The organism is Mucilaginibacter sp. P5_A4 (assembly GCF_056400605.1).
The window spans coordinates 1-57671 of sequence record NZ_JBFUKX010000026.1 but is presented as its reverse complement, the minus strand read 5'-3'; the positions used below and the strand labels follow the sequence as shown (position 1 = coordinate 57671).

42 protein-coding genes (1 of these 42 running past the window's edge) are annotated in these 57671 nt (G+C 42.7%); 31 read left to right on the top strand and 11 right to left on the bottom strand.

The genetic code is table 11. From position 1 onward, the window contains the following. The 3 genes from AC1DQW_RS16215 to fbp all read right to left on the bottom strand — a co-directional run. On the bottom strand, window positions 1-341 hold the start of the coding sequence (locus AC1DQW_RS16215) for a sensor histidine kinase (RefSeq protein ID WP_477455051.1). The gene continues 1402 nt to the left of window position 1, outside the view; only the first 341 of its 1743 coding nucleotides appear in the window; the start codon lies at window positions 339-341; its stop codon lies off the left edge, out of view. Window positions 342-754: 413 nt separating this feature from the next. Further along, the gene (locus AC1DQW_RS16210; RefSeq protein ID WP_477455050.1) at window positions 755-1228 is read right to left on the bottom strand and encodes an Lrp/AsnC family transcriptional regulator; all 474 of its coding nucleotides are present in this window, start codon (window positions 1226-1228) and stop codon (window positions 755-757) included. Window positions 1229-1240: 12 nt separating this feature from the next. Further along, window positions 1241-2290, bottom strand: a complete 1050-nt coding sequence (fbp, locus tag AC1DQW_RS16205; protein WP_477420650.1) for a class 1 fructose-bisphosphatase — start codon at window positions 2288-2290, stop codon at window positions 1241-1243. Between the two features lie 383 nt (window positions 2291-2673). On the opposite strand from fbp, the gene AC1DQW_RS16200 reads away from it, so the two are divergent. The 3 genes from AC1DQW_RS16200 to pckA are packed head-to-tail and all read left to right on the top strand — an operon-like array spanning window position 2674 to window position 6092. After that, complete coding sequence (locus AC1DQW_RS16200) at window positions 2674-3684, top strand: NAD-dependent epimerase/dehydratase family protein (protein ID WP_477455049.1); 1011 nt, start codon at window positions 2674-2676, stop codon at window positions 3682-3684. Then, window positions 3681-4517, top strand: a complete 837-nt coding sequence (locus tag AC1DQW_RS16195) for a sigma-70 family RNA polymerase sigma factor (RefSeq protein WP_477455048.1) — start codon at window positions 3681-3683, stop codon at window positions 4515-4517. The genes AC1DQW_RS16200 and AC1DQW_RS16195 overlap by 4 nt, the downstream gene beginning before the upstream one ends. 6 nt (window positions 4518-4523) lie before the next feature. Continuing rightward, window positions 4524-6092, top strand: coding sequence for a phosphoenolpyruvate carboxykinase (ATP) (pckA, locus tag AC1DQW_RS16190; RefSeq protein WP_477455047.1), 1569 nt, complete (start codon window positions 4524-4526; stop codon window positions 6090-6092). A gap of 101 nt (window positions 6093-6193) precedes the next feature. On the opposite strand, the gene AC1DQW_RS16185 is transcribed toward pckA, so the two are convergent. Then, window positions 6194-6556, bottom strand: coding sequence for an RNA recognition motif domain-containing protein (locus AC1DQW_RS16185; RefSeq protein ID WP_477455046.1), 363 nt, complete (start codon window positions 6554-6556; stop codon window positions 6194-6196). Window positions 6557-7270: 714 nt separating this feature from the next. Here AC1DQW_RS16185 and AC1DQW_RS16180 point away from each other — a divergent pair. Further along, complete coding sequence (locus AC1DQW_RS16180; RefSeq protein WP_477406307.1) at window positions 7271-7540, top strand: CHC2 zinc finger domain-containing protein; 270 nt, start codon at window positions 7271-7273, stop codon at window positions 7538-7540. A gap of 119 nt (window positions 7541-7659) precedes the next feature. On the opposite strand, the gene AC1DQW_RS16175 is transcribed toward AC1DQW_RS16180, so the two are convergent. Both AC1DQW_RS16175 and AC1DQW_RS16170 read right to left on the bottom strand, forming a co-directional pair. After that, on the bottom strand, window positions 7660-8988 hold the full coding sequence (locus AC1DQW_RS16175) for an SGNH/GDSL hydrolase family protein (protein WP_477455045.1): 1329 nt from the start codon (window positions 8986-8988) through the stop codon (window positions 7660-7662). A gap of 18 nt (window positions 8989-9006) precedes the next feature. Further along, entirely contained in the window at window positions 9007-10230 is a 1224-nt protein-coding gene (locus AC1DQW_RS16170; protein WP_477455044.1) for an OmpP1/FadL family transporter, read from the bottom strand. A gap of 156 nt (window positions 10231-10386) precedes the next feature. Here AC1DQW_RS16170 and AC1DQW_RS16165 point away from each other — a divergent pair, with 156 nt between their 5' ends. The 14 genes from AC1DQW_RS16165 to AC1DQW_RS16100 all read left to right on the top strand — a co-directional run bounded on the left by AC1DQW_RS16165 (window position 10387) and on the right by AC1DQW_RS16100 (window position 25863). Beyond that, window positions 10387-11271 (top strand): helix-turn-helix domain-containing protein, encoded by an 885-nt coding sequence (locus tag AC1DQW_RS16165; RefSeq protein ID WP_477455043.1) that lies wholly within the window; start codon window positions 10387-10389, stop codon window positions 11269-11271. 193 nt (window positions 11272-11464) lie between these two features. Beyond that, window positions 11465-12208 carry an electron transfer flavoprotein subunit beta/FixA family protein gene (locus AC1DQW_RS16160; RefSeq protein WP_477455042.1) on the top strand — a complete coding sequence of 248 codons (744 nt, stop codon included), beginning with the start codon at window positions 11465-11467 and terminating at the stop codon, window positions 12206-12208. Between the two features lie 41 nt (window positions 12209-12249). Beyond that, window positions 12250-13227, top strand: a complete 978-nt coding sequence (locus AC1DQW_RS16155) for an electron transfer flavoprotein subunit alpha/FixB family protein (protein WP_477455041.1) — start codon at window positions 12250-12252, stop codon at window positions 13225-13227. 7 nt (window positions 13228-13234) lie between these two features. Further along, a complete protein-coding gene (locus AC1DQW_RS16150; protein WP_477455040.1) occupies window positions 13235-13684 on the top strand; it encodes an acyl-CoA thioesterase in 450 nt (149 codons plus the stop codon). A gap of 32 nt (window positions 13685-13716) precedes the next feature. Further along, window positions 13717-13983, top strand: coding sequence for an acyl-CoA-binding protein (locus tag AC1DQW_RS16145; RefSeq protein ID WP_477455039.1), 267 nt, complete (start codon window positions 13717-13719; stop codon window positions 13981-13983). Window positions 13984-14211: 228 nt separating this feature from the next. Next, the gene (locus AC1DQW_RS16140) at window positions 14212-14667 is read left to right on the top strand and encodes a DUF2147 domain-containing protein (RefSeq protein ID WP_477455038.1); all 456 of its coding nucleotides are present in this window, start codon (window positions 14212-14214) and stop codon (window positions 14665-14667) included. 42 nt (window positions 14668-14709) lie between these two features. Further along, window positions 14710-17082, top strand: coding sequence for a 3-hydroxyacyl-CoA dehydrogenase NAD-binding domain-containing protein (locus AC1DQW_RS16135; RefSeq protein WP_477455037.1), 2373 nt, complete (start codon window positions 14710-14712; stop codon window positions 17080-17082). A gap of 16 nt (window positions 17083-17098) precedes the next feature. Further along, window positions 17099-18277 carry an acetyl-CoA C-acyltransferase gene (locus AC1DQW_RS16130; protein WP_477455036.1) on the top strand — a complete coding sequence of 393 codons (1179 nt, stop codon included), beginning with the start codon at window positions 17099-17101 and terminating at the stop codon, window positions 18275-18277. Between the two features lie 26 nt (window positions 18278-18303). Next, window positions 18304-20097 (top strand): acyl-CoA dehydrogenase family protein, encoded by a 1794-nt coding sequence (locus AC1DQW_RS16125; RefSeq protein ID WP_477455035.1) that lies wholly within the window; start codon window positions 18304-18306, stop codon window positions 20095-20097. A gap of 33 nt (window positions 20098-20130) precedes the next feature. Next, on the top strand, window positions 20131-21942 hold the full coding sequence (locus AC1DQW_RS16120; RefSeq protein ID WP_477455034.1) for an AMP-dependent synthetase/ligase: 1812 nt from the start codon (window positions 20131-20133) through the stop codon (window positions 21940-21942). A 32-nt stretch (window positions 21943-21974) separates the two neighbouring features. Beyond that, complete coding sequence (locus AC1DQW_RS16115) at window positions 21975-22748, top strand: enoyl-CoA hydratase/isomerase family protein (RefSeq protein ID WP_477455033.1); 774 nt, start codon at window positions 21975-21977, stop codon at window positions 22746-22748. Window positions 22749-22807: 59 nt separating this feature from the next. Next, entirely contained in the window at window positions 22808-23668 is an 861-nt protein-coding gene (locus tag AC1DQW_RS16110) for an SDR family oxidoreductase (protein ID WP_477455066.1), read from the top strand. Between the two features lie 22 nt (window positions 23669-23690). Further along, a complete protein-coding gene (locus AC1DQW_RS16105; protein ID WP_477455032.1) occupies window positions 23691-24986 on the top strand; it encodes a 4Fe-4S dicluster domain-containing protein in 1296 nt (431 codons plus the stop codon). Window positions 24987-25059: 73 nt separating this feature from the next. Then, a complete protein-coding gene (locus AC1DQW_RS16100; protein WP_477455031.1) occupies window positions 25060-25863 on the top strand; it encodes a (Fe-S)-binding protein in 804 nt (267 codons plus the stop codon). A 39-nt stretch (window positions 25864-25902) separates the two neighbouring features. On the opposite strand, the gene AC1DQW_RS16095 is transcribed toward AC1DQW_RS16100, so the two are convergent. Together AC1DQW_RS16095 and AC1DQW_RS16090 are read right to left on the bottom strand one after the other, a co-directional pair. Then, on the bottom strand, window positions 25903-28575 hold the full coding sequence (locus AC1DQW_RS16095; protein WP_477455030.1) for a carboxypeptidase-like regulatory domain-containing protein: 2673 nt from the start codon (window positions 28573-28575) through the stop codon (window positions 25903-25905). Next, window positions 28572-29525 (bottom strand): GLPGLI family protein, encoded by a 954-nt coding sequence (locus tag AC1DQW_RS16090; protein ID WP_477455029.1) that lies wholly within the window; start codon window positions 29523-29525, stop codon window positions 28572-28574. Before AC1DQW_RS16090 ends, AC1DQW_RS16095 begins: the two co-directional genes overlap by 4 nt. 251 nt (window positions 29526-29776) lie before the next feature. Here AC1DQW_RS16090 and AC1DQW_RS16085 point away from each other — a divergent pair, with 251 nt between their 5' ends. The 10 genes from AC1DQW_RS16085 to AC1DQW_RS16040 all read left to right on the top strand — a co-directional run bounded on the left by AC1DQW_RS16085 (window position 29777) and on the right by AC1DQW_RS16040 (window position 48609). Further along, window positions 29777-30550, top strand: a complete 774-nt coding sequence (locus AC1DQW_RS16085; RefSeq protein WP_477455028.1) for an HAD-IIA family hydrolase — start codon at window positions 29777-29779, stop codon at window positions 30548-30550. A 141-nt stretch (window positions 30551-30691) separates the two neighbouring features. After that, window positions 30692-31225, top strand: coding sequence for an RNA polymerase sigma-70 factor (locus AC1DQW_RS16080; protein WP_477455027.1), 534 nt, complete (start codon window positions 30692-30694; stop codon window positions 31223-31225). Between the two features lie 116 nt (window positions 31226-31341). Then, window positions 31342-32433 carry a FecR family protein gene (locus tag AC1DQW_RS16075; RefSeq protein WP_477455026.1) on the top strand — a complete coding sequence of 364 codons (1092 nt, stop codon included), beginning with the start codon at window positions 31342-31344 and terminating at the stop codon, window positions 32431-32433. Between the two features lie 189 nt (window positions 32434-32622). Further along, window positions 32623-35994, top strand: a complete 3372-nt coding sequence (locus tag AC1DQW_RS16070) for a TonB-dependent receptor (protein WP_477455025.1) — start codon at window positions 32623-32625, stop codon at window positions 35992-35994. 4 nt (window positions 35995-35998) lie between these two features. Further along, the gene (locus AC1DQW_RS16065; protein WP_477455024.1) at window positions 35999-37474 is read left to right on the top strand and encodes a RagB/SusD family nutrient uptake outer membrane protein; all 1476 of its coding nucleotides are present in this window, start codon (window positions 35999-36001) and stop codon (window positions 37472-37474) included. A gap of 113 nt (window positions 37475-37587) precedes the next feature. Further along, complete coding sequence (locus AC1DQW_RS16060; protein WP_477455023.1) at window positions 37588-39786, top strand: alpha-N-acetylglucosaminidase; 2199 nt, start codon at window positions 37588-37590, stop codon at window positions 39784-39786. A gap of 222 nt (window positions 39787-40008) precedes the next feature. Beyond that, on the top strand, window positions 40009-42963 hold the full coding sequence (locus AC1DQW_RS16055) for a beta-galactosidase (RefSeq protein ID WP_477455022.1): 2955 nt from the start codon (window positions 40009-40011) through the stop codon (window positions 42961-42963). Window positions 42964-42974: 11 nt separating this feature from the next. Continuing rightward, window positions 42975-44102, top strand: a complete 1128-nt coding sequence (locus tag AC1DQW_RS16050; protein WP_477455021.1) for an acyltransferase family protein — start codon at window positions 42975-42977, stop codon at window positions 44100-44102. A gap of 128 nt (window positions 44103-44230) precedes the next feature. Then, window positions 44231-47536 carry a GH92 family glycosyl hydrolase gene (locus AC1DQW_RS16045; protein ID WP_477455020.1) on the top strand — a complete coding sequence of 1102 codons (3306 nt, stop codon included), beginning with the start codon at window positions 44231-44233 and terminating at the stop codon, window positions 47534-47536. 209 nt (window positions 47537-47745) lie between these two features. After that, window positions 47746-48609, top strand: coding sequence for a universal stress protein (locus AC1DQW_RS16040; protein WP_477455019.1), 864 nt, complete (start codon window positions 47746-47748; stop codon window positions 48607-48609). Between the two features lie 15 nt (window positions 48610-48624). Here AC1DQW_RS16040 and AC1DQW_RS16035 read toward each other — a convergent pair whose 3' ends face one another. After that, on the bottom strand, window positions 48625-49509 hold the full coding sequence (locus AC1DQW_RS16035; RefSeq protein WP_477455018.1) for a universal stress protein: 885 nt from the start codon (window positions 49507-49509) through the stop codon (window positions 48625-48627). A gap of 366 nt (window positions 49510-49875) precedes the next feature. Here AC1DQW_RS16035 and AC1DQW_RS16030 point away from each other — a divergent pair, with 366 nt between their 5' ends. Next, entirely contained in the window at window positions 49876-51717 is a 1842-nt protein-coding gene (locus tag AC1DQW_RS16030; protein WP_477455017.1) for a DNA topoisomerase 3, read from the top strand. 464 nt (window positions 51718-52181) lie between these two features. Here the strand turns inward: AC1DQW_RS16030 and AC1DQW_RS16025 are convergent, their stop codons facing one another. Beyond that, window positions 52182-52517 carry a hypothetical protein gene (locus AC1DQW_RS16025; protein ID WP_477455016.1) on the bottom strand — a complete coding sequence of 112 codons (336 nt, stop codon included), beginning with the start codon at window positions 52515-52517 and terminating at the stop codon, window positions 52182-52184. Between the two features lie 502 nt (window positions 52518-53019). Here AC1DQW_RS16025 and AC1DQW_RS16020 point away from each other — a divergent pair. Continuing rightward, window positions 53020-53277: a hypothetical protein gene (locus AC1DQW_RS16020; RefSeq protein WP_477455015.1), complete on the top strand. Its 258-nt coding sequence runs from the start codon at window positions 53020-53022 to the stop codon at window positions 53275-53277. 8 nt (window positions 53278-53285) lie between these two features. Here the strand turns inward: AC1DQW_RS16020 and AC1DQW_RS16015 are convergent, their stop codons facing one another. Beyond that, a complete protein-coding gene (locus AC1DQW_RS16015; protein WP_477455014.1) occupies window positions 53286-56936 on the bottom strand; it encodes a DUF7149 domain-containing protein in 3651 nt (1216 codons plus the stop codon). A 93-nt stretch (window positions 56937-57029) separates the two neighbouring features. Between AC1DQW_RS16015 and AC1DQW_RS16010 the strand changes: the two genes are divergently transcribed. Beyond that, on the top strand, window positions 57030-57671 hold a 642-nt coding region (locus AC1DQW_RS16010), incomplete at its 3' end, for a hypothetical protein (protein WP_477455013.1).

Sequence of the window (57671 nt, the reverse complement as noted above, 5' to 3'; positions counted from 1 at the left end):
TTGGGAATATCAGCTTTATACTTATTAAGTATGGTATTGATCTGGTTGAAAACATTTGTAAGTTTTATTTTATAGGACTCTAACTTTTCGCTACCGCCATATAAACTCGCTTTCTGAAAATCATTTTCTGCACTGTTTAAATCCAGCAAAACATTATTGATCTCCTGCGATTGCAGAGGGTCTTTATATTGTTGACCCAGGTTTTGCAGTTTTTTTGAAATTGAATTTCTCAGGAACAAGGAACCAGCGGTGATCAGGAAGGTAAATACCAGGAATATGATAAATATCCTGCGGTGATAATGTGTTGATCTTCCTTTTGTAACTCCTATATTTTTTAGCATCGTTGACTCGTTGTAAACAGGGGAAAATTGATTGGTTCAGGCATTGTTAATAACAAGTCACCTACCGACGCCTTTTCGTTCAAAATAACTTATAAAATTTCGCAAATATAGAAATTTCAACCTTATGCACTTTTTAAATATGCTCATATGAAGGGAGAACGCTTAGCAGCTATTTAAATTTCACTCAGTAATATTTTTACGAATTCGTGAAACGTATTTCTCACCACCATTGGCTGGTATCCACTATGATAATTCTGAAAAAAAAATGAGGATGATGTGTTGGGTTTAGAACTTAACAACGATCATGTCACAAGGTAAAATCCGGAGACTATGAAGAAGGGAATGACAAACCAAATCCAGACTTATCCAGGGTATAAACCACGGATTTATCAACCGGGTATAATGGGGCACTTTTATAAATGCACAGGATAAGCGGTTTCCTGTTTTGCCTCCGACAATACGAAAAAGCTTTGCATGTTACCAACATCCGGCAATCCGGCCAGCTTCGTCATCAGCAGTACATTGTATTCGTTCATGTCACTTATGGCTATACGGAGCAAAAAATCAAAAATCCCGGTCATATGGTAACATTCCATAATTTCGGGCAGCTTAACCACCTCCTGCTGAAAGGCCAGCAACGCATCCCGTGAGTGCTCCTTTAACTGTACATGCGTATAAGCAATAAGGCCCCGGCCAACCTTTTTAGGATCAATAATGGCCACGTAGCGTTTAATGTATCCTTCATCCTCCAGCCGCTTTATCCTAAGATGAATGGGGGTAACACTTTTATGCAGCAGGTAGCCAATCTCCTTATGTGTTATTTGCGCATCTTTCTGCAATAGTTGTATAATAGCAATATCGGTATCGTCGAGTTGATTATTCTGCATGATGGGTATAAGCTATGATGCTTTTGTTAAAAAAGGTTCCGCGTCATTAAAAGAAAGCACCCCAGCCTCCCGCATAAAGCACTCGGCCTTTTTTACCATATTAACTGAACCAATAAAAATTGGTGAACGCTGGTGCAGCTCCTGCACATCAAGCTCCAGTATCCTGTCTGTACCATTGGTTGCCCTGCCCCCGGCCTGCTCCAAAATAAAAGCCATTGGGTTACACTCATAAACAAGGCGCAGTTTGCCATTAGGCGCAGCAGATGTAACCGGGTAAATAAAGATGCCGCCCTTGATGAGGTTGCGGTGCAGATCGGCCACCATTGAGCCAATGTAGCGCGAAGTATAAGGCCGGCTGGTACTCTTATCCTCCACCTGGCAATACTTGATATATTGCTTCACTCCTTTAGGGAAATGTACATAATTCCCTTCATTGATAGAATAGATGACACCATCTTCAGGAATCCGCATATCCGGGTGCGATAAACAAAACTCACCGATGGATGGATCGAGCGTAAACCCGTTTACGCCTTTCCCCGTGGTATAAACCAGCATGGTAGATGAGCCGTAAATTATATACCCGGCCGCTACCTGTGCCGTACCTGGTTGCAGTACATCGGCCAGGGTGGCCGGTTCTTCCAGGGATAATCTTCGGTAAATTGAAAAGATGGTACCAATGGGCACATTCACATCAATATTGGACGAACCGTCCAATGGGTCGATAGCTACGATATATTTGGCGTTGTTTGCCACCTCGGTATCTATCCGGATGATATCCTCGTTTTCTTCTGATGCTACGATACAGCATTCGCCACCGCTTGACAACGCAGATATGAATTGTTCATTAGAAAAAACATCCAGTTTCTGCTGGCTTTCTCCCTGGATATTCATGCTGCCCGCCTGCCCCAGTATATCCATCAGGCCGGCTTTATTTACCTCCCGGTTGACGATCTTGGCAGCGATCCCGATGTCGCGCAAAAGCCTGGAAAGCTCCCCTTTGGCGTATGCAAAATCGGCTTGTTTTTCGATGATAAATTGTCCTAAAGTTTTAACTACCGGCATATGACTTAGTGTATGGTTTACGTTTTTATTGATACTAATTGGTTCAGCCAATATAAGCACTTATATCCTTAAAAAACAATATTTAAGCACAAAATATTTCATTTAGCACTAAATAACCGATATCCGCCAAGGGATACTAAGTGTAAAATAGGCAATATTATAAACCTGTTATTCTGACAGTAAACACAGGGTTATAGCCGTTTTTTTTAAAACCGGTGCAAATTCAGCGCTCTTTTAATCTTATCAGCCACAAATAGTCGTTTTTTTAGTTCTTTTTTCTAAATATAAATCACCCTATAGTTTCAGAAACCAAATAACCCAACCTTTACATTATTAAGGATGCTCAACATCCCGACCAACCAATTATAACTATTATTAAACCAATGAGACCTGTAAAAATCCTGGTGATCGGTGCCTGCGGACAGATCGGGACCGAACTGACAAGTGCCTTAAGATTGAGGCACGGCAGTAACAATGTCATTGCGGCCGACCGCTTTTTCGGCAGCCCGAATGAAGGCCTTTACCGGCAACTGAATGTTTTGAATATAGATGCATTAACACAACTCGTCCGTGAAGAAAGCATCACCCAGGTATACCTGCTGGCAGCCATGCTTTCGGCAAGCAGCGAACAGCACATCCATACAGCCTGGGAACTTAACATGAATGGTTTGCTGAATGTGCTGAAGGTGGCCATTTCCCAGCGGCTGGATAAAGTATTCTGGCCGAGCAGCATTGCTGTATTCGGTCCCGGGTCACCAAGGCACCTTTGCCCGCAGGAAGCCCTTACAGAGCCAAAAACAGTTTATGGCATCAGCAAACGGGCAGGCGAATACTGGTGCAGGTATTATTTTGATAAATATGGCCTTGATGTACGCAGTCTGCGCTATCCCGGCCTCATCTCCTCCACATCCCCTCCGGGTGGCGGCACCACAGATTACGCGGTAGATATGTTTCACCAGGCCATTGAAAAAGGGCATTATACCTGTTTCCTGCAGGAAGATACCTGCCTGCCGATGATGTACATGGCAGACGCTGTACGTGCCACAATGGAACTGATGGAAGCGCCCGCCGGGCAAATTAAAATACGTACCTCTTATAACCTTTCTGCATTGAGCTTTTCCCCTTGTGATTTGGCAGCAGCTATCCAAAAACATATCCCTGAGTTCGGGGTAACTTACCTGCCCGACAGTCGCCAGGCCATTGCAAATAGCTGGCCTGCAAGTATCAATGACCTGCCCGCCCGCACAGATTGGAACTGGCGGCCGCAATATGATCTTGATATGATGGTTAAGGAAATGCTGAAAAACCTGGAGCAGAAAAAAAAGTCGACAGAAACAGCGGAGACATGGATCAAAGATGATAATTATGTTTTTACCCGCATAGATGAAGCATGAGAGAATTACAGATAACCCAGACCATAACTAACCGGGAAAGTCGCGCGGTAGAAACCTACCTGCATGAACTGAGCAGGTTAAACCCCGTAAGCACCGAGGAAGAAGTAACGCTGGCCAAGCGGATTAGAGAGGGCGACCAGGCGGCGCTTGACCGGCTGGTTAAAACCAACCTGCGTTTCGTGGTCTCTGTAGCCAAGAAATACCAGCGCCAGGGCATGCCGCTGTGCGACCTGATAAGCGAGGGTAACCTCGGGCTGATTAAAGCGGCCAAAAAGTTTGATGAAACAAGGGGATTCAAATTTATTTCTTTTGCGGTATGGTGGATAAGGCAGAGTATCCTGGCGGCCCTCACAGAAAATTCGCGTATGATTAGGTTGCCGATGAATAAGATCCACGATATCTCGAAGATCAATAAAGCGATTGCCGCGGTAGAACAGGAAACCTTGCGCAAACCTTCGGCAGAGCAGATTGCCGAACACCTGGCTACGTCGCCGGAAAAGGTTAACGACGCTTTATCTGTAGCAGCATGGATCAGTTCCCTGGATGCGCCTTTCGGAGATGAAGACGAATATTCACTTCACGAGCAGCTGTTTGAAAAGGATAACTGTACCGATGGAGCCCTGGTGGCAGAAGACGCTTCATTGGAGATAAAGTTGCTCCTGTCCCGGCTAAATGAGCGGGAGCGCTCGGTGATCGACCTGTCTTTTGGGCTTTCCGGGAATGAGGAAGCAACATCTGCAGACATTGCCAGGCATTTAGGGCTCACCGGGGAACGCGTGAGGCAAATTCGTAATCAGGCACTGCATAAACTTCGCAACACAAAAATAATTTAAATAATCATGGTAAAACATATTGCCCAAAAGCTATCACTGAAAGCCAGGATAAATTACCAGCTGCCAACTGTAAAATTGGTAGAACAAGCGCTGCAAAGGAAGGAAGGTATTTTAAACGATACCGGAGCGCTGGTAATCTGCACCGGGGAATTTACCGGCCGCAGCCCGGCAGATAAGTTTATTGTAAAAGATGCGCTGACGAAAAAAACCGTCGACTGGAATAAATTTAACAACCCGATAGCTGTGTCATCCTTTCTAATGCTCCGGCGTGACCTGATTGCTTACCTAAACCAGCAATCTGAAATATGGGTAAGGGATGCTTATGCCTGCGCCAGCCCGGCATTCCGCATCAACATACGTATAGTCAACGAAAATCCTTCATCAAACCACTTTGCAGCCAATATGTTCATCGCTCCTGCTATTGAAGAGCTGGAAAACTTTGAGCCCGATTGGACCATTATCCATGCGCCAGGCTTTAAAGCCGACCCTGCAAAGCATGGCACCAGGCAAAGTAATTTTACCATTATCTCTTTTACTCACAAAACCATCCTCATAGGAGGTACCGGTTATACCGGCGAGATAAAAAAGGGGGTATTTACCGTGCTTAATTTCATCTTACCGGTTGAGCACCGGGTGTTAAGCATGCACTGCAGCGCCAATGAAGGGCCGCAAGGCGACACCGCCCTGTTCTTCGGCTTAAGTGGAACGGGTAAAACAACCCTGAGTTCGGACCCATCACGCAGGCTGATAGGTGATGACGAACATGGCTGGGATGATAAGGGCATTTTTAACTTTGAGGGTGGCTGTTATGCAAAAGTCATCAACCTTTCTGAAGAGCGCGAACCGGCGATCTTTCGGGCTATTCACACAGGAGCACTGGTGGAGAATACCTGCTTTGTCAGTGGCACTAACCGCATTGATTTTGAAAGTAAAGCGATCACAGAAAATACCCGGGTGAGTTACCCCTTACACTTTATACCACATACAAAGGCCCCGGCCCTATCCGGGATTCCCCAAAACCTGTTTTTTCTAACCTGCGATGCCTACGGCGTATTCCCGCCCCTGAGCAGGCTAAGTCATGAACAGGCTATGTACTATTTCATCAGCGGTTATACTGCTAAAGTTGCCGGGACAGAAGAAGGCGTAATTGAACCACAAGTTACTTTTAGTGCATGTTTTGGGGCGCCATTTTTACCACTGCACCCCAACTTTTACGCCACCTTTCTACAGGAAAAACTCGAAAAACACCAAACCAGGGTATGGATGATAAACACCGGCTGGTCGGGCGGATCATATGGAACCGGTAGCCGGATTAACTTAGCATATACCAGGGCCATGATTTCTGCAGCGCTCAGCGGTCAGTTAGAGATGGTGCCGTACCGCGCCCACCAGGTTTTCGGGGTTTTTATTCCTGAAAGCTGCCCCGGCGTTCCTACGGCCATCTTAAATCCAAGGGATACCTGGGCCAATAAACAGGACTATGATTTTATTGCGGGGAGATTGGCTGATAAATTTCGGGAGAATTTTAAACCATATCATGATCAATTGCCATTATCATTGGCTGATGCAATATAGTAATTCAGTTACAGGCTAAGATAAAAGTTATTGTTTTTGCTGATTGATCTTCACGAAGCGTTTTATCTGAGATTTAGCTTGCTTAAAGGTTAAGGTATTTATCATGCCCGTCTCGGGCGTTTTTTCTTTACTGAACCGTCCGGCTTTTCAACTTTCTGATAACCGGGCGATTCGAAACTGGGTTTAGGGGCAAACGGGGCCGGCTTATTCGCGGCTGCCCTTTTATCATCAGCTATCCTTACATTAATCTGCCTGTTTTCTATCTCCATCCCATCAAAAGCAGCTATTGCCCTATCCGCACTTGCCTGATCGGTCATATGTACAAAACCATAGCCTTTGCTTTCACCTGTATCTATATCTGTGACAATTTTCACCATTTCTACCTGACCTTCGGTCATAAATAACTCCAGCAGTGCGATTTCCTGCATGTTTCGTGGGATGCCCACAACAAATAACTTTACCATATTATAATTTTAGGCGTTTATCATATAAATCTACTTAAATAGCCGGGAATAGTATCCTGCCAACCAGAAATAATTAAACATAATAAACCATAAGTACCACGCTTGCCCCTGCGTTATGTTTAGTGAAAATTCATTAAAAAAACTCCCTGTATTATTTGTTCTTGTTCAGGTTTCAAAAAAATTCTCTGGCGGTATCATCCATCTCAAAAAACACTTGTTACCTATCATGCTGACACTAAACCGGGCTATAACCGTCACGCAATTGTTACAAAAATACATTTTCGTTCGCGTAAAGATAAGTAAAACACTAATTAGGGTACGATTTTAATAAATGTAGTTATTACACCGCTGCAAATCAGCTTGTTTTACACCGCAAACACCTATAATCAATAGTGTTGCTACCATTTGCCACCTCATTATACCCAATCACTAAAGTGGCGTTCGCACACACAAAAACAATCAATGTTTTGATGCCTATTGATTTTTACAATTTGATTCTATATACTTACAAAATCTATAGGTAAGCTCTCTGCTTACCATTGTGATAAGGTTTAGGTTTAAAGTCCCCGGCGGCGAGCGCTTAGGGGGCTTTTATTTTGATTATAGAAACCACGATGTAAACACCTGGTATTTTTTTTTCAAAAAATCCACTCTGCTGCCAGCAATAAAAGGTAATTTCGCTTCCTGTTTTCCAGGGATACTACTTATTAATTTATGTCTTCAGATCATTCTATTTTACCAGTCCAGGCAGACCTTGTTCAAATTATTTCCAAGTATATACTACTCCAGGAAAGCCGCAAAAACCTAAAAGGGCGCTGTCCTTTCCATAAGGACCTGGCAACCTCACTGATGGTTTCTCCTGAGAAAAATATTTTCCAGTGTTTTGGCTGCGGTAAGGGCGGAGGCCCTGTAGAATTCGTGATGGCAATAGAGAACAAAACACGGGAAGAAGCAATACAGCTGATCACGATGCAAAAAAACTAATTAAAACAGCAGCCGGCCTCTGTTTTAATTAGTTTTAAGTGTCTTTTTAAACTATAAAGCCATCATTACTAAACTTTGGTTAGTAATGATGGCTTTAACATATCGTTTGATAATTACCCTCAGGGAAACTTTACTGCGCTATATGATGACACATCGGTTTGGGAAATATTGGCATTGTATTGTTTATTAATAGCGCTGATAAATTGGTTAGCCACAACAGCATAGCCTCTTGGCGTTAAATGTACCCCATCCAGCGAAAAAATACCTCCACTAATATAGTTTGAACTTAAACTTATCCCATTAATAAGTAAACCGGATTGTTTTATGTTATTCAGGAAGGCAAAAGCGTCAAAAACAGCCAGGCCTTTGGCCGCAGCAACTGATTTAATGGTTGCGTTATAGGAGTTCACATAATCAAGGGTCATCGCGGCTTCATTTTGATCGAGCACATATTTATTATCAATGGGGGTATATGGAGTCAGGCCATACGGCAGGTTTCCGTATGGTGTCGATACGGTTTGCCCTATCATACTTGTTGGAAAAGAGAGTATAATAAGATCGGATGCTGTAGCCGCCCTTGGTGCATAGGTAGTGCCCGAAACAAGGGCATTAACATAAATCGCAGTAACAGCAGGATTAACCTTTTTAACCCCGGCCAAAATTGCATTTACAGTTTTGGTAGTAAAATAAGGCACCGATGTAACATCAGGTATGGTTGCTACTACGCCTTTTGCACCGCTTGCAGTAAGCTTGTTGATAAGCACATTATATAACTGCGCAAAGGTGCTTTTATCTGTCAGTACATCACCGGCGCCGCCAGAAGTAGCATATAGCAGCGCATCATTATAACCAAGCCAGTTGGAGAAAAAGGTAAAAGGTTTCGCGGTAACAAAATCAAGATAGGTTGTACTATTGGTTGGTGCGTTCCCGGGTAACAGGCGCTCAAAAAAACCATTAAGATTACCATATGGAGCATAGGCTATATGTAGTAATTTTATGCCCGATACGCCGTAATTATTGAGTTCGCCGGCATATTTGGTATATAAAGTAACATCGCCAAAACCAGGTACTGCCAAAACGCCCCTTACAGCAAGGTTTGTGGTAACAGCGGTAGTGATGGGCGTTCCATCAGCATTAAAGCCGCTGAGTTTTACGTAACCAGAACCGTTTGCCTGGTCGGCGGTAAAAAGTGGCTGGGTAAACGCCCCTCCACCTACAGTTAACATTTGTTTGGCAATTATGCCCGGATACGAGTTTAACTGCCCCTCACGATATAATCCGCCATCGGCATAACCCGCGGTTAATGAATTACCAATGGATATATATCGTGAAAAATCAGCATTTCCTTTGGATGGTTTAAAAGTATTAATCTCGGGCTTGCAGGCTGCAAGGCCTAATAATCCGAGGATAAAAAGGTAACGGTAGCTATATTGTTTAAAAGTCTTCATCTGTTTGTTGTTTAGGATTTACCAGTGATAAGCAAGAGAAATGCCCGGGATGTATACATCGGTTTTAAATGTGCCTGATAATTGCGACTGGATATTAGTTTGTGTCCGCGACATCAGGTGTTCATATTCAAAACTAAAGTCAATATCAATATGGCGGGTGGCGTGGTAGCCCAAACCTGTTGTTAAAAATACACGGTTGGCATCAGGTGCTTCGGGGGTAACATAACCATCACGAACGGCAGTGCTCGCATACCCCCCGCCGGCGCGGATATCAAATTTATTATTGGCCTTATACTGGCCGCCTGCCCTTAACGACACCGCGTTTTTGTAGTTACGCGGAGAATAAGTATCCTGTAATGCAGCAGTATTGGTTGTATAATTAAATGCCAGTTGCTTATAAACGCTCCAGTTAACGTAGTTAACATCAAAAGCAAGTATGAGCTTTTTGTTAGGATAGATACCGAAACCAAGAGATGTAGTTGCCGGTAAAGGTATGGAAGCACTAAAAGTATTAGGCTGAGGAAAGCTGGTTTTCAGGGAAGCGGGTACGGTAAAAATGGCATCCCCATTATTAATGGTGGTTTTTACTTTTGAGCGGTACGTTAAACCAACAGTAAAACATTCAGATGGTTTATAATAAACACCGGCGTTCCAGCCATATCCATTGCCTGCTCCTTTTAATTGGGCCTGCCCGTCCTGCCCGTTTTGATTTGATATCGGGATAGCCTGGGTTAAGTCAACAATACCCCGGTTGTACACAAAACCTGCGCCTATACTCAAATTTTTAGCTACTTTAACACTTAGGGTAGGTTGGAAATAGATTGCCTTAAGGTTCAAACTTTCCAGCGAATATTTCCCGGCCCAGTCGTGTCCCCAGTCGGTGAGCCCGCCAAAAGGGGTATAAACAGCCATTCCCAGTTTCCACCAGGACGATTTAGGGCCTACCGCGGCGTAAAAACTAAAAGGGGTGGCAATCTCGTTGGCAGTGTGATACTGGGTCGATGTACCATTTGGGTTGAAAACTGACTTAAATACAAGCGGACTTAATCCGGCCTGGATGTAGTTACCGGGCAGCATAACAACAGCCCCGGGATTAAAAAATACGGATGCTCCATCCTGCACCAAACCGGTGCCAGTGTGCCCCATTGCAATCTGTTTCTGGCCTTCCAGGTTAACCTGGAACCCTTGTGCAAACGCAAATACCGGTAATAACGCGAATGCGAAGAGTAATAATTTTCTCATAATTTAATTGGTATAATTTGCAGGCAGCGTTGGGATTGCTCCTGTTGTTAATTAAAAATTAAAATTACTGCGTAAAACAATGAAAAAAAGGGCTATAATGCGGAGATATTAGTCAAAAAGTCGGTTGTAGAACTTTTAGACCTTTTTAAGCTGTAAATGAAGAAAATAGGACAACTCAGTTTATCAAAGTTTGCGGATCTGTATGCAGACAAACTTATCGGCCCGGAGTTTTTTGTAACAGACGAAAAGCAATTATTAAGCTTAAGCGAATATCCTTACCGTTCCGATGGCTATATTATAGGCATCTGTACACGCGGAACCGCCCAGGTAGAGGTAAACCTGCAGGTTTACGATGCCAAACCCGATGCCATGCTGCTGGCTACACCTTTTCATGTATTGAGAATTTACCAAAGCAGCCCCGATTTTTTGTGCAGGTTTATTGTTTTTTCAAAAGCCTTCCTTACAGAAAACAATGTAAACAGCCATTTCCTTGAATCTTTCAGCTATTTTAAAAGTGCATCATTACCCGTAATATATCCCGAGCATCAGGATGCTAAAATGCTGCTCGAAATTTATGTACTGTTACAACAAAAGCTCGACAGGCAGGACCACCCTTACCGAATGGAGATCGCCAGGAGCATACTCATCACACTATTATATGAAGTAGGCTCTATTTATGAAAAGCAGCATGTAATAGTTAAAGGAAAACTAAACCGCAAGCAGGAATTGAATGTACTTTTCCAGGACCTGGTTTTTCATCACTATAAAGAACACCGCAACGTACAATATTACGCCGATGCCCTGTTTGTATCATCAAAACATCTTACAGAAACCATAAAAGATGTAACCGGCAGAACTGCAGGTGAATGGATAGATGATGCTGTAATTCTTGAAGCAAAAGTTTTATTAAGGAACCAGGAGATCAGCGTAGCTAATATAGCTTATGCCATTCATTTTCCAGACCAATCATCTTTTGGTAAATATTTCAAAAAGCAAACGGGTTTATCGCCTTCAGATTACCGGATGGCTATTCCACGCTAATTAAGGCTACGCTATAGCCACTATTTTTCTTTCCGACTTTTTGACTAATATCTCCGCATTGCCGCCCTTTTCGGCAGCGGGCATCGCCTTTAATTTTACCCCCGATTATTAAACCAGGTAGCACTTGCTATCAAAACATTATGGGGCCTTAATGGCCTGTAATTATTTACCAGTATAAAAACTTACAGACGCTATGAAAATATTAGTGTGCATTAGCCAGGCGCCGGATACCACAACCAAAATAATATTAAAAGATAATGATACCGCCATTGACGGCCAGGGCACTACCTATATACTTAACCCTTATGATGAATGGTATGCACTCATCCGCGCTATAGAGTTAAAAGAAAGTGGCCTTGCTGCCGAAGTCCATCTGATAACCGTTGGCAAGGCCGATGTAGAACCGGTAATGCGCAAGGCGCTTGCATTAGGAGGCGATGAAGCCATAAGGATTGACGCCGAAAGTAATGACCCGTACCAAACCGCTGTATATATTACTGATTATGCTAAAAGTGTTGGGTACGACCTGGTATTGTGCGGCAAGGAATCAATAGATTATAACAATGGCACTACAGGTGTTATGCTTGCCGAACTGCTCGACATGGAGTATATCGGTTTTGCAACAAGTATAAAAATTGAAGGTAGTGTTGCTATTGTAAACCGTGAAATTGAAGGCGGGGAAGAAACCGATAGCTGTAACCTCCCTCTTGTAATTTCATGCCAGAAAGGAGTGGCTGAAGCACGGATCCCCAATATGCGGGGCGTAATGGCCGCACGCACACGCCCTTTAAAGGTTGTTGTGCCCGCTTCTGTATCCCCTTTAACCGCGATACTATCTTATGAATTACCGCCCGCCAAAGCAGGTGTAAAATTAGTAAGCGCCGATGATATGGACGAACTGGTAGCATTGCTCCATACCGAAGCCAAAGCCATTTAAATATTAACTATTGGCATAACATCTAACTAAATTAAACCCATATGTCTGTAATTGTATTGGTAGAACATACCGAGGGAAATATAAAAAAGAAAAGTTTTGAAGCCGTGCAGTATGCCGCCCAAATAGCGCAGCAAACAGGCACTACTGTAACCGCTGTTGTTTTAGGGACCATTGCCGATGCGGAAATGGAAGCTTTAGGCAACTATGGGGCCGGTAAAGTAATCCATATTGCCGATAGTCGCCTTGATGAACTTCATGCAAGGGCTTATGCCACCGCTATGGTAAAAGTTGCACAGGCCGAAGATAGTAGGATCATTGTAGCTCTTTACGATATTAACGGCCGGGCGGTTGCTCCCAGGGTAGCCGCACAATTAAAAGCCGGTATGGTGGCAGGGGCACTCTCCTATCCTGATCAGCGCAAAGGTTTCGCGATAAAAAAATCTGTCTTCTCGGGCAAGGCATTTGCCTGGGTTAATATAGCGAGCGATATAAAAGTAATTATGCTGATGCCCAATACCTTCCCGTTAAATAAAACAGCCGGTAAAGCAACGGTTGAAAAACTGGATCTACATTTTAGCGAAAAGGATTTTGGAATAAAAATAACCGCTGTAAATAAGGTCACCGGGGAAATCCCCCTTGGTGATGCTACCCTTGTAGTTTCTGGCGGTCGTGGCATGAAGGGCCCCGAAAACTGGGGACTGATAGAAAATCTTGCCAAAGAACTTGGTGCTGCAACGGCATGTTCACGTCCTGTAGCCGATGCACATTGGCGCCCCCATCATGAGCATGTGGGTCAAACAGGCGGTTCAATCCGCCCCGATCTTTATATAGCCGTAGGCATATCAGGTGCAATACAGCACCTGGCAGGAGTTAATGGCTCAAAAACCATTGTTGTAATTAATTCAGATCCCGAGGCGCCATTTTTTAAAGCTGCCAACTATGGCGTTGTAGGCGATGCCCTCACGATTTTGCCAAAGCTGGCAGCATCGGTAAAAAAGTTTAAAGAACAACATCATTAATAATAGTATGCACGTTTTTTATGAAGGCCAGGTACTTTGGTCACAAATAGACGCTAACCAGCACATGAGACATTCGGCCTATGCCGATCTTGCCGCGCAGGCCAGGTTAAACATGCTCGAAAAAGTAGGCTTAAATCCCGTAAAGCTTTTTGGCTACAAGGTAGGCCCTGTGCTTTTCAGGGAAGAGCTTTTTTATTTACGCGAAATAGCGCTTGGCGATTACGTTACAGTAAGCTGTGAAATTACCCGCTCAAGAGCAGATGGATCGCGCTGGACCATCAAACACGAGTTGTATCGTAGCGATGGTATAAAAGCCGCCACGATTATCACAGACGGCGCATGGATTGACCTGGAAAAACGAAGATTAACCGTATTACCCGTTGAGTTGAGTAGCTTGTTTTTGGATTCGCCACGTAGCAGCGACTATGTTGAAGATTTTCCGAAATCTAAACAATAGCCAATCATCGCCCCTAACCATAAAATTATAAAATGAGTTTGAACAAAAACTTTGAAATGGCCGTTAAAGGAGGTAAAGAACTAACCAAACGCCCAGATAATGATACGCTGCTTAAATTATACAGTTTGTACAACCAGGCAACAGACGGAGACATAGACCCCAATACACCGGCGCCCGGCATGTTTGATTTTGTAAACAAGGCCAAATATGAGGCATGGAAAAGTTTAACAGGAATGTCGCCGGAGGCAGCGATGACCGGTTACATCAATATTATTGAGCAGCTGAAAGGCCCTCAATAAACTATAATAGAAATAACCGAAATTTTGACAAATGTTTCCGCCATATAACCCTTTATAATCCCTTACTAAATAGGATATTTGTTAATATAAACCAATTATAAATTATTCACCGTTCAGGCGGCTAAGTTTTTCCTTTTAAGATGCATTTGATTACTGCCTTAATACGCAGAGAATTTGATGCGGTGCTTTTTAGATCAATTTAATTGCATGTCCATAACCCTAAAAACAATGTCAGTCTGTAAAAAAAATCTCACCAGGTTAGTATTAATGATGCTCATGGTATCCGCGGGTTTTGTTACTAAAGCACAGAGCGAAAAAGACAAAATAGAGGGCTTATGGTATAATGATGTTAAAACTGCCAAAATACAGATAACCAAAGAAAAGGACGGCAAATTTTATGGCAAGGTTGTTTGGCTTAAAGAGCCCTTAAAAAATGGCAAACCTAAAGTTGATGAGCTAAACAGCGATGAAAAATTACGTACCAGGCCACGGCTTGGTCTGCCAGTATTAGCCGGTTTTGAAAAAGATGGCGATAACAAATATACCAACGGTACAATTTACGACCCAAACAATGGAAAAACGTATAGCTGCAAAATAACCTATAAAGGCCAAACCCTTGATATAAGGGGCTATATCGGAATTTCACTCTTCGGGCGTACTACAACCTGGGAAAAAGCAGAATAAAGTAATATAAAACACCTATCTACATTTTAAATACAAGCATAAATGAGTGTTAAACGAATTATAAAAAAAGTAGCCGTACTGGGTTCGGGTGTAATGGGTAGCCGCATAGCCTGCCATTTCGCAAACATAGGCCTGGAAGTGCTGCTATTGGATATTGTACCAAAAGATGCCGACGCTAAATCAAGAAACAAGCTGGTGAATGATGCGCTTACTGCAGCATTAAAATCAAACCCCTCTCCTGTTTATTCAAAAGCGTCGGCTAAAAATATTACAACCGGAAATTTTGACGACGATATGTCCAAAATTGCCGGTTGCGACTGGGTAATAGAAGTGGTTGTGGAGCGGCTTGATATTAAGCAAAAGGTATTTGAAAATGTAGAGAAATACCGTAAACCCGGTACGCTGATAACATCTAACACATCCGGCATCCCTATTCATTTAATGGCCGAAGGACGAAGCGAAGATTTTAAAAAACATTTTTGCGGCAGCCACTTCTTTAACCCGCCCCGGTATTTAAAACTGTTGGAGGTTATCCCAACAACTGACACCCTACCAGAAGTTATTGATTTTTTACTGCATTACGGCGAAAAATATTTAGGTAAAACAACCGTATTGGCAAAAGATACCCCCGCCTTTATTGGTAACCGTATTGGGGTCTTCAGTATCATGAGCATACTGCATTATGCAGATAAAACCGGGATCACGATTGAGGAAGTTGATAAACTTACCGGGCCGGTAATAGGCCATCCTAAATCGGCCACCTTCCGTACCAGTGATGTGGTAGGCCTTGATACAATGGTGCATGTGGCAAACGGTTTAAGCCAGGGTGTACCCAATGATGAAGCTAAAGACTTGTTCCAAATCCCCGGGTTTGTAACCAAAATGGTAGCAAACAATTGGCTGGGCAGCAAAAGCGGACAAGGTTTTTATAAAAAAGAAAAAGTGGATGGCGCCAACCAGTTTTATACACTCAACTTAAAAACCCTGGAATATGAACCTTCTAAAAAAGTAAAATTTCCGTCGCTTGAAACAACCAAAACGGTTGATAATTTAAAAGACCGGATGAAGATCCTGTTTACGGCTAAAGACAAAGCCGGTGATTTTTACCGCGCCATATTTCATCAGCTTTTTGCTTATTCCAGCAACCGCATTCCCGAAATTTCTGATGAGCTATATAAAATAGACGCTGCCATGAACGCCGGTTTTGGCTGGGAAATGGGGCCTTTTGAAAAATGGGATGCATTGGGAGTTGAAACCACCGTTAAAGCCATGGAGGCAGAAGGCAACAAACCCGCACAATGGGTTTACGATATGCTGCAAAGCGGTACAAAAAGTTTCTACAAAATACAGGATGGCAAGCGCTTATATTATGACATCAAATCCAAATCATACCAGGTGATTCCGGGTACCGAAGATTTTATCCTGCTGGACAATATCCGCGCGGCAAATACGATCTGGAAAAACAGCGGCACTACCATTACTGATCTTGGTGACGGCATTATTAACCTGGAATTCCATACCAAAATGAATACCATTGGCGGAGAGGTGATAGAAGGCATTAACAAAGCCATCACCCTTGCCGAGCAAAGCTATAAAGGATTGGTTATCTCCAACGAAGGAGCAAATTTCAGCGCCGGCGCCAATGTTGGGATGATATTTATGATGGCCGTTGAGCAGGAATTTGACGAGCTGAATATGGTGATCAAAGCATTTCAAAACACTATGATGCGGATTAGGTATTCATCCATCCCGGTTGTTGCAGCACCACACCAAATGGCACTTGGTGGCAGCTGCGAGCTGTGTTTACACGCCGATAAGGTAGTAGCACATGCCGAGCTTTATATGGGTTTGGTTGAATTTGGCGTTGGGCTTATCCCCGGCGGCGGCGGTACCAAAGAGTTTGCCCTGCGTTTAAGCGATGAATTACAGGATGGCGACATCGAACTAAATAATTTCCGCGACAGGTTCCTTACCATTGGCCAGGCAAAGGTATCTACCTCGGCACAGGAAGCTTTTGAGCTGGGTTATCTTAAAAAAGGCAGGGATATGGTAGTCGTATCCCGCAACAGGCTTTTATCCGAAGCAAAAAAACAGTGCCTGTTAATGGCTAATGAAGGTTATGTGCAACCGGTTCCGCGTAAAGATATCAGGGTTTTGGGCAAACAGGCGCTTGGTTTGGCCTACATAGGTGCCAACACCATGTTTAGTGGTAATTACATTAGTGAGCATGATGTAAAAATATCACAAAAGCTGGCCTATGTACTTGCCGGTGCAGATCTGTCGCAACCTACATTGGTAAGCGAAGAGTATTTATTGAACCTGGAACGCGAGGCATTTGTATCGCTGTGTACCGAACGCAAAACATTAGAACGCATACAATCCATTTTAACCGGCGGAAAAACATTAAGAAACTAATTTAAAAGACAACAAGATGAACGCATATATAGTAGCAGCTTACCGCAGTGCCGTTGGAAAAGCAACCCGTGGCGGTTTTAGGTTTACCCGACCGGACACCCTTGCTGCCGAAGTAATTAAGCAACTGGTGGCATCTGTACCCAATGTAGATAAAGACCAGATTGAAGATGTGATAGTTGGCAACGCTACGCCCGAAGCTGAGCAAGGTTTAAACGTAGGCCGCCTGATCTCCCTTATGGCGCTGAATACTGATAAAGTTCCCGGCATGACGGTGAACCGGTACTGCGCTTCCGGGTTGGAAACTATTGCTATCGCATCGGCAAAAATACACAGCGGTATAGCCGATTGTATTATAGCCGGCGGGGTAGAGAGCATGAGCCTGTTACCTATGGGCGGATGGCGCATTGTACCCAATGCAGATGTTGCCATTGCACATCCCGATTATTACTGGGGCATGGGATTAACCGCTGAAGCTGTTGCCAAAGAATATAATATTAATCGCGATGAGCAGGACCAGTTTGCCTATCAATCCCATCAAAAAGCCCTAAGTGCTATTGCAGGAGGAAAATTCAAGAATCAGATTGTTCCGGTTAATGTATCCGAAAATTATGTTGATGAACGCGGAAAAAGAAAAACAAGGTCATTTACGATAGATACAGATGAAGGTCCGCGTGCCGATACTTCCCTGGAAGCATTAGCTAAACTTAAACCCGTATTTGATGCCAGGGGGCTGGTAACTGCAGGTAATTCATCACAAACCAGCGATGGCGCCGCCTTCGTAATGGTAGTAAGTGAGCGTTTTATGAAAGCAAACAACCTAACCCCTATTGCGCGTTTGGTAAACTATGCTGTTGTTGGTGTTCCGCCGCGCATTATGGGAATTGGCCCCTTGTATGCTATTCCCGAAGTATTAAAAAAAGCAGGCATAAAACAAGATGAGATAGACCTTTTTGAACTGAACGAAGCCTTTGCATCGCAATCGCTGGCTGTAGTAAAGGGCCTGGGCTTAAATCCCGATATCGTGAATGTTAATGGCGGCGCCATAGCATTAGGTCACCCGTTGGGCTGCAGCGGTGCCAAACTTTCGGTACAGCTTTTTGATGAATTGAAACAAAGAGATAATAAATATGGCATGGTTACCATGTGCGTTGGTACAGGGCAAGGCGCGGCAGGAATATTTGAACTATTAAACTAAGATAAAAACATTTTAAACATACGATTATGAGCACATTAGCAGAAAACAAGCATTTAAAAGGTGGTGAATTCCTGGTAAAGGAAACAATTGCCGGGGATGTGTTTATTCCTGAAAACTGGGATGAGGAGCAGTTGATGATAGCACAAACCTGCCAGGACTTTGTAGAGCAAAAAGTTGTTCCGCTGCTGGATCGTATCGACACACAGGAAGAAGGGTTGATGGTGCGCTTAATTAATGAGGCCGGTGAGCTGGGGATCCTGGGTGTTTCCGTCCCTGAGGAATATGGCGGCTTTGGTAAAGATTTTACTACGGCTATGCTCATCAGCGAAAAAACAGGTCCTGGTGCGTCATTCTCCGTTGCAGCAATGGCCCATACGGGCATTGGCACATTGCCAATACTTTATTATGGTAATACTGAGCAAAAAAATAAATACGTCCCAAAACTGGCCACTGGTGAATGGAAAGGCGCCTATTGCCTTACCGAACCGGGTGCAGGTTCTGATGCCAATTCGGGCAAAACGCGCGCTACACTATCTGCCGATGGCAAGCATTACCTGATCAACGGGCAAAAAATGTGGATCACCAATGCAGGCTTTGCCGATGTGTTCACCGTTTTTGCTAAAATTGATAACGACGAAAACCTTAGCGCATTTATTGTTGAAAAAGGTTTTGAGGGCTTGTCGCTTAACCCCGAAGAGCACAAAATGGGTATTAAAGGTAGCTCAACCCGCCAGGTATTTTTTAATGATTGTAAGGTACCGGTTGAAAACCTGCTATCGGAACGGGGTAACGGTTTCAAAATAGCCGTAAATATCCTCAACCTGGGCCGTATAAAATTAGGAGGGGCAGCATTAGGGGCAGCAAAATCCGTAATTACAAATTCGGTGAAGTATGCAAATGAGCGCGAACAATTTGGCCATGCCATTGCGAAATATGGTGCCATCCGCTATAAATTAGGTGAGCAGGTTATCCGTGCTTACGCGGCCGAATCTGCTATGTACCGGGCAAGCCAAAACATTGAAGATGCCACACATAACTTACTTGAACATGGCATGGATGCATCTAAAGCCCGACTTAAAGGCATCGAGCTGTTTGCCATAGAAGCTGCTATTATAAAGGTGCATGCATCAGAAGCGCTGGATTATATAGTAGATGAAGGGGTACAGATCTATGGTGGCATGGGCTATAGCGCCGAAGGACCGATGGACAGGGCATATCGCGATAGCCGCATCAACCGGATCTTTGAGGGCACTAACGAAATCAACCGCATATTAACCGTGGATATGATCCTGAAGCGTGCCATGAAAGGCGAAATCGACCTGATGGGCCCTGCGCAGAATGTAATAGCCGAGTTAATGAGCATTCCTGATTTTAACAGTATTGAAGAAGACCTTTTCGCCAAAGAGAAAAAGTACGTATCAAACTTTAAAAAAGCTATTTTATTGGTAGCGGGTGCGGCAGTTCAAAAACTGATGACCAACCTGGCAAAAGAGCAGGAAGTTTTGATGAACCTTGCCGATATGGTTATTGAGACGTATGCAAGCGAATCTGTCCAGCTAAGAGTAGAAAAATTAGCCGGTCAGCGTGGCGAAGACGCCGTTAAAGATCAGATTGATATAATGCAGGTTTATATCAGGGATGCCGCGGATAAAATATTTAAAGCCGGTAAGGAAGCACTTAATGCATTTGCAGAAGGCGACGATCGCAGGATGATGATGACGGGGTTAAAACGCTTTACCAAAACAGAAGATATTAACACCACTGCAGCGCGCAGAAGAGTTGCTGCAAAACTGATTGAGCAAAATAAATATTGCTTCTAACAAAGCCTCATTTAATATTTTAAAACAGGGTATATGAAGAATGTAGCCAGATTATTTGATTGTATGGGCATCCAGGCTCAAAGCCCTAAAGCCGACCTGTTAAATGCCAAAGTAAACGGTGAATGGGTATCATACAGCACAGCCGAAGTGCATGAAAAAACTTACCAGTTAGCTATAGCGCTGCTGGAAATGGGCATATCGGCCGGTGATGGTACTACTATTGGCCGGAATAAAGTTGGTCTGATCAGCAATGGCAGGCCCGAATGGCTGATAGTTGATCTCGCGGTTCAATTAATCGGTGCCATATTGGTTCCTCTTTATCCTAATAGCAGCTTAAAGGAAATGGAGCAGATTTTAATTGAAGCAGAGGTTAAATGCATTTTTGTAAGTGATGCCGACCTTTGCGGCAAGGTAAATGCAATAATTGACCATGTTCCTTCTTTAAAATCTATTTTTTCTTTTAATGATTTAGAAAGCTGCAACAATTGGAAACAACTCCTTAAACCCATTGCTGATATTGACAGAGATAAGGTAAATGCAATAAGCGCCGGCATTAAGGAAGATGACGTAGCTACCATCATTTTTACATCAGGCACCACCGGCCGGCCCAAAGGGGTAATGCTTACCCACAAAAACATTGTAAGTAATGTTATCGGCTCGGCCGACGTGCTGAATCAAATCCCTTTAGAAAATAAACGCGCTTTAAGCTTTTTACCGCTTAACCATATTTTCGAGAAAATGTGTACCTATATCTATTTCTTTTACGGCTTCTCTATTTATTACGCCGAAAGTATGGATACTATAGGTATTAATATGAGGGAAGTAAAGCCATATATTTTTACAGCCGTACCCCGCCTGCTGGAAAAAGTATTTGAGAAGATCATTATTGAAGGGCAAAAGCTTACAGGTATAAAAAGAAAAATATTTTTATGGTCAATTGAAGTTGCCGAACAGTTTGAGCTTACAGGCAAAAGTCCATGGTATAATCTGCAATTAGCTATTGCAGATAAGCTTGTTTACAGTAAATGGCGTAAAGCTATTGGCGGTAATATAAAAGCAATAGTTGTGGGCAGCTCGGCATGCCCGGTTAGGATGGAGCGGATATTCACTGCCGCTAAAATGGTTATTTTGGAAGGCTATGGCCTTACTGAAACTTCGCCTGTAATTTCTGTTAACAAGTATGATCCTCATTTCAGGAAATTCGGCACAGTTGGGCAATTAATAAAAGATGTGCAGGTTACAATTGCCGACGATGGCGAAATATTAGCCAAAGGACCAGGTATAATGGCTGGTTATTACAAAAACCCCGAACTCACCGCCGAAGTGGTGGAAGACGGCTGGTTCCATACCGGGGATATTGGCGTACTGGATAAAGATGGTTTCCTGAAAATTACCGACAGGAAGAAAGAGATCTTTAAAACATCAGGCGGCAAATATGTTGCACCTGGCCCCATTGAAAACCGGATGAAAGAGAGTCCTTTTATTGAGCAAATGATGGTTATTGGTGCCGATAGGAAATTTACAACTGCCTTAATAGTACCCTCCTATCCTAATCTTAAATTATGGTGTACTCAACACAAGCTCAACCTGTCTTCAAACACCGAAATTGTAAATAATGCAGCTGTAACCGCACTATTTCAATCAATTATTGATTCATTAAATACAGAGTTTAACCATGTTGAACAGGTTAAAAAATTCACTTTGCTTCAGCACGAATGGACTATTGATGGCGGAGAACTAACCCCTACTGGCAAAATGAAGCGCCGCACTATTTTAGAAAAATATAACGAAGAAATAGAAAAAATGTATACCAGCGAGATTGGTAATCCAACGCTTTCACATTAATTTTTGCTCTTACATTCTCATAATCCGTGTAAATGAATACATTTCAGTTAATCATCCGGGATAAACTTGCAATCATCACTTTAAACAGGGGCCGCTCCAACCCGATAAATGCAGAAATGATCACAGAACTGATCACTGCAGTAAAGGATCTTGAAGCTGACGATAACATAGGCGGACTAATTATTACAGGCAAAGAGGGCTTTTTTTCTGCCGGGATCGACCTGATGGAAGTTTACAATTATAACGAAGAAGAGAGCAAAGACTTTTGGACCAGTTTTATGCTGATGCAGAAAGTTCTGGTAAACTTTAAAAAGCCATTTATAACGGCAATAACAGGGCATAGCCCTGCAGGCGGTTGCATTATAGCCTTATGTAGCGATTACCGGGTTATGGCAAGCGGCCAATACATTATTGGTTTAAATGAAATCCCGGTAGGCATCATTGTACCCGATACAGTATTTCACCTCTACGCATTCTGGTTAGGTAGCCGCAAGGCTTATCAGTACTTGTTGGAGGGTAAATTACTAACCGTTGACGATGCGGTTAAAGAGGGATTAATTGATGAAGTATGCGCGGCTGAGGATGTATTGGCTTCGGCGGAAAAAAAAGTGCGGGCATATATGAAATTGAATCCCGCTACCTGGAGCCAAAGTAAAATGAATTTCCGCAAGGAACTTTCTGAAAAACTACAGGGCGACAATAGCGCCGCTTTAAGCAGGATGCTGCAGCAATGGTGGGCACCAGAAACGCGCGCAACATTGAAAAAAATAATCGACAAACTAATGAACCCTGTAAAAAGCAAATAAATTATATGCAAGCTCCTGATAAGAATGATCCTTTGAACCAGACCGATGAGGATAACGGAATGCTCAAGGCCAATGCATTTAAAAATAAAACCATCATCATAACAGGTGGCGGTACGGGGCTTGGTAAAGCCATGGGCACCTACTTTTTAAAGTTAGGGGCCAATTTGGTAATTACCAGCCGTAAGCTTGATGTATTGCAACAAACAGCTCATGAAATGGAGGTCGAAACGGGGGGCAAGGTATTGGCCTTGGCCTGCGACGTGCGTAACTACGATGAAGTTGAAAGCATGCTAAACAAAACGATTGAAAGCTTTGGAAGTGTTAACGCCTTAGTAAACAATGCTGCAGGTAACTTCATATCCCCAACAGAACGGCTCTCTGCTAATGCATTTTCAACCATCATTGATATTGTGCTTAAGGGTTCTGTCAATTGTTCGCTGGCCCTGGGTAAGTATTGGATTAAAGAAAAAATGGCAGGAAATATCCTGAACATTATTACCACCTATGCCTTTACAGGTTCTGCTTATGTAGTGCCATCTGCCTGTGCAAAGGGTGGTGTACTGGCCATGACCCGGTCGTTAGCTGCGGAATGGGGAAGGCACCAGATACGTACCAATGCTATTGCGCCGGGTCCCTTCCCTACCAAAGGTGCATGGGAACGCTTGTTACCCGGTGAAATGGCCGAAAAATTTGATTTTAAAAACAGGGTACCGCTTAAAAGAGTGGGTAAGCACCAGGAAATTGCAAACCTTGCCGCTTATTTGATCTCAGATTTCGCTGGTTACATTAACGGCGATGTAATTACCATTGATGGCGGCGAATGGCTGCAGGGAGCCGGTCAGTTTAACGGCCTTGAGATGGTAAGCAATGATATGTGGGATGGCATTGAACAATTAACCAGGCACCCCAAAAGCAGTTAACCGGCCGATAAAATTATTAATAATGATTGCACAGCTAATATTTCTCGTCCTATTTGTCGCCGCTGTTTACCTGTTCTCCAAAAACGCGGGTAAAATACGGCGCAATATCCTGTTGGGCCGCGATACCGGTCGCAGTGATCAGCCTGGCCTGCGCTGGAAAACGATGGCCAGGGTAGCCTTGGGCCAAAGCAAAATGGTGAAACGCCCTTTGGCAGCGGTAATGCATATTTTTATTTATGCAGGCTTCGTGCTCATCAACATCGAGGTGCTGGAGATCATGGTGGACGGCTTGTTTGGCTCGCACAGGATATTTTCAAAACCCCTGGGAAGTTTATATGGATTCCTGATCGGCGGCTTTGAGGTGCTGGCGGTACTGGTACTCATTGCCTGTGTGGTTTTCCTGGCCAGGAGAAATATCGTGCACTTAAAGCGTTTCAGCGGTAAGGAGATGACCCAATGGCCCAAATCGGATGCCAACTATATCCTGGTTATCGAAATATTGCTCATGACCGCCTTTTTAACCATGAATGCTGCCGATTACAAATTGCAGGCGCTTCACGTGGGGCATTACCTCAAAGCGGGCAGTTTCCCGGTAAGCAGTTTTATAGCCCCGCTGTTACCCGGCCATGCAGCCGTATTGGAAATGACCGAGCGCGGATGCTGGTGGTTCCATATCACCGGGATCCTGGCATTTTTAAACTACCTGCCTTATTCCAAACATTTTCATATCCTGCTGGCTTTTCCGAACACTTACTATTCTAACCTGGATGAAAAAGGAAAGTTTACCAATATGGCATCGGTAACCAACGAGGTAAAAGCGATAATGGACCCGGCATTTGTACCCGAGGCTACAACTCCCGGTCGTTTCGGGGCTAAAGATGTAACCGATCTCAGCTGGAAAAACCTGATGGATGCCTATACCTGTACCGAGTGCGGCCGGTGTACCAGTGTTTGCCCGGCCAATATTACCGGCAAGCTGTTATCTCCCCGCAAGATCATGATGGATACCCGCGACAGGATCACCGAAGTGGGTAATAACCTGGATAAGCATGGGAAGGACTATGACGATAGCAAAGCCTTGCTTGATAATTATATCAGCCGGGAAGAATTATGGGCCTGTACCACCTGTAATGCCTGCGTAGAGGCCTGCCCGGTAAATATTAACCCATTGGAGATTATTACCGAAATGCGCCGCTATATCGTGATGGAAGAATCGCAGGCCCCTGCCAGCCTGAATAACATGTTTGGCAATGTTGAAAACAACGGCGCCCCCTGGAAATATAGCCAGGCCGACAGGTTGAACTGGGCGGAGAAATAGCAGGCAGGTTTAAGTCTGCAGTTAGTCAAATAGCTCCATGGTTTATATGCTATGGTAAAATGATGGATCCGAAATGGAAAACGAAAAATCCGAAATAAAGATACCTACTATGGCCCAAATGGCTACCGAAGGCAGGGAACCCGAGATACTGTTCTGGGTGGGCTGTGCGGGTAGTTTTGATGAGCGGGCACAAAAAATAACCCGTGATATCTGTAAGATCCTGCATCATGTGGGTATCAGCTATGCTGTGTTGGGTACCGAGGAAAGCTGCACCGGCGACCCTGCCAAACGGGCCGGTAACGAATTTTTGTTCCAGATGCAGGCCATGACCAATATCCAGGTGTTGGATGGCTACCATATCAAAAAAATTGTGACCGGCTGCCCGCATTGCTTTAATACCATTAAAAACGAATACCCGGGCCTGGGCGGTAATTACGAAGTGATCCACCATACCCAGCTTATTCAGCAGCTGATTGATGCGGGTAAGCTAAAAGCCGAAGGGGGCGAAAGCTTTAAAGGTAAAAAGATCACTTTTCATGATCCCTGCTACCTGGGGCGTGGCAACAATGTTTATGAGGCTCCGCGTGCAGCACTGGAGATCCTGGATACCGAGCTGGTAGAAATGAAACGCTGCAGATCAAACGGCTTATGCTGTGGCGCGGGAGGTGGGCAGATGTTTAAAGAACCGGAACCGGGTAAAAAGGATATCAACATGGAACGGATCCAGGAGGTTATAGCAGTCAAAGCCCAGGTGGTGGCTTCCGCATGCCCGTTTTGTATGACCATGCTTACAGATGGTGTAAAACTCAACGAAAAAGATCAGCAGATCCAGGTGCTGGACATTGCCGAGATCACCGTTAGGGCGAATGGGTTATAACGCTATTACATTAATTATATAATTACCGAAGCCGGTTGTTTACAGGTTAAACAGCACTTTAGCCAATATCATGCGCCCAGGTATGGCGTACGAGCTTGAGGTAAATACATTGGCGGATAAGTATAACGCGGTATAGTTTTTTACATTGAACAGGTTTTGACCTGTTAGTTCCACATCAAGTTTGGTTTTGCTGAATTTGTAACGGATAGACGCATCAGCAGAAAAATATTTCAGATCATTAGCCTGCTGCTGGTGGGTATAATAGTGGTCGGCTGAAAAATTAAAGAACAGCGTGCTAAGCGGGTTATAATTTACAGATGCAGTTTGTATCAGCCGCTGAAATTTTGAACTGTTACTTATAGCCGGCGACTTACTGGTGGTTTGGCTATAGTTAGCTTTATAGCTCATTGTTATAACATTACTTACCTTGGTTTCGGCACCTGCGTTTAAGGTTTCTGATATCGTGTTAAAAGGTAATATCAAGCCATTTTGTACCTGGTTTAATTTTGTGGTTTGCCATAATGCGCCCCCGCTGAAGGTGGTGTTTAAATCAAATGCATATTTACTTGCGTAACCACTTACTGTCCAGGTATCCATATGGTTATTATAAGGCAATACAATCCGCCGCTGTATGTTATTGGTTAAAATACTTGAAGCGATATTGTTAGAATAGATATGACTATAAGCAACATTCAGGCTAAAAAAGAATAGCGTAATGGCTTTTCGATAATTAAAGCCCAGCCCGGCGTTCTGGCTTTGCCGCTCGGTTAAAGCTGCGCTGTTGGCATACAAGGTACGGTAGTTGGTAAGTATATAGCCCCGGTACACATCCTGTATATTGCCAATGTTATTACGCAGGCTGTAATTCAGTGTAAAATAGTTTTCAATACCGCTTTGGTACTTAACAGATAAATGCGGGTTAAAATACAGGCGGGTAAGGCTGTTATCCAGCTGATAATACGGATCATTATAGTGCGTTTGCTGCAGGCTAAGTGGCAGGCTCATATTAATTTTAAGAATTTTGCCTGGTATATCATAGTCTGCTTCGGCATACAATTTATTGCGCGACCAGCTTAAACTGTTAAGGCAACTATCGGATACCAGGTTGCTTGTATTGTTCAGCTGTGTAACTGTTAGATCGGTGTTTAATTTTTGTGATTGCCCGCTGAAGCCTGCTTTAAAACTTTGTGTTAAATATTGCCCCGGTATTTTGTATGAAATATAATTATTTGTAAACCAGCCCGGGATATTAACCTTTTGAGTAAGCAGCGAATAATTGATGCCGTTGTTAAATATACCAGGATTCAGATTTGGTTCAATCACCCTGTTTTCTGGTTCGGATGTGCGGTTAATGTAACTGTAAACCTCCACAATTTTATTTGATTTAAAGGTTTGCATAAAATTAAGCTCGTTCGAAAAATCAAACAGGTTATCCTTAAAAGTCTGGTTTACGTGCACACCATTGCTGTTAAGTGCAGAGTACGTGGTGTTATGACTGTAATCGGTAACCAGGTTATCATTCAAAAAATATCTGCTTTTATTAATGTTAAGCGTAAACTGGCTGTGTATCAGATCGGGCCGGCGTTTATTGCGTTGCACCTCGGTATAACGTATAGTATCATCGGGCAGATATACCTCGCTAAAACGCTGGTAATCCTGGCGCTGGTTATCGCGCAGATAGGAGATATTGGCCCGCAGTTGCACATCTTTTTTCAGGTTGACCAGGTTATTCAGATTCACAATGCCCGACTGGTTAAACAAATACCTGTTACGCGGCAAATCAGGATCGCCCGCTGTACCTAATGAAAGTACGGTACCGGGTTTATCATTATCAATACGTTGCATGTAATCTGCCGCATTATGCGATACCAGGTCCCCTGCAACATCAAAGCCTGTATTGTTTCCTTTAACATAATTAATAGCCTTGTATTTATCCTTAAACATCATAGCGTTCAGGTCTTCATAATACTTTCCCGGCAGCCCTGCTCCTACGGTTTCCTGGCCTATCAATTGCAGTTTCGCATCTTTTTTAATAGTGAGATTTAAGGCAACATCCTCACTTACAACCTTATCCTTCAGCATTTTTATGGGTTGATGGTTTTCCATTACCTGCACCTGGTCAACCACTCCATTGGGGATTGTGCCGGTGGCAATATTGTATTTATCATCCAACAGGTTATCGCCGCCAATATAAAGGTTTGATATAGCCTTACCATTATAGCTTATCTTGCCATCTTTGGCCACGTCTATCCCCGGCAGCTTTTTAATTACATCGCCAATTACCCTATCCTGCGGACTGCTAAAATCAGATACCTTGTAGCTCAGGGTGTCGCCGTTGGTTCGAAGTCGTGGCCGGTTATCTTTAACGGTAACCGTTTTAAGCTGGTGCACCGCGGTGGAAAGCTTAAAGTTATAAGGTGTTGTAAAAACTGTTATCGGTTTTATTTCCTTTTTAAAACCTATGCAGCTTACTTCAAGGGTAAGGCCATTCTTATCAGCATCAGCAGGCAGGGTTAAATTATAAACCCCGTTTACGCCACTGGTGGTATAGGCAATAATAAAGTTATTACTGCCTTTCAGGTTGATGCTGGCATAACTCAGGGGTTTGCCCAGGCTATCTGTAACGGTACCTTTTATATTTTGGCCAAGGCACAGCACAGCCACGAGCATACATAAAATGAATGCCCCGGCACTTTTATGTAAAAAACTCATTTCTTTTCGGGTAATTCTATTGGGTTGTTAATCACCGGGCCGTTTCCATTTACCACTATCCTCATCTGGTCACCCGGACCAGGGCCTGGGCCATTTGCGCCCCCAGGTCTCATATTCATACCAGAACCAGCCATAGCCGATTTAGCAAATGCATTAGGATCCTTACGCATCGCTTCCTCCAGGCGCTTAAATTCCTTTTCGGTGGTTTTAACAGCATCGGTTGGCAGTGCAATAATATTGGGGTCAGCGTCATCTTCCATTCCTATCATTCTAACCGTTAACCCACCTGTGGGCGCAGGTGCACCGGCTGCTGTTTTGGGAGAATTGCTCACTTCTTCCATACCATCAAACTTAAACACCACTTCTTTCCGGGCATCATAGGCTTCAACAATTAAGCCGGGCAATCCGTTTAATTTCCAGGGGCCGGTATGAAACGGCAGATCAGGGCAAAACCAGGCTGTATAATCGCGGCCTTTAATATGACCTGTGGCTTTCTGGCAATGCAGTCCCGCAAAACTGGCAGTATCGTTGCTGATCTTCCAGCTGATGGACGGCATAGGTTCCTCTATCAGGTAAGCTGTGATGAGCCTTTCTTTACGAACCAATTTACTTTGTAGCGGGAACTGGTAAAATTCGTTCCGGGTTGATTCGCCCCTACTCGTCACTTTTATATTTATAGGGCCGCCATTTCCTTTTTGCGCGGCAACCTGGTCGGCAACCTGTTTTTTCATCATGGCCTCCTGTATTTTGCGGTCATAACTTTTGTAAGCACTGGAGGTTGCTCCCACAAACAATATCATGTTTTCGGTATAGGGTTTATCGCGGTTGGTGGTGTCGCGCAGGTGCGAAAATTTATAATGAACAATCGCTTTGGCGGTATCAGGCTTTTGAGCCCTCACACTAAAAATAACAAGTGAAAAGGCGGCGAAAAGAAGGATCGTTTTTTTCATGATGATCAGGATAAGTTTTTATTAAAGAGCTTAAATACTTTTGACAATTCAAATATAACTAACAAAATAGTTTCACTACGAACTTTTCGTAGAATTAACACTTTTTAACAAATGCACATAACTTTGCCCATGGCTGTAGTACACAGAAGTGGAATTAAAAACTTCCCCGACAGGTTTATTTTCATATGGATTTGATGTTATTGATTTACACCATTACCTTGCAACTGTAATTCAACCATAAAAACCCCAAAATGAAGCAAGGACTTTTAATTGATATGGACGGTGTGATCTACAGCGGAGAAGAGCTGATTGCCGGTGCCGATAAATTTATTAAACACCTGATAACAAACGATATACCATTTGCATTTATGACCAATAACAGCCAGCGCACAAGCCTGGAGGTGGTGCGTAAATTAAAAAGGATGGGTATAACTGTAGAAACCAAACATGTATACACCAGTGCAATGGCTACCGGCAAATTTCTGGGAGACCAAAGCCCCAACGGTACAGCTTATGTGCTGGGCGAAGGCGGGTTACTGACCAGCCTGCATGAAAACGGCATCACGCTGGTCGACTCGGACCCTGAATTTGTAGTTTTGGGTGAAGGCCGGAATTTCACACTCGAGATGGTACAACGGGCGGTAGATATGATTCTTGCCGGCGCAAAATTCATCACAACCAACAGGGATCCTTCACCAAAAAAACCGGGATGGAATAATTTGGGTATAGCTGCTACAACAGCAATGATTGAAGAAGCAACCGGCCGAAAAGCATTTGTTACCGGCAAACCAAGCCCGGTGATGATGCGGTCGGCCCGGAAATTCCTTGGCCTGGAAACCGCGGAAACAACCGTAATTGGCGATACCATGGAAACAGATATTCAGGGTGGTGTTCAAATGGGGTATAAAACTATCCTGGTATTGTCTGGGATATCAAATAAAGAGACGTTAGGCAATTATGCTTTCAAACCCGATATGATTGCAAGCTCGGTAGATAAGATAGTTTTTCCTTTAAAATGGTGGTAAATTTCAAGTAATCGAATAGTTATCCTGTAAAGATAGCCCCTTCTTCAGTTATCGTTTTATCTGTATGTGATAATTTCGTTACTTTTACTGTGCGCCCGGAGGCAATGCATTACAAGAAATTGTTTTTAATTAGCTGTCACTTTGAATACACATGAGCTTGTTCACTTAATCCGATTTAACAATGATGAGTCGGCATTTAACGAGCTTTACAAAGCACAGGTGGTTAAACTTTGCCAATTTGCAAACTCTTTCCTGGGTGATAATGAAGCCAGCGAAGAGATAGTGAATGATGTGTTTGTAAAGATCTGGCTTAACCGCAACACCCTGGATAAGATCAGGAATCCACAGGTATATTTGTATGTGGTTGTAAAAAACGCATGCCTGAATCATATCCGGAGCAATTCATCCAGAATGACCCGTGAATTGAGTATTGCCGAATCTTTTTATTTTCACCTCAATGCCGATCCTGCACAATTACTTATCAGCAAGGAGCTTCATACCGAGATTGTCAACGCCGTTAACAGCCTTCCTCCACGCTGCAAACTCATCTTTAAAATGGTAAAAGAAGACGGGCTTACCTGCAACGAAGTGGCTTCTATACTCGAATTATCTAACAAAACCGTATTTGCCCAGTTATCCATCGCGATAAAAAAACTCGAAAGCATCATCAGGTAAGCTTCCTCCAAATTTACCGTGTATAATTTAATCCGAAACAGATTTTAATTTTATTTAAAAATCTTTTAGGAAAATCTTAATTGTTTGGTGTCTTTATAATCAGATTAGCTATAAGTATGGGAAAATCAAGGTTTATTGAGCTGATGGCCAAAAGTATGGATGGGTCGGCCAGTAAAAATGAATTAAATGAACTCGAACTGTTTTTAAAACAGTATCCAGGATACAAAAAGATACGGCACGTAACAGATGCCTTAACGGGTACACTTAAACAGGAGAATACTATTTTACAGGAAAAAGATGTAAACAGCAGGCTTGATGCGTTATGGGTGAAGATCAAAAGCTCGGAAGGGTTAGAAACTGAAAGTTTAAATGACAATATAAAACCGTTTAATTACCGGAGATGGATAAGTGCAGCGGCTGCAATAGCTGCACTTGCTGTATTAAGCTTTTTATTTTATAATAATCGGCATCCAAATCAGCAGATTACTGCGGCATCTATAAAAAGAATTGATGTGCCTTTTGGTGAAATGATGCAGGTTACTTTATCAGATGGTACCAAAGTTAAACTTAATGCAGGGAGCCATTTTACATATCCATCTGTTTTTTCGGATACGCAACGGGAAGTTAATTTAGAAGGGGAAGGTTTTTTTGAAGTAACTAAAAATCCAAAGAAACCATTTTTGGTACACACAACCGGGTTTACGGTGAAGGTTTTAGGTACCGTGTTTAATGTAAGAGCTTACCGCGACGATAAATCGACCGAAACAACCTTATTGAAAGGTAAAGTACAGGTAGAACTAACCGACGATCCGGAAAAGAAGATCATTTTATCGCCGCATGAAAAGCTTACTATAAATAATCAGCCATTAATTGCCGATCATCAATCAAATAAGGTGAATGTGGCCAAAATAAAATATGAAGTAGCTTCGCTGCCCAACGTCAGTAATGATACCTACCAGGAAAATGCCTGGACGGAGCATAAAATCATGTTTGTTAATAATGATTTTGAAGATGTAGCCCGCCAAATGGAACGTAAATATAATGTGCACATCATATTTGAAAATGAGGCTTTAAAGAAAGAACAGATAAGTGGCGTACTTGAAAATGAGAGCCTGGATACCGCACTGAATTTCCTGAAGCAAATAGTGCCTTTACAAACAAAAATCGATGGGAACACTGTTTACCTCGCCTACAAGATTAAAAAATAAACAATTCAACTAATATTAACTTAACCCCGCAACATGAAGAGAAATATTTACTTATCAGATTCCTGAAAACCCCATAAATAAACAAGGGAAGAGTTGCACCTCTTCCCTGCAAAAATCTGGGATTTATTATTAAGAGTAAGAGTGTTATGACGGCGCTTACTCTATCCATTAATTTTCAAAACAAATGTAATGAAAAAAACAACAAGGGCATTTGCAAGTCCATATGCCCCCGTATGCCTTAAAGTTATTTTGCTAATGAAAGCAGTATTCTTTCTAATTCTGGTTACATGTATGCAGGTTTCGGCCAGTGTATACTCGCAACAGAAATTCACACTCAGCATTAAGCAAACTGAGGTAAGTAGTATACTTACTAAAATTCAAAAACAAAGCGATTACCGCTTTTTTTACAACTATGCATCCCTGAAAAAATTAGGCAAGGTTGATATTAATGTGCAGGATGCAACTATTGAGCAGGTATTAGGAGCGCTCATTGATAATAAACTGCCTTACAAAGTGGCGGACGACCATGTAGTGATTATATCTACACCCGAGACAGCCGATGCCCTGTTGATTGTAAAGGGAAAGGTTGTTGACAACAAAGGCGAACCATTAATTGGGGTAAATATCAGGCTGCAAGGTACAAACATCGGTGTTACCACGGATGTTAACGGTAGCTTTGTGATCAATGCACCCGATAAAGGTGTATTGGAGATCAGCTATATCGGCTACGAAAAAAAGATCGTGACCATCAATGGCGATCAGCCTTTAAACATCGTCATGACTCCCCTGCCATCTGCATTGGGTGAAGTAGTTGTAGTAGGTTATGGTACAAGTAAAAAAGTTGATATTACAGGTTCGGTAGCCAGTGTTAAAGGCAGCGATATTCAAAACCTGCCGGTAGCATCTGCCGCTCAGGCTTTAGATGGCCGTGCAAGTGGTGTCAGCATTGTGCGTAACGATGGTTCGCCCGGCGCCGCGCCAAGTATCAGGATTCGTGGTACGGGTACCATCAATGATGCTAACCCGCTTATAGTAATTGATGGCGTGCCAACAAGTAACCCCGATGCGTTAAGTGATATTAACCCTAATGATATTGCATCTGTCGAGATTTTGAAAGATGCATCTTCAAGTGCTATTTATGGTACAAGGGCAGCAAATGGCGTGGTGCTGGTAACTACCAAAAAGGGTACTTACAATCAAAAGCTATCAACATCGGTTAATTTTTACAGCGGTTTCCAAAATACAACCAAATACATCAAGCTGCTTACCGCGCCAGATTTGTACAAATTGAAAAGAGAGCGTTATACCAACGATGGGGTTGCTATAGATGCGCCGTGGAACGATACCTATTATGCAACCCAGCGCACCGATTGGCAGCGTGCTATTATGGGAACAGGCCATGTAACCAATGGCGATGTAAGTTTACAAGGTGGTAATGATGTATCTAACTATTATCTTTCGCAATCAATTTATAACGAGGATGGTATCATCAATAAAACCAACTTTAAGCGTTACGTTACCCGTATCAATTCTGAACATAAAGTAACCCCATGGTTTAAGCTGGGCGAAAACATTCAGCTATCATATGGTAATCAAAATGGCTTTGATAACAATAACTCACAAACGGGTTTAATTTTCTCGGCATTGCGGTTTAATCCTGCTATACCCCTGGTTAATCCGGATGGCACATACGGCACTTCAAAAGCTTATGCCAACCAGTTAGGCGATATTAACAGCCCTTACGCTACTATACAGGAGGCTGATAAGTACACCAAAAAATACCGTGTACTGGCCAATGCTTTTGCCGAGATCTCGTTTTTGAAAGAATTAAAATTGCGTGTTAACTATGCCTTTGATGGCGCATTGATCCGTAATTATAACTTTAGTATTGCCGATGTAAACCAGACAAGGCCAAATCAAAATTCTACCTTAACACAAAGCGAAGAAGAATTATCATCTCAATTACTGGAGTCTTTCTTAACTTACGATAAGGTATTTGGCAAAAGCCACGTAACCTTTACAGGTGGTTACTCTTACCAAAACTTTAAAGACAACGGCTTCAACGCTTCACGTGTTGGTTATGATGACACAGATCCCGCGCAAAGGGTACTAAGCCAGGGTAACGATCAATTCAATTCGAGCTTGCCGGTGCAGCCGTCATCGCTTCAATCGGGCTTTGCCAGGTTGTTTTATGATTACGACAGCAGATTTTTGGCTACTGTAACTTTCCGTGCGGATGGATCTTCAAAATTTGCCCCTGGTAACCAGTGGGGTTATTTCCCAGCCTTTTCATTGGGCTGGAGGTTATCTAACGAAAAGTTTATCAAAAATATAACCTGGATAAGCAACCTTAAATTAACAGGCGGCTATGGTGAACTCGGGAATCAAAACGTCGACCCGTATCAATATCTAAGCTTAATTAAAATTGGCAGTACTTATGAAAAGAATGGCTACGCTTTTGGCGGGACGGGCGTAAGCGGCGCTGCGGTTACCAGCATTGCCAACCCCGATATCACCTGGGAAAGGGCTGCCATGACCAACATTGCACTTGATGCCGGCTTTTTAAATAACCAGTTAAATACTACTATAACATGGTTTAATAAAAACACCAAGGATATGCTGATATCGCCTCCGGTGGTTGGTGCAGCGGGTTCGGTAGCTATCCCTAACCAAAATATTGGCACCATGAACAACAAAGGTGTTGAGGTAGAGGTTAATTACCAGGGCGGTGATAACAAATTAAAATACTCATTTGGCGCAAACGCTTCATTTATTAAAAATAAAGTAACGCAGTTAAATGGCGTTGGTACTTTTATAGGTTCTACCGTTTACGGCCGCTCAAGCCAGGAGATTTCACGTACCTACCAGGGGCAGTCGATAGCATCGTTCTATGGCTGGAAAACTGATGGGTTATATCAAACCCAGGCAGAGATAGACAATGATCCCGCGCTTAAAAATGATTCGCGCAAAAGTTCGATCAGGCCTGGCGACGTTAAATTCCTGGATTTAAATAGTGATGGTTTAGTTGACGGCAACGACCGTACCAACCTTGGCAATCCTAACCCTAATGTTACCGCAGGTATCCAGGGAAGCATATCGTATAAAGGATTTGATTTATCGGCCAATTTTACTGGTGTATTTGGCGTAAGCTTATACAACGCCGATAGGATGCAGGGTATCGACCCAACATATCCTTTTAACCTGTATGCCGAAGATTTAGGCCGCTGGACAGGTGCCGGTACAAGCAATACCATCCCACGTTTATCGCTTGACCGAGCTAATGATAACTACCGTACATCCGATCTGTTTGTAGAAAGTGGTAACTATTTCAGCCTTAAAAACGTGACATTAGGCTATACCTTACCTTTAACATGGTCTAAAAAAGCTGCGCTAAAAAGTGTAAAACTATACGCCTCGGGCCAAAATGTCTTTATTATAACCAAATACAAAGGCTATACGCCTGAGTTGGGTTATACCAATGGCAACCTGCAGCGCGGCGTTGATGTGGCTCAATACCCATCGGTACGTACAATTACATTCGGTGTAACAGTTAAATTATAAAATCATGAAATCGAACAAAATATTATATATAGCGTTAGGGCTGGCTTTAGTTAGCAGCTCATGTAAAAAAGCACTCGATCTGAAGCAAAAAGGAGTATATACCTCTGATAATTATTTCAGGAACGAAACTGATGCCGTTAATGCTGTTAACGGGATATACAGCATTTTACCGGAAGAAGATTACATAGGCCATGCCGAATCAACATTCGATACTCCATCTGACGATTACTGGCGCTCTGGTGATCATGGCGAAGATGAAGGCATTGAAAATTTAACTTATGATGCTTCAAATGCGGCTATCAGGTACCCGTGGAAATGGCGCTACGAAGAGATTAACCGCGCAACCAACTGCATCATCAATATCCCTAAAATAACCGCGATTTCTGCAGATATTAAAAGTCGCAGCATGGGTGAGGCTTATTTTCTAAGAGCTTTTGGTTACTGGCGTTTAATGATCATTCATGGCGATGTGCCAATCATTACCGATGAAGATTATGCTAAACAATTATTCAATGTTCCTAAATCGCCGATTGAAGAAGTGCGTAAGCAGATAGAAAGTGATTTGCTGAAAGCTGTTGACCTGCTGCCCGAAAGTTACGATGCTTCAAATCACGGTCGCGTAAGTAAAGGCACTGCACTGGGGCTTTTAACGAAGCTTTACATGTATTGGGAAAAACTTCCCGAAGCAATTGCAACAGGTCAAAAGGTAATTTCTAATTCGCATTACGCATTAGCTGCCAACTACACGGATAACTTTACCCGTGCAAATGAAAGCAGCACCGAAATGCTTTTCTCTATCCAGGCTCTACAAAACGTAGTATCAAATGATTTTACGGTTTACTATATCCCAAGGTCATGGAACGGTTACGGCTTCAGTCAGCCTTTACAGGGTTTGGCAAACGAGTTTGAAGCTAATGATCCTCGTAAAGCAGCAACGCTTTTAAGTGTTGGCGATAAGGTTGACCTTGGTGATAATAAAGGCTTAACCACTTTTACTGCCGATCTGTCGGCAACCGGATTTGCTTTCAAAAAGTACGCTGTATTTAACACTGTAGCCGATGGCGGCGGCGTAGACCATAACTTCGCTGTGCCTTTAATGCGGTCGGCTGATATTTACCTGCTGGTGGCAGAGGCCCTTATCCGTACACAGGGTGCCGGTGCCGGTGATGCACTGATAAACCAGGTAAGACGCCGGGCATCAATATTGTTGCCGCCGGTTGTAGGTGCAGGTATGACACAGCTGATTCACGAGCGCCGTGTTGAACTTGCGGGCGAGGACCAGCGCCACCAGGATTTAATGCGTTGGGACAAGAAAAACATTGTTGATATAGCAGCCATATACAACAAGGCGGTTTCAAAAGCGCCAATTGACCAATCGAAAACGGTGACATTTGTTCGCCCTAAAAATTATTATTTCCCATTACCACAGGTAGAAATTGATAAGAGTAAAGGCGTTTTAATACAAAATCCAAACTTTTAAGTAATGATCCATTAAATGCCGGTAGCCAGCAATGATTTGATAAATCAATTTGTGTTGGTTACCGGCATTTTTATTTAAATAATACCCTATACAAAAAAGAACCAGCTTAAATAATGAAAAAAGGTTTATTGATATTTATTGTTACCGCATTTAGTTTAAATACCTACGCCCAGGTTGATCAAAAAGCCTCCCTTGATTTTATTGAACGGGTTATTCCGGGCAAGTCGGGCGCTTTTTTAATCGAGTCTATCGCCCAGGATAATAGCAAGGATGCTTTTGAGCTTGATAACCGCAATGGTAAAATAGTTTTACGTGGTAGCAATGGCTTATCTGTAGCTGCGGCCTTAAATTACTACCTTAAAAATTATTGCTTTTGCGATATAGGCTGGAATGGTACCAACTTAAACCTGCCTGCAAATTTGCCCACAGTTAGCGTTAAAATCCATAAAACCACCCCATACAAATACCGCTACTACCTTAACTATTGCACCTTTAATTATACAATGGCCTGGTGGGATTGGGAACGCTGGCAAAAAGAAATTGATTGGATGGCCCTCAATGGCATTAACATGCCGCTGGCTATTACCGGCGAAGAAGCCGTATGGCAGGATGTATACAAAAGCATGGGCTTTACAGATAAAGAGCTGGACGCATTTTTTTGCGGACCGGCCTATTTCTCCTGGTTTTGGATGGGTAATATTGATGCATGGGGCGGCCCGCTGCCACAGCATTGGATGGATACCCACAAAGCATTGCAAAAAAAGATATTGGAGCGCGAACGTTTATTTGGGATGAAACCTGTATTGTCGTCATTTACCGGCCACGTGCCGCCATCTTTTAAAGATAGGTTCCCGAAGGCAAAAGTAAAAAAAACCAACTGGGATGCCGGTTTCCCGGATGTGTATATTCTTGACCCGGATGATGAATTATTTGAATCCATAGGCAAAAAATATATAGAAGCACAAACAAAAGAGTTTGGCACAGATCATCTTTACTCTGCAGATACTTTTAATGAAAACGTCCCTCCTACCAACGATTCTACCTACCTGGATGGGATGAGTAAAAAGGTTTTCCGGTCCATGACCGCTGCCGATCCCAAAGCGGTATGGGTAATGCAGGGATGGATGTTTCATTACAACAACAAGTTTTGGCAACCGCAACAGATCAAGGCGTTGTTAAATGCTGTACCGGATGATCAAATGATTGTTCTGGATCTGTACAGCGATGCCCACCCGGTATGGAACCGTACCGAAGCTTATTACGGCAAACCATGGATCTGGAGTATGCTGCAAAATTTTGGCGGTAACATTAGCCTGTTTGGCCGGATGCGCCATGTAGCCGCCGACCCGGCTATTGCCTTGCACGACCCCGAATCAAAAAACATGACGGGCATAGGCGTAACACCCGAAGGGATTGAGCAAAACCCTGCACTGTTTGCCCTCATGCTTGAAAACGTTTGGCGCGATACGCCTATTGACGCCGATGCATGGGTAAGCAATTATGCCCGCAGGCGTTATGGACAAATAAATGCCAATGCCGATAATGCATGGCATATATTATTGAATACCGTTTACAGTGGCGGCCTTACCGAGGGCGGCCCGGAATCTATCATAGTGGCCCGGCCGACTATGCAAAAAACTATCGACAGGGTTTTAACAAAACTAAATTATGATCCGAAGCAATTGGCTAAAGCGTGGGAGCTATTAATAAACGCCGCAGATAGCCTGAAACAAAGTGATGGCTTTCAGTACGACCTTATTGATGTAACCCGGCAGGTATTGGCAAATTATGCAACGCCACTGCAACAAAAAATGGCATCGGCCTATAAAAGCGGTGATAAGGAAGCGTTTAAAGAATATAGCACCTCTTTTTTACAGTTAATGGATGATATGGATGCCCTGCTGAGCACCCGTAAAGACTTTTTATTGGGTAAATGGATCAACGAGGCAAGGGCAAACGGCATCACCGAAAAGGAAAAGAACCTTTATGAATTTAATGCCCGCGACCTGGTTACGCTTTGGGGCGATAAGGAAAGCGGCTTACGCGAATACTCAAACAGGCAATGGGCCGGTTTAATAAAGGGCTATTATAAACCCCGCTGGGAACTGTATTTTGCGCAGCTTACAAAAGCAATGACAACAGGCACCCCTTTTAACGACAAAGCATTTGATGCACAGGTAAAAAATTGGGAATGGCAATGGGTTAATAAGCATGATAATGCTTATACCGATGTTGCCAAAGGCGATGGTGTAGAAAAAGCCAAGGCTTTGTTTGCAAAGTATAACAGTTTGGTGTTGCAGGCAGCATATTAGCCGCTACCTGTTTTTTTGTAGAGACGCATAATTGCGTCTCTCGCAGGACATTCCGAATTTACAAGATCGTCGATTTGCATTTGCAATTTGCGAGGTCGATTTGCACGTGGGAGATGCAATTATGCGTCTATACGGTTGAAAAGGCAATAATCATAATCAATGACGGGTTGACGCCCGAACCCTACTCTACCATAACAAAAAAACGTTGAATCATAAAAACACATGATCAAAAGCACATACCTATTCCTAATAATCCTTATTTGCCTGGCATACAGCACAACCATAAATGCCCAGTCAAGTAATGACCACATCTTCCCTCCATCTGCAGCGGCAAAATCTTATATTGATTTTGACAGTAAAGGTTTTTTTATAGCAGGCAAGCGTACCTTCATTGTTTCTGCAGGGTTAGAATATGCAAGAATCCCGCACCAGCTTTGGCATGATAGGTTGCTTCGCATCAGGCAGGCCGGATTTAATTGTATTGAGATTTACACCATCTGGAATTTTCATGAAGCACAGGAAGGCAAATTTGATTTTACCGGCGACCATGACCTCAACCAGTTTTTAAAAGAGGTTAAAGACCTTGGCATGTACTCCATCGTTCGCGTAGGTCCGTACTACTGTGCCGAATGGGATAATGGCGGCTACCCTATCTGGCTCAAGTTTAAAAAGGGGTTGCGGGTACGGGAAGATAATCCATTGTTTGAAAAATATGTCGATCGTTTTTTTGATCATCTTTTACCCATTGTATTTAATAACCAGGTTAATAAAGGTGGTTCGGTGGTATTGGTTCAGTTAGAGAACGAACACCCTAAAGGATGGGGCACGGTAATGCCAGATGGTTATTTTAAACATTTGCAAACCAAGGCATTGGCTATGGGGATGCAGGTGCCTTACTTTTTTAGCGGCTTGCATCATGCCAGCGATCCGGCGGGAGATGGGAAACTGGACGATGCCACAAGGCCCAATCCATGGTTTTCTACAGAGTTTTGGAGCGTATGGTATTCGCAGTACGGCGCTAAGCCCGGTGATGCCGCACTTTACGACAGGCGCACCTGGATGATCATTGCTAATGGCGGTAACGGATACAATTATTACATGGCTCATGGCGGGTCGAACTTTGGGTATACCAATAATGATGAGGATGCAGCCTCCTATGATTATGGTGCTGCTATTGGTCAGGCCGGCGATTTGAGGCCGATATATTATACCTTTAAACGCGCGGCATGGTTTGCCCGCAGTTTCCAGGATGTTCTGGAAAACAGTGTAAATGATGCTGCTGCATTTAGTAAGATAGTAACAGACTCTTCTTTAAAAATTAGCGCACGCAAAAGCCCGGCTGGGGAAATTGTCTTCCTTGATAATCCGGGTAAAGAAGCTATATCCGCGCAACTGCATCTCCCCGGTGATAAAGTTTCGGGCGATAAAAAGATAACGGTTTTACCTGGCGGGATCTATCCCCTGGTTCATGATTATAATATCAATAATGAGGTAACGCTTCATTGGGCTTTAAGCAGGATCTTTGCGGTTGTAAAGCAGGATAATACCACTACTATTATTGCAGATGTTGAAGCAGGGATGCCTTTATCGTTGTATTTTACAGCCAAAAACAAGGTGTCAACTGTAAACTCAGCCCTAAAAACAGAAGGCGACCAGGTAACCATCAATGAAACGATGGCCGTTATGGAAAAGCCTTTGGAATATACTTTTAAAGCGGGTACACAAACCATCCGTGTTTTAGCAATGAACAGGCAATGGACCGATAAAACATACATTGACGAGATAGCAGGCAAAAACTATATCGTTAGCGGTGCTGCCTATTTGGGGAAGGCCGAAGTTAAGAACGGCCGGTTTATTGCCGAAATAGAATCGCCATTGTTGGCAGATAAGCAGGATCAGGTCCGGATCTATACAGATAAAAAGTCGGTTCTTCTAAATCAGGCCCCAACACCAGGTACCAAACAACCCCAAAGCATTGCATTAAACAATTGGGAGTTTAAAAGCGCTTCGGGTTTTGCTGCTGCAAATTACAATACCCGCCAATGGTTGTCGTCAAAAGCCCCCTTACCTATGGGTACCGATGGTGATATAACCGCCGATGCCTGGTACAGAACATCACTTACCATTCCGGCTACAGGTAAGTATACATTACAGGTTAATGGTAATGGCCGCGGCCAGGCCTTTATTGACGGAAAGCAGGCCGCTAACTGGAAGCTGAGCGACGCAGAAGTTTCACTTCAATTAAAAAAGGGCAAACATGCTTTAGCTATTTTTACAGCACATGACGGCCGCGATAAGCTGCCTGCTTACATTGGGCCAATAGATGAAGTAGATAGCAAAGGAATTTTTGGCAACGCCGTGATTAAAAAAGGCGGCCCATTCATTAGCGAAATAAATGATTGGTATTTTATGAAAGCGGAAAAAAATATTGCTGTTAAGCAGGTGCCACCTGCATTTGATACTACCCTATTTAAAAAGTATAAAATAGGCGCCGATGCCTTTAATTTAAAGGAAGGATACGGCTGGTTTACTACAATTATACCACAACAACCTGCAGGTACATCAAAAATCACCTTGACGTTTAAAAGTATCGACGAAAATGCCACGGTATTCGTCAATGGGAAACAGGTATTACGCCATGACGGCTGGAACCAGCCTTTTGAAGTTCATATTACTGATACCGATATTTTAAAACATCCGGTTACGCTATCACTATTTATTGAAAACTATTCCAACGAAGGCGGCATCGATCAGCCTGTAAAGATCAATGCCATCGGCAATGCGCAGGCAATAACCGGTTGGCAAATGAAGGGAGGTCCTGGTGATGCACACGCTGTAAAGGGCTGGCAAAAATTGATACAAGGCAATAAAACTGATGCCCCCCGCTTTTACCGCGCCTCTTTTACTGTTCCGCAGCAAAAAGGGCAAAGTTTCATATGGCGGTTTGAGCCCAAAAACCTGGGGCATGGTTCTGTCTGGGTTAACGGGCATCATATTGGCCGCTACCCCGAAAAAATCCAGGTTTCCAGTTTGTATATCCCCGAATGCTGGCTCAACAAGGGCTTAAACCAGTTAGTGATATATGATGAAGATGGAAAACAACCTAACGATACCATAATTGCTGCCGAGCCAGGAGCTGGGCGTACAACAACTCAACTAAGTGCTGATCTCAATTAATAAAACAAAAAATGGCTTTAACTACTGAAAGATTTACAGCGCTCGATATATTCCGTGGAATGACCATCTGCTTCATGATCATTGTGAACGCACCGGGTTCGGGCGCAAACGTATGGACACCGCTCGACCATGCTCCATGGATAGGTTTTACACCAACCGACCTTGTGTTTCCGTCTTTCCTGTTTGCAGTTGGTAACGCGCTTAGCTTCTCTAAAAAGAAGTTTGAGTCGGATACCGCATTTATAGGCAAGATATTTAAAAGGACGGTTATTATATTTCTATTAGGGTACCTCATGTACTGGTTCCCGTTCTTCCATCGTGTTAATGATGGGTGGGCTTTTAACCCGCTTAGCCACACCCGTATTATGGGCGTGTTGCAACGTATTGCTTTGTGCTACTTTTTCGGCGCTTTAATAGTTCATTATTGCTCCCAAAAAACAGCTGTTATCATATCAGCATTACTATTAATTGGATACTGGGCATTTTTACTTTTTTTTGGCGAACCCGGTAAAGAATTTACCATGCTTGGCAACGCGGGTACCCGTCTTGATATTGTATTATTAGGCAACGATCATTTATACCACGATAAAGGCGGCCCCATAGCTTTTGATCCCGAAGGTTTATTAAGCACATTAACAGGCATAGTGAATGTTATCGGCGGGTTTTTAGCAGGCGCATTTATCCAGCGAAAGGGAAAAACTTATGAAACTGTTGCAAAACTGCTTATCTACGGCGGCTTATTGATTGTTGCAGCTTTGTTTTTGGGCCAGTTTTTCCCGATAGCCAAAAAGCTATGGACGAGTACCTTTTCTTTACTCACTATCGGTATCGATCTGGCCATCCTGGGCCTGCTGATATTTGCCATCGAAATAGAAAAAGTAAAAGGAGGCACCAATTTCTTTCTTATCCTTGGCCGTAACTCACTGGCTATCTACCTGCTGTCGGAATTACTGCTTACCGTTTTACAAACCGTATGGGTAGGCCCCAAATTAAGTTTTTACGATTGGATAAACCAGGTATTTTACCAGCGGTTTTTCCCCGGCGCATTTGGCACACTGGTATTTGCCATTTGTTATATGATGCTTTGCTGGCTGGTAGCTTATGTATTGGATAAGAGGAAGATATATATTAAAATATAATAATGTTGAAGGTATTAGGGTCTTATTGGAGAATGGTATTATACGTAGATAAAGTGTCTATTCTACCTTTATTGCGAGGTACGAAGCAATCCCGAACCGTCCAGGGTGGATTTGCAAATCTACTTAGGATGTCGGGGATTGCTTCGTGCCTACCCATGACGGGTATTTTGTTTAGTTTAAGGAAGTTTTCTAAGTCCTTTTTTAGTTTAACTGCCCTTTTAACGCTACTGCTAAACTTCAATACTTTTGCCCAACACACAAACCACCTCCAATATGTAAATCCATTTATTGGCACTGCAAAAAGCGATGTGTTTACCTTATGGGGGAGCGAAGGCGGTACATATCCGGGAGCAGTTGCACCATCGGGGTTTATACAGTTAAGTCCCGAAACAAGGGTTGCCATGGGATATAATTATAACGACAGCAGCATTTATTACTTCAGCTGTTTAAGGCATATGAGCGGCTTTCCCGGGGGGTCTTCAGGCCTGTTTTATATTATGCCGCTTAGTTCGGGTTCAGAATTTGAGGCCGGTAAATACAGCAGGAAGTTTTCTCATATCAATGAAACGGCAAGCCCCGGATATTATAAAGTAATTTTTGACGACGACCACACAATTACCGAAGCAACAACAACAGCAAGAACCGGGATATTCCGATTCACGTTTGCCGCGGATATCCCCCCTGAAGTATTTATTGCCGGCGATATCACAATAATTTCTAAGAGGATATTGCATGCTTCAATGGGGAATACCGTTATCAATTTCACCGAAGATTATACATCAAAAAAGCAGGTTAAAGGGGGCTGGATCTTTATTTTTGAATCAGCTAAAGCAAGTAATAAAATTATCGGACTTAAATTGAGCACTTCGTTTGTTAGTTATGCAAGCGCTCAAACCAATATCGATAAGGAAATTGGCGCTTTAACCTTTAACCAGGTACACAAAAAAACAAGGGATGAATGGCTTAAAAAACTGGCAGTTGTTGATGTAAAAGACGGTAATGAGCAAAATAAAACTGTTTTTTATACTGCCCTTTATCATTCACTTTTACTACCCTGGGTTATTGACGATGCGGATGGCCGTTATAAGGGCGAAGATGGTAAAATTCACCAGAAAACAGGCGCAAATCAATATGGCGCTTTCTCTCCATGGGATACCTTCCGCTCTCTGCACCCTTTGCTTATACTGCTTTACCCGGATAAACAAAAAGATGTGGTTTTATCTATGCTGGATATATACAAACAAACCGGCCACCTGCCCACCGAATCGATGACGGGTAACCATGCCATCCCCATTATTGTGGATACCTATCTGAAAGGAGTTACGGGTTTTGATAAACAATTGGCCTATACAGCCATGAAAAAAAGCATCATTGAGCCGCCTTTTATCCAGTCGGATATGGAGATCTATCAGCAAAACGGGTATATCCCGTTTACCCGATCAGAATCTGTTACCCGTACCGTTGAATACGCTTATGACGACTGGGCCTTATCTCAGTTTGCCAACAACATTATCCACAATGATAAAGACTACCAGCTTCTGTTAAACCGCAGTTATAGCTACAGGAACCTCCTGAACAACGATGAATTGCTATTATTACCCCGCAACAACAATGAGTTTAAACTACAGCCGGGTATGTCTGGCTATAAAGAAGGCGATAAGTGGGTATACTCCTACTTTGTTCCTCATAATGCAAAAGATCTGATCAACCTTACCGGCGGTAACGAACAATTTGCCGGCAGACTTGATTCGGCAATAACTAACAATGTTATCCCCTTTGATAATGAAACGGTATTTCATTTGCCCTACCTGTTTAACCAGGCCGGTAAGCCTGCATTAACCCAAAAATGGGTAAGGCAGATCATGCTCAACCGTTTCAGTACCAAACCCGGTGGTTTGCCGGGTAATGATGATCTTGGGTCCACCTCCAGCTGGTATCTTTTTAGTGCAATGGGGATTTACCCTGCTTGCCCTGGCAGGCCTGTTTATGCCGTAGGGTCGCCTTTGTTTCAATCGGTAACGCTGCATCTTTCAAATAGTAAAAATTTTACCATCAACAGTAGCAATAGCGCTTTAAGCAATAATTATGTACAAGGATTAAGTGTTAACGGAAGCTCCTGGCAGCAGTTAACAATACCGCATTCCTTATTGCTGAAAGGCGGTTCGATGACGTTTAATATGGGTAGTACCGAAAGCAATTGGCCGGTTAACAAAAACCCTGTTGAATTATCAGAAACCCGGCAAAGCCCGGATTTTAGGATTCTGAATTACTCGATTTCAAAAAACAGTGTGGAACCTAATGAGCCCTTTACTGTACATTTTTCCATTGCCAACAATGGAAGCATCGGGGTGAAAACCGTGAGGCTGTTAGTGAATGGAAAGCAGTATGKATATAAAAACTGTATGGTGGTTTCCGAGGGTGTTAAAAACGACTCCCTGGTATGCCGCCTTTATCCCGAAGGAAAAACAGAACTTAAACTGGAAGGTATGGCCCCGGTTACAGTTATTGTAAACGCGCCAAAAACACCATTTGCCCATCCGTTTAAAATAACAGGCCTGGCGGCAAAGCCAATGGTTAAGGTAAATGAGTTCCAGCAGCTTACTTACATCATTCAAAATATCGACGGTTTAAAACGGACCTTCCAGCTCCCCGTAATGAAGAATGATTCCTTACTTTTTACAGATACCATAAGCCTTGCACCTGGCGGCAAAAAAACCATCACGCATATTGTACCATGTAAGGTAAAAGGGTTTCAGCATGTTAAGGTTGATGATGCGGAGGCAGGCTATAAAGTATATGCAGATAATAAAGAGTCCCTGTTGCTTGATATTTCGCCGGTAAGTTATGTGCAGGATAATTTAACCAGGGATAATTCGGGATACCACAATGATGGTCATATAGTGCGACCTAACCCCGATAACAAAACCGGGAAATTAGGATTTGATGAGAATACATTTGTTGAAGTACCCAACTCGGCAAGCCTGGATAATATGGATAACACCATCACCATGATGGGCTGGGTATACCCAACAGGAAACGAACCTGGACTTGTTGACATGATAACTAAAGGAGACAGCCATGTTTTGCAGGTAACAGCTCATACCACCCTTACTTTTTTTGCGGGCGGCTGGGGACGTGGAGATTGCACAGTAAACCTTCCCAAAAACTGGAATGATAACTGGCACCATATAGCAGGCGTATGCACCGGCAAAACCCTTTATTTGTATATTGATGGCGAACTGGCCGGAAAAACGGTAACAGAAATCGATGCCAACCTCTCCAACGGTAATAAATGGACACTGGGCAGAAATGAAGAATTCCCCTCCGAAAGGATCTACCATGGTCACATGGATAAGGTAAAAGTGTTTAAAGAACCCCTAACCGCCGAAGAGATCCGCTCTATTGTAAACAATGAGCGTAACAGTGTTAAATAATCAGCAAATCCGCATGTAGTTCTCCTTCTAAAATCCATTCCTGGTAACATCTTTCTTTCTCCCCTTTTGGTATGCTTAAAATGTGTTGCAAATCATTTTTGAGTATGATGGGTATCACCTGCGCAGGTTTACTAATTAATCATATTTGCGTTATAGTTTATAATACTTGTCATTTAAATTAATATTTATTACTTTTAATAAAAATTATCGTGAAAAAAATCCTGGTGCTCACCAATTTTACCGATAACGCCAATCATGCTGCAACAATTGCCGTTTCGCTTTGCGCTCAGCTATATTCAAACATTATTTTGTTGAACACTTTCATCAGCCACCCTGTACTGGCCGGATTTGGAGACCCGCCATGTGCCATCGAAGAGATGTTATGGGAAAATGAAAGCCATAAAAAATTAACTTTCCTGAAAGAAGATTTAGAGGAGCTTATTGCAACGCTGCCGGCCGACCAGCACCACCCTGGTATTGATTGCCGGCACGAGGAAGGGAGCCTTAAATACCGGTTGGATTTTTTTGCGGGAAAAAAGGATATCGAACTTATTATGATAGGCGCCCGCAAAGGCAGCACTATGGAGCATTTGCTGATTGGCGGTGATACCAGCGTTGTACTCAACCGGGCTAACCGGCCTGTAATCATCATCCCGGAAAGTATTGATCTGGGGCACTTTAAAAAAGTAACCCTTGCCTGCGATTTTAACGACAGCGACCTGGATGCGGTGCATTACCTAATTCAGTTGGGCCGGATTTTTCATTTTGAGCTCGAAATTGTATACTTATCACTCTGGGAACATAACTACGACCACAACCACCAAAAGAAAAGTAACTTTATTACCCAGGTAGCCCGGTTTGGATATCCGGACATTTCTTATCAAAGCATCGTGGGCAAAGAATTGATTAACCGCCTTAACCGCCTTTGTAAGGATACCAAAACCGATATGCTTGCGCTGGTGCACGACAGGTATAGCCTTTTAAACCGTATTTTTAAAAGCACCAATACCGACGAGCTGTTAAAACAACAACAGTTACCCGTAATGCTCATCCCTTCGGTAATGATGAATTAATGAAGACGGGTGTTTTTATATTGTTACGTTATACTCGGGCGGAAAAACCAATAAGGGTATTTTAATATGCCCGGCCAGCTGATGCGTATGGCTGTTGCTTAAAAGCCTGAACAGCAAAGTATGCGGCCGGTGAACCATAGCCAGCAAATCAATTTGCCCATGCTCGCAAAGCCAGTCGAGGCCGTCATCAACGTTCATGCCCCTCAGGTGATGGTACGATATATGGGGATAATGCACCGTTTCGGTTAATTTTTGATTAAAGGCCTCAACCTTGCCAAGTCTCCCCTTTTTATCATAGTTTTCGCCGGTTATATGATAAATCCTTATCTCGGCCTTACATCTTTTGGCCATGCCGGCAAGCATGCGGATTACCGAGATATCGCCGGTGTTAAGGTCTGTAGCAAAAATGAGCTTTTTTATCCCTTTAAAAACAGCACAACCCGGCACAAGCAACACCGGGAAATTAGCGTGATCAACCAGGTCCTTACTCCTGCTCCCCATAAAAAAACGACTCAGCCCATTTGATCCCGACATCCCCATAACCACCAAACTCGATTTTGAATCAGCCATAACGTTCATGATAACATCCGTTACCGGTCCTATCACACTTTGATAGTCAATAGCCGGTTTAAATGTATCGGTAGCGCCTTCCTCCTTATCATCAATAGTACGTTCCAGCCACCCGGCCAGGTGCCGCAGTTGTTTTATTGCAACTTCTTTTAAAGAAGAAAAATCCTCCAAAGGCCATAAACCCGCATCGGCAATGGGTACCTCCATAGGCACAAACAGGGCATGGTATAAACTAACATCCCGTTTCAAATCCTTCGCCAGGCATACGGCGTAACGGGCTGCATTATCAGCCTGATCAGAAAAATCGGTAGGTACTACAATGGCTTTCATGTTTACATTTCTTTGAAGATTAGGGAGGGGGTAGCAAAGTTTGGAATTGTAATCCAAAAAACAAATGACCGTTATCAAATGACGCTATAATTGTTAATAAAATATTAAGGAATAACCCTTGTGAGTGGTGAGCGGTGAGTGGTGAGTGGTTGCATATTTTAACTACCCCATAATTCCCTCCACTCACTACTCACCACTCACCACTCACCACTCACCACTCACAATTCACCCCTCACCATTCACAACTCACCACTCACCACTCCCCATTTTTCAACACCCATTGCACACCCCTCACTATTTATATACATTCACCACCTGTAAATAAATGCTGCTGCTCAAGGCTATTTTACTTAATAACAAAACTTTATGAAAGTCATCATAGCCGAAAAACCATCCGTTGCGCGCGAAATTGCCAAAGTATTTGGCGCTACCACCAAAAAGGATGGCTATATGGAAGGCAAAGGCTACACATTTACCTGGGCATTTGGGCACCTGCTACAGTTAGCCGCCCCGCAGGAATATGGCTATTACGGCTGGAACGTTCAAAACCTGCCCATGCTGCCGCCAAAATTTAAGCTCTCTATCCGCAAGGTAAAAACAAAAGAAGGCATGGTTGATGATCCATCCGTTAAAAAACAGCTGGATATCATCAAAGGACTGTTCGATGAAGCTACCGAAATCATCGTAGCTACCGATGCCGGGCGCGAGGGCGAGCTCATCTTCAGGTATATATACTACTACCTCAAATGCAAAAAGCCCTTTAAAAGATTGTGGATCTCGTCGCAAACAGATGAGGCTATTAAGGAAGGTTTCCGCAATTTAAAGCCGGGGAGCGATTACGATACCCTGTTCAATTCGGCGCACTGCCGTTCCCAGTCCGATTGGTTGGTGGGCATGAACGCTACGCAGGCACTCAGCCTGTCGTCGGGCAACAGGGCCGTGCTGTCGCTTGGGCGGGTGCAAACCCCTACCCTTGCCATGATCTGCTCGCGCTACCTCGAAAATAAAAACTTTGTACCCCAAATATACTACCAGGTAAGCATCCAGCCCGATAAAGACGGACAGGTGTTTAAAGCAATTTCTACCGAGAGCTATAAAACCAAAGAAGAAGCACAGGCGGTTGTCGACCAGGTGCAGGATGTAAACGGCGGCTTCCCCAATGGCGGCCATATATTAAATGTAGAGGCCAAACCCCGTAAAGAACCGCCGCCGCTGCTGCACGACCTGAGCAGCCTGCAGCAGGAAGCCAATAAACGCAAAGGCTTCACGGCCGACCAAACCCTTACCATACTGCAAAACCTGTACGAAAGCAAGCTGGTAACCTACCCGCGTACCGGCAGCAGGTATATAGGCGATGATGTATTTGCCGGGGTACCCGGTTTAATTGATAAGCTGAAAGATCATCCCGACTTTGGCAAACAGGCCACCCTGTTATCAACCGCCAAATTGAACAAGCGCAGCGTGAACGCCAAGAAAGTTACCGATCACCATGCCGTACTGCCCACCGGCGAAACACCCTACCAGTTAACGCCCGATAAACAGGCCGTGTATGATATGGTAGCAGGCCGCATGCTGGAAGCCTTTCACCAGGACTGTATCAAAGAGATCACCAAAATAACCGTACAATCGGGCGCCAAATTTATGGCCAGCGGAACAGTGATACAAACCGCGGGCTGGCGCGCCGTGTTTAACGATACCGACGAGGAAAAAAAGGAAGAAGAAAACCCCACCCTCCCCAAAGTGCAGCAAGGCGAAAACCTGCCCGTTACCGACAAGGCTTTGTTAGAGAAACAAACCAAACCCAAGCCCCTGTACAACGAAGCCAGCCTGCTCAAAGCGCTGGAAACCGCCGGCAAAGAAATTGACGACGAAGAACTGCGCTACGCCATGAAAGAAAGCGGACTGGGCACGCCCGCCACCCGTGCATCCATCATAGAAACCCTGCTGAAACGCAATTACATATTGCGCGAAAAAAAGAACCTGGTACCTACAGAAACCGGCCTATCGGTTTACCACGTAGTAAAAAACCAGCAGATAGCCCAGGCCGAGCTCACCGGCACCTGGGAAAAACGCCTCGAAGAAATCCGCACCGGCGCCTCGGTGAGCATTTTCCAGGAAGAAATAAAAACCTACACCCGCGCCATCACCCAGGAACTCCTGCGCGAAGGCAAAACCCTGAAGATACCGCAGGCAGTGGTAGCGAAGTAAGCTAAAAACAACCCGTCATTGCGAGGTACGAAGCAATCCCCGACATACAGAGCAACCTTGCAAATCCGATCTATGTAAAATACCCGGAACTAAACACAAACATGTCATTGCGAGCGCAGCGCGGCAATCGCGAACTATGCAAGTCCGCTCTGTATAGCGTGCGATTGCTTCGTGCCTCGCAATGACATAGATTATATTAAAAAATAGCACTGATAATCAGCAATTAACAAACATGTCATTGCGAGCGCAGCGCGGCAATCGCGAACTATGCAAGTCCGCTCTGTATAGCGTGCGATTGCTTCGTGCCTCGCAATGACATAGATTATATTAAAAATAGCACTGATAATCAGCAATTTACAAACATGTCATTGCGAGCGCAGCGCGGCAATCGCGAACTATACAGATTCACGATTTTGTTTAGGGACAACACTTGCGCTAAAAGGGGAAATCACCCATTGTAATTGTTAGCGCTTTTGATTAATCTTATCTCTTTCGCTTTTTACTACACCATCAATAGCTTCCTTTAACAACAGCTTTTCATTATCATCAAGTTGGTCACGCTTATCCTCTCCGTTAAAACTATAGGATACACCGCCTTTCTTATCCGCTTCTATCAATATCTTTTCATCATCATGGGTGTAACTAACAAATCCGTTTTGAGATAAACTTTTTATTACCGTACTGTCGTTGTTAAATGTAACCGTTCCGCTATACGCTAATTGGGTCCCGCTTTTATGGCTGCATGAATTGGTCAGCACTGCCAGGCAGATTGCTATGGTTGTTGATTTTAAAATTTTCACGTTGTTAATCTTGATTGATGTTTAATGATAGGATTAAACAAACATAACACAAAAGATGGCCTTTACAACATTGGCAAATCAGTCTTTAAAACGTATAATCCCTTTTTTAGCCCGGATACTGAGCAACGGCAGACTCCACTGCAAATCACAGAAGGTGGAGCAGGCAGTGGTGGTAAAGTAAAATCACCCCTTAATGCCATTTGGTAGAGCCAGAAAGAGTTAGTGCGGGTGCGCTAAAAAGGTGACAACACATCTATCCCCAACGTAGAGACGCATAATTGCGTCTCCCGCATGCAAATCACACCCTGCAAATCACGCGGGCAAATCCGCCTTGCAAATCTGGAATGTCCTGCTGGAGAGGCAATTATGTGTCTCTACAAAAACAGAATGCTCCATAATTTTGACTGTTGAATTTTTCAAGGTTTATTTATTTGTTAACGCGTTCAAGTGCACTCCGCAATTTCAATTTTTGACTTTTGACTTTTGACTTTTGACTTTAACAATGGCGTTCCCTGCGGGCCGTGCTGTACGTTCATACGCGCACCAGGCATTAGGCGCTGGGCCGGTATCCACTGCCATCACTAACGCGAAATTGCGGGTAAGCATGGGCTTAAGGTTTTACAACAACATCGTGATTTGCATGCGGGCACGCAGGCCTGCGGCAGCGAAAGCTTGCGGTAGCTGGGGGTCAACAGATGAAGCTATCACGCTCTATTTTTTATTAAAAGAACACCGCGTACCTGCTGAACTTGAAAAATAAAAGAGTTGCTACTCACTAAATTCGCTCACGCCCTCAATTACTGCAATCTCGTCCGGTTTTAAATTATAAAGGTGATAGACTAAATCGTTTATTTGTTGTTCAAATAAAGCTTGGATTTGTCCGTTTTCGGAATGTAAAACTTTGTCAACTAGCCCACTAATTTTTAATTTTATTACACTATCAATTTCAGGGTATGGAAACTCTCTTAAATCTTGCAACAATACTTTAGGAAATGAATCCTTTTGAGAATTTGCCGACGATTTTAAATGGAAGTAAGAGGCAAGTTTCGAATTTAAAATAGCTAGGAATGTCTTTAAATCCTCTAAGTCATTTGTCTTACTTTTAATTCCGTCAACTGAATTTGAAAAAACCATTTCGCTTTCAACTAATGTGGCGAAAATTTGTCCTTTTGAGGTAACCTCTCTAACTAAAATTTTGGGCGTCGCACTGAACCATTCTGGCGTTCTTGGTTCCGCAATCCATGGTCCATAATTCACAAAAACATCTTTCTTTATAACTTTATAACGTGCAATTTGGCTTCCTCCAATTAAAGGCAAGTGCGTTGGTAAAACCTTTTCATTAGAGTGGAAAATCTTCATTTTAGATTCTACATCGGTCTGCTTAGGAACCCCTTTACCTTTTTGATAAATTTTTATTCCCCAAACAAAATCAAACAGGCTTTTTGATTTAACCTTATTAACCTTTATCTTTTTTAAGATCTCGCTTTCCGTTTGATTTAGAAAAATGTTTACTACATAATTACTTTCAGCGTTAATGGAATCCTTTTCAATTGTTGTTACAATCTCCCTTTTTAGCGAATAAACATCTACTTGCTTATTTGTTATATTGGTTTTGCTACAATCAATTATACATACCTCTACAACAGCATCTTGAAAGGTCGATTTAGGGCACAGTGTAACCGACTTTAAAAGGTTTTGCTGTATTAAATATTCCCGAAATTTGATATCATAGGTTGAGGCGAACCATGCTGCAGGAATTATAAAGCTGAGTAAAGAATTCTTTGTCCCAATGTTAATTCCTAATTCAGTAAAAATGGTGTAGGTGTCTATCTGATAATTTGAAACTTGAAATATCTCTCTGTAAATTTTATCTTCTGCCTTACTAAGGTGTACCCCATACGGCGGGTTTCCTATAATGATATCAAAGCCTTCAAAGTCGCCATTATTATTTAAAACTTCAGGAAACTCAAAACGCCATTCAAAAGCATTTTTGTAAATAGCATTATTTTTAATTTCCTCAATTTCAGCAGCCCATTTTTTTAGGTCGCTTTCTAACTTTTCTCGTTTAATTTTATTAGCCTTCTTTAGCTTGGTCCCCCCTTCAAAAAGTGTTACCTGGGATATCAAATTATATAATTCCCCATTCGCTTTATTAAATTTAACAACCAGTGGATCGTTTTTAGCGATTTCCGTCCTAAAATCCGCTTTTATCTTGTTTATAATGAATTGTAAATCACGCTTCAATTCACGGTCCTTGCAATTTTTATAATCATTTACGAAACCTCGGTAAGCATTTATATCATATTTAATGCTTTTCAATGCTTTACCTAAGTCTGCATCTAATGTAAAACGACTAAGAAGGCTATTTCCACATTTTATATTTATATCAATGTTAGGAAGCGTTTCTAAGTTGCCGTCCTGTCTGTAATAGGCATTTTTTAAAAGTTCAATCCATAAACGTAAACGGCAAATCTTAACGCTGTTGGGATTTATGTCAACTCCAAAGAGGCAGTTCTCTATAATGATTTGCTTTTCGCTGAAAAGAGTTTGTTGTATTAATTGGCTTTGTGCGCTTTGCGGGTTGTAAATAAAAAGATCGTTGTCTTCGTCCGTTATTATTAATTCATCATTTACTACATCAATAGTAAATTCCTTTAAACGTTTACCATTAACATCCTGTAATATTTTCAATTCGCTTTTTATGGCGATAATTTCATTTAAAGCTGATACTAAAAAATGCCCGCTACCAACTGCGGGATCGCAAATTTTTAAATTATTGATTAGTGCATTGGCATTATTTCGAACTTCGGTTTGTTGATATTCAATATAATTATCTAATTCCTCAAATTGTTTACAATCCCAATTATATGCTTCGTTAAATTTTTGCAGCACGGCCAAACGTATGTTTTGACGGCTCATGTACATGGTTATAAAACCCGGTGTATAAATAGAACCGTCCTTATACCCATTTATCTTCTCGAAAACCTTGCCTAAAACAGAGGCGTTTATAAGCGTTTTATTATCATCTTGAGTATCGCCTGTTCCCTCGCTGGCAAAGTCGTAAGCATCTAAAAATTGGAAAAGGTAATCCAAAGTGTTTAGCTTCTCATTTTTCTTTTTTTGTTCTTTTAAAATAGTTCCGTTGCCAACATATTCAAGGATGTCGTTGCTATCAATAGCATTGATTTTAATAGTGAGATCTTCTAACCCCCCCGGCTCAATATCAAAAAGCGAACTGTTTAGATAAGGAACAAGATGGTATTTTTCTTGTATGGCTGGGCTGCGGTTATTTACGTCAACGGCTAAAACCTTGTGAAATAGTTTAAACAGTTCGTCAAAATCATTTATTGTTTTACTATTTAAAAATCGATATTGCTGATTGCCTTTGTGATAATTTATTAATTGTCCTTCTAATAACTTTAAAAATAAAATTCTGTTAATCCAGGTTATACACAATTCCAGGGCTATGTTAAAATACTGATCCTCGCTTGTATCCCCAAAGCTTTTAAGATCGGGTACTTTATGCAAGCCTTCGGTTTTTAGTTCATCAATAGCTTTTTCTATGAGGGAACCTATGTTCCTATTTTCAACTTTCCTGCGAATAATATTTTTACCACCCTCCTTGGCCTCTTCAAGTCCAATAATGTGCAATAATTCCTTATAGAATTTTTCATCCAACTCATTACTGTCATCTGCAAACGGAACTTTTAGTAAATGGAGGGGCGATAGTATTTTAAAAAGAGCGTTAACCTCTCGATTATTATAATTTTCCTTGTCCCTTAATACTTTTTCATGTCGTCGTATATTGAAGTATATGCAGGGTATTTCATCCGTTAAACCGTCAATAAAGGGCTTTGCAATATCATTATAAAATAACCCGGTGTCCTTAGTTACTTTTTTACCATCCCGCCATTCCTCATAATGTTTAACTAACTGTTTGTTTTTAAAAAACAGGTTATCAAAATACTTTGCCTCTATAATATACCACTCATTTATATTGGTTGCTACCAGGTATTTTATATCAATATTTTTTTCCTCAATACGTTCTCGTAAGTAGTACAATACAAGTTCCTGCATGGCCTTGCTATTCGGCTTTTCAGGTGTAAACCAATCTGTTTTATTTGTTGGCCGCTTAGCCTCGATTATCACCCCTACCTTTGTTTTATTGTCTTTGCCAGTATGGATAACAAGATCTTGACGCCCCTTTGTATTTATAAAATGGGTGTTAGTATAAAAAGCGTTGGTTAAAAAATTGCTCACTAAATTTTTGTGGAACTCTTCACTTTCGCTATTATCTATGTGGTCTAAAACTTTAACCAGTTCTGATTTGAAAAGATTTATTTCGCTTACTAAAGGCCGGTGCTTTAGCAAAGCTTTATCAAGTGCCTTATTTAGTTTCTCTTGTGGGATTAATTTCATTAATTGGTATAGGCTATTAATAATTGGTTAAATTAATAAATATTAGTTGTTTATTAACGATTGCTATATTTATACACTACAATTTGTTCGCTGATGAATCCAGAAACGTTACAGTCTTTAATCAATAGATTAGATGTATATATTTTATCGCAAAATGATTTTAAGGATATACAAATTAAATCAGCTGATCTTATAAAACAGCTTTTCCCGTATGATTCTGCAACTACCGTTTATCAAATAAACACCTTATTGATTGACGGGAACAATCTTTCAGATAGCAGAGCCATGCTAAAATCGATCCTTGAATCTAAATTGCAATCAATAGTTAGGCAACAAAGAGTTAGAGAACAGACTGATTTAAACATTCAATTGCAGAAAAAAAGTAACGAAGAAAATAAGCAACGAGTGGACTCGAAAGAGGAAAATCAATACATATTACAGTTGCAAAAGGATTTAAAAGAAGCGTACAATAAGATTAATGAAATATATGATATTAACGAGAATTACATTAAAGAAATCGATGCTCTCAATCGATTAGTTAATCAAAAACATACGATTAAGCTTTTAAAAGATTGGGGGTTTTGGGGGATGGTTGTCGGGGTCTGTGCCTTGTTTTTATTTGCAGGAAATTATTGGGGTGTAAGTAAATTTGACTCTGAAAAGTTTCATTTGAAAGAAGAAAAAGAGTTTTATAAACACCGTTTAGACAGCTTAACTATGTTATCTAAACCCCAT

Bases quoted from the DNA above. Each gene is read 5' to 3' on its own strand.
- AC1DQW_RS16165 (WP_477455043.1), top strand. From the start codon at position 10,387: ATGAAGAAAATAGGACAACTCAGTTTATCAAAGTTTGCGGATCTGTAT.
- AC1DQW_RS16015 (WP_477455014.1), bottom strand. From the start codon at position 56,936: ATGAAATTAATCCCACAAGAGAAACTAAATAAGGCACTTGATAAAGCT.
- AC1DQW_RS16125 (WP_477455035.1), top strand. From the start codon at position 18,304: ATGAGCACATTAGCAGAAAACAAGCATTTAAAAGGTGGTGAATTCCTG.
- AC1DQW_RS16180 (WP_477406307.1), top strand. From the start codon at position 7,271: ATGTCTTCAGATCATTCTATTTTACCAGTCCAGGCAGACCTTGTTCAA.
- AC1DQW_RS16085 (WP_477455028.1), top strand. From the start codon at position 29,777: ATGAAGCAAGGACTTTTAATTGATATGGACGGTGTGATCTACAGCGGA.
- AC1DQW_RS16130 (WP_477455036.1), top strand. From the start codon at position 17,099: ATGAACGCATATATAGTAGCAGCTTACCGCAGTGCCGTTGGAAAAGCA.
- AC1DQW_RS16185 (WP_477455046.1), bottom strand. From the start codon at position 6,556: ATGGTAAAGTTATTTGTTGTGGGCATCCCACGAAACATGCAGGAAATC.
- AC1DQW_RS16075 (WP_477455026.1), top strand. From the start codon at position 31,342: ATGGGAAAATCAAGGTTTATTGAGCTGATGGCCAAAAGTATGGATGGG.
- AC1DQW_RS16055 (WP_477455022.1), top strand. From the start codon at position 40,009: ATGATCAAAAGCACATACCTATTCCTAATAATCCTTATTTGCCTGGCA.
- AC1DQW_RS16070 (WP_477455025.1), top strand. From the start codon at position 32,623: ATGAAAAAAACAACAAGGGCATTTGCAAGTCCATATGCCCCCGTATGC.
- AC1DQW_RS16030 (WP_477455017.1), top strand. From the start codon at position 49,876: ATGAAAGTCATCATAGCCGAAAAACCATCCGTTGCGCGCGAAATTGCC.
- AC1DQW_RS16115 (WP_477455033.1), top strand. From the start codon at position 21,975: ATGAATACATTTCAGTTAATCATCCGGGATAAACTTGCAATCATCACT.
- AC1DQW_RS16145 (WP_477455039.1), top strand. From the start codon at position 13,717: ATGAGTTTGAACAAAAACTTTGAAATGGCCGTTAAAGGAGGTAAAGAA.
- AC1DQW_RS16195 (WP_477455048.1), top strand. From the start codon at position 3,681: ATGAGAGAATTACAGATAACCCAGACCATAACTAACCGGGAAAGTCGC.
- AC1DQW_RS16140 (WP_477455038.1), top strand. From the start codon at position 14,212: ATGTCAGTCTGTAAAAAAAATCTCACCAGGTTAGTATTAATGATGCTC.
- AC1DQW_RS16150 (WP_477455040.1), top strand. From the start codon at position 13,235: ATGCACGTTTTTTATGAAGGCCAGGTACTTTGGTCACAAATAGACGCT.
- AC1DQW_RS16120 (WP_477455034.1), top strand. From the start codon at position 20,131: ATGAAGAATGTAGCCAGATTATTTGATTGTATGGGCATCCAGGCTCAA.
- AC1DQW_RS16035 (WP_477455018.1), bottom strand. From the start codon at position 49,509: ATGAAAGCCATTGTAGTACCTACCGATTTTTCTGATCAGGCTGATAAT.
- AC1DQW_RS16110 (WP_477455066.1), top strand. From the start codon at position 22,808: ATGCTCAAGGCCAATGCATTTAAAAATAAAACCATCATCATAACAGGT.
- AC1DQW_RS16200 (WP_477455049.1), top strand. From the start codon at position 2,674: ATGAGACCTGTAAAAATCCTGGTGATCGGTGCCTGCGGACAGATCGGG.
- AC1DQW_RS16100 (WP_477455031.1), top strand. From the start codon at position 25,060: ATGGAAAACGAAAAATCCGAAATAAAGATACCTACTATGGCCCAAATG.
- pckA (WP_477455047.1), top strand. From the start codon at position 4,524: ATGGTAAAACATATTGCCCAAAAGCTATCACTGAAAGCCAGGATAAAT.
- AC1DQW_RS16175 (WP_477455045.1), bottom strand. From the start codon at position 8,988: ATGAAGACTTTTAAACAATATAGCTACCGTTACCTTTTTATCCTCGGA.
- AC1DQW_RS16160 (WP_477455042.1), top strand. From the start codon at position 11,465: ATGAAAATATTAGTGTGCATTAGCCAGGCGCCGGATACCACAACCAAA.
- AC1DQW_RS16050 (WP_477455021.1), top strand. From the start codon at position 42,975: ATGGCTTTAACTACTGAAAGATTTACAGCGCTCGATATATTCCGTGGA.
- AC1DQW_RS16135 (WP_477455037.1), top strand. From the start codon at position 14,710: ATGAGTGTTAAACGAATTATAAAAAAAGTAGCCGTACTGGGTTCGGGT.
- AC1DQW_RS16090 (WP_477455029.1), bottom strand. From the start codon at position 29,525: ATGAAAAAAACGATCCTTCTTTTCGCCGCCTTTTCACTTGTTATTTTT.
- AC1DQW_RS16065 (WP_477455024.1), top strand. From the start codon at position 35,999: ATGAAATCGAACAAAATATTATATATAGCGTTAGGGCTGGCTTTAGTT.
- AC1DQW_RS16170 (WP_477455044.1), bottom strand. From the start codon at position 10,230: ATGAGAAAATTATTACTCTTCGCATTCGCGTTATTACCGGTATTTGCG.
- AC1DQW_RS16095 (WP_477455030.1), bottom strand. From the start codon at position 28,575: ATGAGTTTTTTACATAAAAGTGCCGGGGCATTCATTTTATGTATGCTC.
- AC1DQW_RS16105 (WP_477455032.1), top strand. From the start codon at position 23,691: ATGATTGCACAGCTAATATTTCTCGTCCTATTTGTCGCCGCTGTTTAC.
- AC1DQW_RS16210 (WP_477455050.1), bottom strand. From the start codon at position 1,228: ATGCAGAATAATCAACTCGACGATACCGATATTGCTATTATACAACTA.
- AC1DQW_RS16155 (WP_477455041.1), top strand. From the start codon at position 12,250: ATGTCTGTAATTGTATTGGTAGAACATACCGAGGGAAATATAAAAAAG.
- fbp (WP_477420650.1), bottom strand. From the start codon at position 2,290: ATGCCGGTAGTTAAAACTTTAGGACAATTTATCATCGAAAAACAAGCC.
- AC1DQW_RS16020 (WP_477455015.1), top strand. From the start codon at position 53,020: ATGGCGTTCCCTGCGGGCCGTGCTGTACGTTCATACGCGCACCAGGCA.
- AC1DQW_RS16060 (WP_477455023.1), top strand. From the start codon at position 37,588: ATGAAAAAAGGTTTATTGATATTTATTGTTACCGCATTTAGTTTAAAT.